General features: G+C 44.0%; 36 protein-coding genes (1 of these 36 running past the window's edge). 35 read left to right on the forward strand and 1 reads right to left on the reverse strand.

Annotated features, from left to right (window positions below):
* The 4 genes from DWW10_RS22810 to DWW10_RS22825 form a co-directional block, all read left to right on the forward strand.
* The coding region (locus DWW10_RS22810; RefSeq protein WP_118487372.1) for an NAD-dependent epimerase/dehydratase family protein at nt 1-858 on the forward strand (858 nt) is incomplete at its 5' end.
* A gap of 37 nt (nt 859-895) precedes the next feature.
* Nucleotides 896-1,855, forward strand: a complete 960-nt coding sequence (locus DWW10_RS22815) for an MraY family glycosyltransferase (protein ID WP_118422369.1) — start codon at nt 896-898, stop codon at nt 1,853-1,855.
* Between the two features lie 72 nt (nt 1,856-1,927).
* Nucleotides 1,928-2,158: a hypothetical protein gene (locus DWW10_RS22820; RefSeq protein WP_118422368.1), complete on the forward strand. Its 231-nt coding sequence runs from the start codon at nt 1,928-1,930 to the stop codon at nt 2,156-2,158.
* Nucleotides 2,149-2,478 carry a type II toxin-antitoxin system RelE/ParE family toxin gene (locus DWW10_RS22825; RefSeq protein ID WP_118422367.1) on the forward strand — a complete coding sequence of 110 codons (330 nt, stop codon included), beginning with the start codon at nt 2,149-2,151 and terminating at the stop codon, nt 2,476-2,478. Before DWW10_RS22820 ends, DWW10_RS22825 begins: the two co-directional genes overlap by 10 nt.
* 65 nt (nt 2,479-2,543) lie before the next feature.
* On the opposite strand, the gene DWW10_RS22830 is transcribed toward DWW10_RS22825, so the two are convergent.
* The gene (locus tag DWW10_RS22830) at nt 2,544-4,004 is read right to left on the reverse strand and encodes an aminoacyl-histidine dipeptidase (RefSeq protein ID WP_118422366.1); all 1,461 of its coding nucleotides are present in this window, start codon (nt 4,002-4,004) and stop codon (nt 2,544-2,546) included.
* Nucleotides 4,005-4,231: 227 nt separating this feature from the next.
* Here DWW10_RS22830 and DWW10_RS22835 point away from each other — a divergent pair, with 227 nt between their 5' ends.
* The 31 genes from DWW10_RS22835 to DWW10_RS22985 all read left to right on the forward strand — a co-directional run.
* Nucleotides 4,232-4,465, forward strand: a complete 234-nt coding sequence (locus DWW10_RS22835; protein WP_007214686.1) for a hypothetical protein — start codon at nt 4,232-4,234, stop codon at nt 4,463-4,465.
* A gap of 29 nt (nt 4,466-4,494) precedes the next feature.
* Nucleotides 4,495-5,103 (forward strand): OmpH/Skp family outer membrane protein, encoded by a 609-nt coding sequence (locus tag DWW10_RS22840; RefSeq protein WP_118222595.1) that lies wholly within the window; start codon nt 4,495-4,497, stop codon nt 5,101-5,103.
* 208 nt (nt 5,104-5,311) lie between these two features.
* Nucleotides 5,312-6,709 carry a polysaccharide lyase 6 family protein gene (locus tag DWW10_RS22845; RefSeq protein ID WP_118422365.1) on the forward strand — a complete coding sequence of 466 codons (1,398 nt, stop codon included), beginning with the start codon at nt 5,312-5,314 and terminating at the stop codon, nt 6,707-6,709.
* Nucleotides 6,710-6,712: 3 nt separating this feature from the next.
* Complete coding sequence (locus DWW10_RS22850; RefSeq protein WP_118422364.1) at nt 6,713-9,556, forward strand: endopygalactorunase; 2,844 nt, start codon at nt 6,713-6,715, stop codon at nt 9,554-9,556.
* A 2-nt stretch (nt 9,557-9,558) separates the two neighbouring features.
* Nucleotides 9,559-11,133: a DUF362 domain-containing protein gene (locus DWW10_RS22855; protein WP_118422363.1), complete on the forward strand. Its 1,575-nt coding sequence runs from the start codon at nt 9,559-9,561 to the stop codon at nt 11,131-11,133.
* A gap of 118 nt (nt 11,134-11,251) precedes the next feature.
* Nucleotides 11,252-13,432, forward strand: a complete 2,181-nt coding sequence (locus DWW10_RS22860; protein ID WP_118422372.1) for a DUF362 domain-containing protein — start codon at nt 11,252-11,254, stop codon at nt 13,430-13,432.
* 20 nt (nt 13,433-13,452) lie between these two features.
* Nucleotides 13,453-14,826, forward strand: coding sequence for a glycoside hydrolase family 28 protein (locus DWW10_RS22865; RefSeq protein ID WP_118422362.1), 1,374 nt, complete (start codon nt 13,453-13,455; stop codon nt 14,824-14,826).
* Between the two features lie 8 nt (nt 14,827-14,834).
* Nucleotides 14,835-16,781, forward strand: a complete 1,947-nt coding sequence (locus DWW10_RS22870; protein ID WP_118422371.1) for a glycoside hydrolase family 97 protein — start codon at nt 14,835-14,837, stop codon at nt 16,779-16,781.
* Nucleotides 16,782-16,811: 30 nt separating this feature from the next.
* The gene (locus DWW10_RS22875) at nt 16,812-18,959 is read left to right on the forward strand and encodes a glycoside hydrolase family 31 protein (protein WP_118422361.1); all 2,148 of its coding nucleotides are present in this window, start codon (nt 16,812-16,814) and stop codon (nt 18,957-18,959) included.
* Between the two features lie 7 nt (nt 18,960-18,966).
* Nucleotides 18,967-21,135: an alpha-galactosidase gene (locus DWW10_RS22880; protein ID WP_118422360.1), complete on the forward strand. Its 2,169-nt coding sequence runs from the start codon at nt 18,967-18,969 to the stop codon at nt 21,133-21,135.
* 13 nt (nt 21,136-21,148) lie between these two features.
* A complete protein-coding gene (locus DWW10_RS22885; protein WP_118422359.1) occupies nt 21,149-23,191 on the forward strand; it encodes a glucosidase family protein in 2,043 nt (680 codons plus the stop codon).
* A 238-nt stretch (nt 23,192-23,429) separates the two neighbouring features.
* Nucleotides 23,430-27,539 carry a hybrid sensor histidine kinase/response regulator transcription factor gene (locus DWW10_RS22890; RefSeq protein ID WP_118422358.1) on the forward strand — a complete coding sequence of 1,370 codons (4,110 nt, stop codon included), beginning with the start codon at nt 23,430-23,432 and terminating at the stop codon, nt 27,537-27,539.
* Between the two features lie 146 nt (nt 27,540-27,685).
* A complete protein-coding gene (locus tag DWW10_RS22895) occupies nt 27,686-29,524 on the forward strand; it encodes a YncE family protein (RefSeq protein WP_118422357.1) in 1,839 nt (612 codons plus the stop codon).
* A 15-nt stretch (nt 29,525-29,539) separates the two neighbouring features.
* Complete coding sequence (locus DWW10_RS22900; protein WP_118422356.1) at nt 29,540-30,697, forward strand: chorismate transformation FkbO/Hyg5 family protein; 1,158 nt, start codon at nt 29,540-29,542, stop codon at nt 30,695-30,697.
* Between the two features lie 33 nt (nt 30,698-30,730).
* Nucleotides 30,731-31,411: a cupin domain-containing protein gene (locus DWW10_RS22905; RefSeq protein WP_118422355.1), complete on the forward strand. Its 681-nt coding sequence runs from the start codon at nt 30,731-30,733 to the stop codon at nt 31,409-31,411.
* Nucleotides 31,412-31,434: 23 nt separating this feature from the next.
* Nucleotides 31,435-31,752, forward strand: a complete 318-nt coding sequence (locus DWW10_RS22910; RefSeq protein WP_118422354.1) for a VOC family protein — start codon at nt 31,435-31,437, stop codon at nt 31,750-31,752.
* 20 nt (nt 31,753-31,772) lie between these two features.
* Nucleotides 31,773-32,780 carry a dihydroxyacetone kinase subunit DhaK gene (locus DWW10_RS22915; protein ID WP_007214669.1) on the forward strand — a complete coding sequence of 336 codons (1,008 nt, stop codon included), beginning with the start codon at nt 31,773-31,775 and terminating at the stop codon, nt 32,778-32,780.
* Between the two features lie 3 nt (nt 32,781-32,783).
* Nucleotides 32,784-33,398, forward strand: coding sequence for a DAK2 domain-containing protein (locus tag DWW10_RS22920; RefSeq protein WP_118422353.1), 615 nt, complete (start codon nt 32,784-32,786; stop codon nt 33,396-33,398).
* A gap of 25 nt (nt 33,399-33,423) precedes the next feature.
* Entirely contained in the window at nt 33,424-34,299 is an 876-nt protein-coding gene (lsrF, locus tag DWW10_RS22925) for a 3-hydroxy-5-phosphonooxypentane-2,4-dione thiolase (protein WP_118422352.1), read from the forward strand.
* Between the two features lie 20 nt (nt 34,300-34,319).
* Nucleotides 34,320-35,216 carry a beta-propeller domain-containing protein gene (locus DWW10_RS22930; RefSeq protein WP_182021525.1) on the forward strand — a complete coding sequence of 299 codons (897 nt, stop codon included), beginning with the start codon at nt 34,320-34,322 and terminating at the stop codon, nt 35,214-35,216.
* Between the two features lie 25 nt (nt 35,217-35,241).
* On the forward strand, nt 35,242-39,234 hold the full coding sequence (locus DWW10_RS22935; protein WP_118422350.1) for an SUMF1/EgtB/PvdO family nonheme iron enzyme: 3,993 nt from the start codon (nt 35,242-35,244) through the stop codon (nt 39,232-39,234).
* 114 nt (nt 39,235-39,348) lie between these two features.
* Nucleotides 39,349-40,092 carry a DAHP synthetase I family protein gene (locus DWW10_RS22940; RefSeq protein ID WP_118422349.1) on the forward strand — a complete coding sequence of 248 codons (744 nt, stop codon included), beginning with the start codon at nt 39,349-39,351 and terminating at the stop codon, nt 40,090-40,092.
* Nucleotides 40,093-40,150: 58 nt separating this feature from the next.
* On the forward strand, nt 40,151-42,550 hold the full coding sequence (gene ccsB, locus DWW10_RS22945; RefSeq protein ID WP_118422348.1) for a c-type cytochrome biogenesis protein CcsB: 2,400 nt from the start codon (nt 40,151-40,153) through the stop codon (nt 42,548-42,550).
* Nucleotides 42,551-42,850: 300 nt separating this feature from the next.
* Nucleotides 42,851-43,990, forward strand: a complete 1,140-nt coding sequence (locus DWW10_RS22950; protein ID WP_118422347.1) for a glycoside hydrolase family 88/105 protein — start codon at nt 42,851-42,853, stop codon at nt 43,988-43,990.
* 22 nt (nt 43,991-44,012) lie between these two features.
* Nucleotides 44,013-48,119 (forward strand): hybrid sensor histidine kinase/response regulator transcription factor, encoded by a 4,107-nt coding sequence (locus tag DWW10_RS22955; protein WP_118422346.1) that lies wholly within the window; start codon nt 44,013-44,015, stop codon nt 48,117-48,119.
* A gap of 149 nt (nt 48,120-48,268) precedes the next feature.
* Nucleotides 48,269-49,492: a glycoside hydrolase family protein gene (locus tag DWW10_RS22960; RefSeq protein ID WP_118422370.1), complete on the forward strand. Its 1,224-nt coding sequence runs from the start codon at nt 48,269-48,271 to the stop codon at nt 49,490-49,492.
* Nucleotides 49,493-49,511: 19 nt separating this feature from the next.
* Nucleotides 49,512-51,953, forward strand: coding sequence for a glycoside hydrolase family 2 protein (locus DWW10_RS22965; RefSeq protein WP_118422345.1), 2,442 nt, complete (start codon nt 49,512-49,514; stop codon nt 51,951-51,953).
* A 4-nt stretch (nt 51,954-51,957) separates the two neighbouring features.
* Entirely contained in the window at nt 51,958-53,124 is a 1,167-nt protein-coding gene (locus DWW10_RS22970) for an alginate lyase family protein (RefSeq protein ID WP_118422344.1), read from the forward strand.
* A 12-nt stretch (nt 53,125-53,136) separates the two neighbouring features.
* On the forward strand, nt 53,137-54,444 hold the full coding sequence (locus DWW10_RS22975; protein WP_118422343.1) for a glycoside hydrolase family 88/105 protein: 1,308 nt from the start codon (nt 53,137-53,139) through the stop codon (nt 54,442-54,444).
* A gap of 6 nt (nt 54,445-54,450) precedes the next feature.
* Nucleotides 54,451-56,622 (forward strand): polysaccharide lyase 8 family protein, encoded by a 2,172-nt coding sequence (locus DWW10_RS22980; protein WP_118422342.1) that lies wholly within the window; start codon nt 54,451-54,453, stop codon nt 56,620-56,622.
* A gap of 108 nt (nt 56,623-56,730) precedes the next feature.
* Nucleotides 56,731-57,671 carry the 5' portion of a glycosyl hydrolase family 95 catalytic domain-containing protein gene (locus DWW10_RS22985; protein WP_118422341.1) on the forward strand. Its footprint extends 1,330 nt past the window's final position, so 941 of the gene's 2,271 nt are visible here — the first part of the coding sequence; the start codon lies at nt 56,731-56,733; its stop codon lies beyond the right edge, outside the window.

Below are 57,671 nucleotides of genomic sequence, written 5' to 3' on the forward strand. Positions count from 1 at the left end.
AAGACTTTTGCTTGGGAAGATATTGAATCAACTTCTTTTCCAATGCAGCGTTTGCCACAATTTGATGCCATCATCCATCTGGCCGGTAAAGCACATGATACAAAGAATCAGTCTGTTGCACAGGCATATTTTGATATCAATACAGGACTGACTCAGAAGATCTTTGATTTCTTTCTGGAATCTACAGCTAGGAAGTTCATATTCTTTAGTTCAGTGAAGGCTGCTGCCGATAGTGTAGTAGGGGATGTGTTGAGGGAAGATGTGATACCTACTCCAATAGGACCTTATGGAGAGAGTAAGATAGCGGCAGAGAATTATATTCTCGATAAATTAAAAAATAAAAATGAAAAATTAAAACTGCATGACGATAGGAAGCAGGTATATATATTGAGACCCTGCATGATTCATGGACCGGGCAATAAAGGAAACCTGAATCTGCTTTATAATGTGGTAAAGAAAGGTATTCCCTGGCCTTTGGGAGATTTTGAAAATAAGCGTTCGTTCACTTCGATTGATAACTTATGTTATGTGGTGGAAGGGTTGCTGACGAAGAATGTAGCGAGTGGTATTTATCATATGGGTGATGACGAAGCTCTATCTACAAATGAATTGATTGCTCTCATGTGTGAGGCTATGGGTAAAGTACCTCATATCTGGAAGATGAACCGGAAGATGATGGAAGGTTGTGCAGGCTTAGGAACTTTACTTCATCTGCCGCTGAATACTGAACGTTTGCGGAAACTGACAGAGAATTATGTGGTGAGTAATGAGAAGATTAAAGCAGCACTTGGCATTGAACAAATGCCTGTTCGTGCTGCTAATGGGATTATGAAAACGATAAAATCGTTTTCAAATTAAGAATTAATAATTAAAAATTAAAGGGGCAAGTACGGTTATGTATTACCTGATTATATTGGTTCTGCTATTTCTGGCAGAACTTTTTTATTTTAGGATAGCTGATAAGTGCAATATCATTGATAAGCCTAATGAGAGAAGTTCTCATACCCGGATTACTTTGCGTGGTGGTGGAATCATCTTCTATTTTGGAGCATTAGCTTATTTCTTGACTAACCATTGGGAATATCCTTGGTTCATATTAGCTTTAACCTTGATAACGTTTATCAGTTTTGTGGATGATATTCGTTCTATTTCCCAAGGCTTAAGATTGATGTTGCATTTTACTGCTATGGTTTTGATGTTTTATCAATGGGGATTGTTTACTCTTCCCTGGTGGTGGATTATCGTAGCGTTAATTGTTTGTACGGGCATCATTAACGCTTATAATTTCATGGATGGTATCAATGGCATTACAGGTGGTTATTCGCTGGTTATCCTTGGTGCACTGGCTTATATCAATGCTGAAATAACGCAGTTTGTAGAACCTGCTCTAATCTATACGGTTCTCTGTTCTGTTTTGGTCTTTTGTTTCTTCAACTTTCGTAAGAAGGCGAAATGTTTTGCTGGTGATGTAGGTTCTGTAAGTATTGCTTTTATACTTCTTTTCCTGATAGGAAAGTTAATTCTCAAGACTGAGGATTTCAGCTGGATTATCCTTCTGGCTGTTTATGGTGTTGATAGTGTTTTGACTATCGTTCACCGACTAATGCTTCATGAAAACATTGGTTTACCTCATCGGAAACACATGTATCAGCTTATGGCGAATGAATTGAAAATACCTCATGTGGCGGTGTCACTGGTTTATATGTTGATGCAAGCTTTGGTCATATTGGGCTATTTCTGTTTTGTGGGATATGGTTATTGGTATTTGTTGGGGATAATTGTATTATTGAGTAGTATTTATGTGCTATTTATGAGAAAGTATTTTCATTTTCATGTGCAACAAGGAAAAAAGTGAAATTATAAAAAGTACTTTTTCTTTTGACTATTTCCATATTAGTGGTACCTTTGTGTTTATAAAAAAAGAAAAATGGATAAACCTAAATATTACCCCGAAAAGGAAGAACAGTCGCAAAAGGTGAGTGAACCGATGGCCGTTTATAATTCTACAGTTCGTAGTGCAGAAGAGTATTTGGAAATGATTCCAGAAGCAACTATGCGAATACTAATAGATTCGGCTATAGATGACTATAAAATGGGTCGTTGTACTCCTCATTCTCAAATGGATATTTGGGTAAAAGAAAGAATGGGATGGAAATAATTTGGTCTCGTTCTGCGAAAGAAACTTTAGCTACTGTATTGGATTATATTGAAGAGTATTTTGATTCTACAGTTGCTATGAAAGTTTATAATAAAATAAACAATCATGTTGATTTGTTAGTATCTTTCCCAAGAATAGGAGTTCGTGATCCTCGTTTCTCTATAGATGAAATGGAGGTTCGTTATTTGGTTAATACTCCTAATATTATTTATTATGCGATTATTCAAGATGTTATTGTAATTATTTCTGTTTTCGATGCACGTCGTTCCCCAGATACAATTAGTACAATGATTATCGATTTTATAAAGCAATATAGATGAATAGAATAAAGGAATTCTTAAATAAACTCCCGGCAGATAACCAACATTCTGCCGGGAGTTTTTTGTTACTTCTTTACGGGAACATTAGCCAGAATATCCAGCAAGTGTTTCCAGAATTTATCTACTGTAGGAATCAGCATCCGTTCATCGGGAGAATGTACGCCTTGCAAAGTCGGACCAAAGGATATCATATCCAGTGAAGGATACTTATCGAGGAACAGACCGCATTCCAATCCGGCATGGATGGCTTTTACCTTAGCATCTACACTGAATAAACGTTTGTAAGATTCGACTGCAATTTCCAGTATTTCGGAGTGAGGATTGGGCTTCCAACCCGGATAGCCGTCACCAAAACTAACTTTGGCTCCACCCATATCGAATACGGTACGTACCATATTGGCGATGTCTTGTTTGGAAGAGGCAGTAGAACTGCGCTGGCTGGTTTCGATACGAATCACATTACCCGGCTTCATCTTGACAGATGCAAGATTGGTGGAAGTTTCCACCAGTCCGGGGATGTCCTGACTCATGGCATAAACTCCGTGGGGACAAGCATAGAGGCTTTGCAGCAAACGTTTGGTGGTATCTTTATCAATAGCTTTCGCACAAGCATTTTCCGATTCTAAAACGAGTTGCAACGTCGGATCGACTACAGCATACTCTGCCTGTACTTCGGCTGCAAATATATTCAGATCGGCACGCAGATCGTGTTTATTGTCTTCCGGTATAGCGATAATGGCGTGTGCTTCGCGAGCGATGGCATTGCGCAGATTACCACCATCGATTTCGCACAGGTACATATCATACTTCTGGAAAGTCTGGCTCAGGAAGCGGTTCAGTATCTTATTGGCATTGCCAAGTCCCATGTGGATATCTCCACCGGAATGCCCGCCTTTTAAACCTTTCACTTGTACCTTGCAACAGAAATATCCGGCAGGTACATCCACCTCTTTATATGTAAACTCTGCAACGGAGTCTACTCCTCCTGCACAGCCGATAAAGAGTTCACCTTCATCTTCCGAGTCGAGGTTCAGCAAAATATCTCCGTTCATGAAACCTTCTTTCAGGGCAAAAGCACCGGTCAATCCGGTTTCTTCGTCCACTGTAAACAGGCATTCCAGAGGTCCGTGCTGAATACTGTCATCGGCGAGGATAGCCAGTTCAGTGGCTACGCCGATACCGTTGTCGGCTCCCAGCGTTGTACCTTTGGCTTTCATCCATTCACCTTCAATTACAGTCTCTATCGGGTCGGTGAGGAAATCATGCTGCACATCGTTGTTCTTTTCGCACACCATGTCGATGTGAGATTGCAGTACAACGGTTTTCCGATTCTCCATGCCCGGTGTAGCGGGCTTTTTGATGAGGACGTTGCCGGCTTCATCGACCAGCGTTTCCAACTTATGTTTCTCACCGAATGCTTTCAGATAAGCAATCATTTTCTCTTCCTTCTTTGAAGGACGCGGCACTTGGCAGATTTCATCGAAATAATGAAAAACACCTGCCGGTTTCAGTTCATTCTTTTCCATATTAATTCCTTTATGAATGTTCGTATTTAACCTCTTATTGCTAAATATGGTTAAAACAATTGGCTATTTTATAACCGCTTCTCTTTTTTTATGGTAAAAAAAGCGGGTTAGTCCATACAAAGCCCTATATTTGCACCCACAAAAATAGAGCAAATTGAGTGCAAAAGAAAATTTTATTTTCATTTTGCTGAAATGCGGTCTGTTTTCGTATTACAAAAATAGTAGAAATGCTCGATACAGTATTGATAAGTTTGTTAATAGTTGCTATTTGCATTGCATTATTAGGTGTAAAAGTCTTTTTTGTGAAAGGCGGAAAGTTCCCTAACGGGCACGTCAGCGGTAATAAAGCAATGCGGGAGAGAGGTATTGGGTGTGCCCAATCGCAAGACAGGGAAGCACAGAAGAAGCCGCGTTTTTCTATTGATGAACTGGAAAAAGCCTTAAATGATAGTATGAATTAATAATTTTAAAACTATATTTTTTACAAGTTATGAAGAGATTGAACTACCTCGTAAACGGTTTGGCTGCCCTTGCACTTATCGTTTTATTTTCTCAGTGTACAGGTAAAGCTGAAAATCAAACGGCAACTACGTCAGGCCAAGCTTCAGGTGAACTTACTGGAATGAAGATTGCTTATGTTGAAATAGACACGCTTCTGGCACAATATAATTTCTGCATCGACCTGAATGAAGGTATGGTAAAGAAGAGTGAAAATGTTCGTTTGACGCTGAACCAGAAAGCTCGTGAATTGGATAAGCAGAAACAGGATTTCCAGACGAAGTATCAGAATAATGCATACCTTTCTCAGGATAGAGCACAGCAGGAATACAACCGCATTGCCAAGCTGGAACAGGATTTGCAGACTTTGAGCAACAAACTGCAGTCAGAGTTGATGAGCGAAAACGAAAAGAATAGCCTGCAATTGCGCGATTCTATCAATGCTTTCCTGAAAGAGTATAATAAAACAAAAGGATACAGCATGATTATCAGTAATACAGGTTTCGACAATCTGTTGTACGCTGACAGCATCTATAACATTACGAAAGAAATCGTAGAAGGATTGAACGCAAGATATTCTTCTCCGGCTCCTAAGAAATAAAAAAAACGATTTAGAATAGGGTCGTCCCCTTACGTTGTAATCACAATGTAAGGGGACGATTTTTTATATCTGCACTTCAGATTTATAAAAACGTACCATTCTTTTGAAGTATCTTCTCAAACTACTTCCAGAGGGAAGTTACCTATTTCTGTTCATGTTTTAATCATCTATATTTGCTCTGTGATTTTTAAACTCTAATTGGAAAAACATGATGAAAAAACTTTGTGTTCTTTTGCTCTTAACGGTGTCGCTCTTTGCCAGTGCCAAGGAGTATACATTCTCACCGGGAGATGTGCAGGCAATGAAGCAGTTGCTGGGTAGTGGAAACTTGCAGCCGGGGGATGCCGTCGTACTGAAAAACGGAACGTATCATAATCTGGAAGAAATACATTTTACTGGCAAGGGTGTTTCTGGTAAACCGATTGTCTGGCGGGCTGAGAATCCCGGAAAGGCTGTTATTTCCGGTAAGTTAAGGCTGAAGATATATGGAGAGTATTTGCAACTGGAAGACTTGCTTTTTTATAAGGCATGGGCCATAGGGCATGATATGATTGATTTTCAAGGGGAAAAAGGTGTGTATGCTTCTTATTGCCGGATGACTCGTTGTGTGATTGATGAGTGCAACGATCCTCAGAAAGGTGAACGACCGAATGAAGGAGATGAATATTGGGTTGGATTACGGGGAACCAATAACCGGATAGACCATTGTTACTTTGCTAATAAAAGAGTAGGTGGACTGGTGTTGCAGGTGTGGCTGAGTGCTGATAACCACTTGAATAATCATTTGATAGATCATAATTTCTTTGGAGAACGTCAGCCTTACGGTGGCAATGGAGCAGAAATTATTCGTATCGGGCATTCCTGGTCTTCTCAATTGGAGTCACGTACGATTGTCGAGGATAATGTCTTTTTCAGATGTAGCGGAGAAAATGAGATTATTTCTGTGAAATCCTGTCATAATGTATTGCGCAGGAACTTGTTTTATGAATCTGCCGGTGGATTGGTTTGTCGTCATGGACATTATAATGTGATAGAGTCGAATACATTTATAGGACATAATCTGCGTGGAACCGCCGGTATTCGTATTATTAACCAGGGACATACGGTTTATGATAATTATATTAAAGATGTAAGGTCATTCGGATTGCTGGTACGTGTAGGAGTCTACGAACGCCCTACGGCAGAAACGGATGTGAAACAAGAACCGTTAACTTCATACCATCGGGTAGAGAATGTGGATATCGCTTATAATACCTTTCTGAATAGTTCATTGGAGTTGGGATCAGGCCGTGGAGAAAAGATGCCCCGCAATGTTCGTTTTGCCCATAATCTCTTTGCAGGACAAACTCCTGATTTGAAAATAGTAAGGGCGGATGAAGTACTTCCCGGTTTCTTGTTTCTGGATAATGAGTGGGCATTTTCTGATAAAAATTCACTTTCGAGTGTCCCTTATGAACAGGTGAGAGAAGGTTTTAAGCCGGTTGATATGCCTGACGGTTTGAACCAAGAGGAAAAAGCACGGATAGATGCCTGTATCTTTACTGCCGGTCCGACATGGTATAAGGCGTTGAAAGAGAATGTTAACCATATCGATACGAATCGCTGATTTATGAGAAATACACTATTGGATATGAGGTCTATATTATCAAAAACTTTTCTTTTGTCTCTGTTGCTGGGAGTGGCAGGAGCAAGCATTCAGGCAGGGGAATTGTATCCCTGGCAACTGACTCGTGACTCTTTATTATTATTCGAAGGCTCTACTTATCGCTATACTGTAGATACTCCTGAGAATGAGGGATTAAGTTCTACCTTGCCGTCAGTTGAAGCTCTGAAAGAGCAATTGGTTCATTCCGGTTCGGGCGTTTATCGTCTTTTTACTTCTGCCGGACAGGAAAAAACAGAAGGTTTTCCGGCTCATGGAGATTATATGCAATCAACTTCTAAAAAGCGTTTGCTGGTAGGGGTACGTAAAGGGGCATTGCCGCCTGTGATAAAGTTGGACCGTACTGCATTCACGATAAAGACTGCGGGAAGTCTGACACTTGATTTTTATGCCGGACAACGTAGCCCGATGACTACTGTTACTATCCGTGTACCGGAAGGGGTTGATGTAACATTGGACAATACAACGGTAAATGTAATAGGTCGTGGAGAAGTGATTCTTCGTGATTTGCCCAAACAATCTATCGGAAGAACCGGAACCAACTATTCTTATAAAAAGGTTGGAGATGTGGAAATTCGTAAAGATGGGAAGAAAGGTACCCTGTTAATCTTTAAAGATTTGGATTTCCGTCCCTCTAACGGCCCTGATATCCGTCTTTGTTTCCGCGGAGTAGTAATACCGGAAAAAGGTAATTATGCATTTGAGGCTGATTATATAACCTCTCAACCGGAAGTTCTGCATAGTCCGGTTGCTACTGCAACTTTTGAAGGAGTGACGACTGTCTCCGATTTTACCCGTACTCCCTTGCAGGCATTTACATATAAAAAGAATTGGGATTTATCTTTCACTTCTTTCTACTGGACAGCTCCTCGTAATGCGGAGTCTGTGACTTTGTTATTGTCTGAGGATAAGGGAAGAACCTGGAAACCTGTAAGAACAACGATATTGCCGGACGATGATTTCGCTGCTGCCGGTCGGCTGAATCCTAATCAACTGTATGCTTTTAAACTGCTTGTAAAAGGAGGTGATAATCAGGGAGAATCAAATATTGCCTGGTTCTATTCCGGTTTGCAGGATATTAAGACGGCAGGAGTAAAAGGAGATGGAATAGCAGACGATACGGAAACCATAAACCAAGCTATTAAAGAGATGAGTAAGTTGGGTGGGGGTATTCTGCGATTTACGGCAGGTACCTATAATGTACGGACAGTTCATCTATTAAGCAATGTCTGGCTACATCTGGATGCAGATGCTACCATTCAGGGGCTTCCGGGTGGTGATGCGCCGGAAACAACTTGGTTTAGTGACCGGGCTTACCGTTCGGGACTTTCTCCTACCGATCCTCGCCCTTATGCTGATCCGGAGAACTATCTGACGAAGCAGGATGTGGGACATACATTTTTCCGTAATGCAATGTTCTTTGGAGAACGCATTGATAATGTGAAAATTGTGGGTACGGGCCGTATCACGGGCAATGGTAATCTGGTTACTTCTGATAAAGTAATGAATAATGCTCCCGAGAAGCGCTGTGACAAAATGTTTTCTTTGAAACTTTGTACCAATATTGAGATTGGAGGCTGGAACATAGATAAAGATATGTGGTATGATCCGCAAAAGGATGAACCTTACTATATAGATGCGGATGGGCAGAAGAATTATGACGTCAGCAATATGCTGCATATAGATCAGGGAGGTCATTTTGTTTTGCTGGCTACAGGTACCGATGGCATCCATGTGCACGATACTTACTTTGCCAAACATAATACCCGGAATGCTCGTGATATCTACGACTTTATGGCATGCAATGACGTAACGGTGACGAACATTTACTCGCGTGTCAGTTCGGATGACATTGTTAAACCGGGTTCGGATTGTTCATTAGGTTTTACCCGTCCGGCACGTAACTATATGGTACGCAATATAGTTGGAGATACCAATTGTAACCTGTTCCAGATAGGTTCGGAAACAGCGGATGATATTCAGGATTTATATGTGGATAATATTTATGTACTGGGTGCTAATAAAGCAGGTTTCTCCATATCTACCAATGATGGTGGACATATAAAAAATGTCTATCTGAATAGTGGAAAGACAGGGCCGATACACTCCCGTTCGGTGATGCATCGTACACGTGCTCCGTTCTTCATATCTATATCCAATAGAGGTCGTGTGTTGGGTGCCGATGTAGCTCCGTTTACTTTCACGGAGAATGGAAGCATACGTAAGGAATTGCTGGTAACTAACTCTGATATCGGGCAGGTGGAGAATATTGTGATTTGTGGTGTAGACATTGATGAGGTTTATGGTGGAAGTTCTTTCCGGGGAGATCGCTGGAAAGCATACGATGGCTCTCAAAGTACGGCAACTCCCATCATTGCAGGTTTTAAACTACCGGATACGGAGGTGGTAGAAGGTGGATTGACATTTCGTTTGCCGAATGGCCAGCATACAGGGTATATTAAGAATGTACAGTTCCATGATGTGAATTTGCTTGTGAAAGGTGGTCATCCGGCGGAAGATGCAGAAGCGTATCCGCCTGAAATCGGGGTAGGACGTTATAATGTAGGTGATTTGAAAATACAGCCTTCTTTTGGTTTCTGGGCGCGTCATGTGAAAGACTTTCTGTTAGATAACTGCAGTATTAGTGCTGAGCAGAAAGATGGGCGCTATGCAGTAGTACTAGACGATGTGATCGGTGCCGAGATTAAAAATCTGAAAGTGAAGGAAGGCATTACGGATAAAGAAAACGTAAGAGCACTTCGCAGTAAAGATATTGATATACGAAAATAAAGATGAAGCGTATCTATTTATATTTTAAAGAAAAGATCGAGAAAGAGGAATTTTCCTCCAGGGGGATGCGAATCTTCCTCTTCTGGGGACTCGGTCTTTTTTCTACTATCTGGTTTCTGGTACGGGTTGTTCCGAAGCCTTCCCGTGCCAGTTATCCATGTATGCAGACAGCGGCGCCGCTGATGTCTGCATTTGTTCTGTACTTGCTCTCGTTCACGGGAGTTTGGGTGAGTCTGCGTAAGTTGCGCAAAGCATTCCGTAACCGGAAAGTTGTGGTAGGAGTCATTGCTTTTGCAGGTCTTTGTTTCTTCGGTACTTTGATGTTGGTAGAAAATAGCACTGACTTGCTGGCACAGGCTTTTCTTCCGGCGAGAGAACCGCGTATGGCATGGGGAAAGAATAATCCGGTAGGGGAGGCGAAAGGTATTTATCCGGGTCGGGTAGTATGGACTCATGCACCGGGTGCCGCTACATGGGAGAAGGGCAAGGGCTTTTGGTTCGAAGATCGCTGGAATAATCAGGTAGATGCCGACTGGCTTCTAAACCAGTCCCTCTTGTCTTTGACCGGAGAGGGGAAAGGAAAGGCAGCCTGGAAATCCCTTTTTATTTATTTTAATCAACAGCATGGTAGAGGAAAACGTGGATATAAGAAAGGAGAAAGGATTGCTATCAAGATTAATCAGAATAATACTTTCTCCCATGAAGATTGTGAACAGTTGAATGCTTCTCCGCATCTGACGCTTGCCTTGCTTCGTAGTTTGGTGAATGACGGCGGAGTACCTCAGGAGCAAATCACAGTATTTGATGCCAGCCGTTTTATTACGAAAGCTCTTTATGATAAATGTCATGCCGAATTTCCCGGTGTTGTGTATCTGGATAATGAAGGAGGAAACGGGCGTACCCAATCGACTTATACGGCAGATGCCATTCCATATTCAGCTGATAATGGTCGTTTGGCGAGAGGATTGGCAAACTGTGCACTTGAGGCTGATTACCTGATAAATATGGCATTACTGAAAGGACATGGCGGTCAGGGGGTAACACTCTGTGCGAAAAACTGGTATGGAGTAACGGATATTAACCGGGACTTCCGTAAAAATCAGCATAACAATTTCAATCAGGACCGTGGTGGGAAACCGCGCTATATGACCTTTACCGATTATATCGCACATAAGGATCTGGGACAAAAGACAATGCTCTTTCTGATAGATGGCCTGTACGGTTCGGAAAAGGTGAATGGGGAGCCTTCAGGTAAATGGAAGATGTCACCGTTTAATGGAAATTGGCCTTGCTCATTGCTGGCTTCTCAAGATCCGGTAGCTATCGATGCAGTGGGCATTGACTTTCTAAGTTCAGAGTTTCCGCGTATGGCCGATGTGGATTATTGCGATATGTATCTGGTGGAAGCTGCTCTGGCAGACCGCCCGTTGTCCACTACTTTTTATGATCCGGAAAGAGATGGCACAGGAGTTGGCAGTCTCGGAGTCTTGGAACATTGGAACAATCCGGAAGAAAAGAAATATAGCCGTAATATGGGGAAAGACATTGGAATAGAGTTAGTCTATTTACAGAAATAAGATACTGTCTGCTTGGTTGAGACGATTTTTCAAGTATTTGATGGAATACTGATAATCGTCTCTTTTTTATCTGCCTATTTTTGTAACCATGAAAGATAATCCTTATATATCTAATGAAATGAATACAAAAATAAAAAAATGGTTCTTTAAGACTTGTCCGAAGAGTGGACGGATTGTTGGAATCAACAAAAAAAATGTTGTTTTGAAGATTTGCTTTCCTCTGTTCGGGTTAGCAGCTCTAATCTGGTTTTTGATACGTGTTGTACCCAAACCTTCCAGAATAGAATATCCCTGTCAGCAAATCGCTGCTCCTATCGCTTTTTCTTTTGTAGCTTTTATCAGTAGCACATTGGTTGGATTTGGTACGTGGAAACGTTTCAAACTTTTGTGGCATTCCCGTAGGTTCTATATGGGGTTGTCCGTATTGGCAGTCGGTATATTACTGTCGGGTACTTTATATATAATGTCAGTGGATAATTCTCTGATGGGGCAGGTCATTCGTAAGCAGATAGATAATGGTACTGATATGGGACGTTTTGTGCCTATTGATGCTCCCAACACTCCGATGGGAGTAGCCAAAGGAATTCATCCGGGGCGGGTGGCATGGGCACATGATCCGAAAGCTGCTGCCTGGGATGGAAAAAGAGGACTTTATTCGGATCCGGATAATAATAGTCAGACACGTGTCGATGATATGATGGAGGGAGTGATTATTGCACTGACTCGCCAGAATACGATTGATAAGGCATGGGATGAATTGTTCAGAACCTTTAATTATAAGAAAGGTAAGGGAGCGGTAAAGTATAAGAAAGGTGAGAAGATTGCTATCAAAATCAATCTGAATGACAATGGTGGAACTAATATCATTGATACTACTCCACAGTCGGTGTATTCTTTGTTGCATCAATTGGTGGATATCATGAAGGTTCCTCAGAGCTGTATTACGGTATATGATGCACAGCGTCGGGGCATTTCGGCTGTTTACGATTATGTACAGCCGGTTTATCCAAATGTCAATTATCAGAATTGGGGAGGATTTGTTCCCGATGTAATTCGTTATTCCAGTGAGATTACCGATGCAGGTGCCAGAAGTTTGGCACGTGCGGCTTACGAAGCCGACTATATGATTAACATGGCATTGATGAAAAGACACTCTGAACCGACCGATAAATGGCGGGACAGTGCCGGACAGACAGCTATAACTGCTACGGGTAAGAATCAGTTCGGTTCCATAGGCAATGTGCCGCCCTTGCATCTTTCTATTCGTGACTGGTCTTCTTTCCGTGGTATGGGCACTTATAATAGCATTGTCGATCTGATGGCTCACGAGCGTATAGGTGGAAATACCTTGGTGTATCTGGTGGATGCTATGTACGTAAATCCCAAGCATAATGGGAAAGCGGTACGTTTCCGGCTTCCTCCGTTCAATAATGGCTGGACTTCCAGTTTTCTGGCTTCCAATGATCAGGTTGCTATCGAATCAGTGGTACTTGATTTCATTTATTCGGAACTTCCTTTATGTGCCAATGCCGACAATTTTCTTCATGAGGCGGCAAACATAGGGAATCCTCCTTCGGGGATAGCTTATATCGGAAAAGAACAAGGTAGCTTGGGAGTGCATGAGCATTGGAATAATCCGACACACCGAATGTACAGCCGTAATCTGGGTACAGGTAAAGGAATCGAATTATACAGAGTTCCGTTGAATGAAAAACGTCCGGCAATAGAATACTTCTACGCAGATGAAAATGCTTTGCATTATAAAACATCCCATGCAGAGGAAGTGCGATTGAATGGTAAACGTTTGGAAGATGCAGAAGGCATCATTCCTTTATCTATCTCTAAAACGACTGATTTTAATCTGGAGACTTTGGCAAATGGAAAAGTAACATCTTCACAACGTGTAGTGGTACGTCGCTTGGAAAATATAGAGATATGTCAAGCTAAAGATATGGAAAGACAGGGATCTGCATCCCTAAATGAGGATGGTTCGGTAGAATTCAAAGGTGAAAAAGGCAGTTCTGAAGGAAGTGTGAGTTGGAAAGTAAACATTCCACATAAAGGTGAATATTATTTGGTAGTATCTTATGCGGGTGGCAATCCGGTTCCTTCTTACTTATATATTAATGGAGAGAAAATTAGTGAGAATATCGGTTATTTGGCTACATTTGGTGAGAAACGTGGAGAGTTTGTGTTTCCTGTAGCGTTGGCAAAAGGTACCAATGAGTTGCGTTTAGAACACCCCGGGCGGCGAAGTAATAGGATATATACAGTGAATATTGCAAAGGAAATTAAATAGTTAACTTACATATACTAACCATGAAAACGAAAAATAATTTATTACTGTTGTTACTGTTGCTTGTACTGCCATTTACGTTGCAGGCTGAAACATTTAATGTAAAGAAGTACGGTGCGCGGGGAAATGGCAAAAAGATGGACTCACCTGCCATTCAGAAAGCAATTGATGCTTGTCATAAAGCAGGTGGTGGAACGGTGCTTGTGCCTGCCGGAACCTATTTGTCGGCTACTATCGTGCTAAAAGATAATGTGACTTTGCATTTGGAGAAAGATGCCCTTATTCTGGGTACTACCGATTATAAAGCTTATGATAACCTTGATCCTTTTACGGAAGGCCTGGGCATTGATGTCGGTTGGGCATTGTTGGTAGCAGTAGATGCTAAAAATGTGACATTGGAGGGTGAAGGTGCTATCGATGGGCAAGGTTCGGCTTTGAAAGAACGGCATATAAAAGTAGATACCCGACCGGAAGGACAGCGTTGGGGATTACGTCCTTTCCTGCTTCGCTGGGTGCGTTGTGAAGGTGTACGCGTGGAAGGAGTTACTTTAAAATATGCAGGTGCCTGGACTTCCCATTATTTCCAATGCCGCAATGTGAATATCCATAATGTGACGATACGTAGCTTTGGAGTAGCTCACAACGATGGAATTAATATTGATGGTTGCCAACATGTACGCATTAGTAATTGTGATATTGTCAGTGGTGACGATGCTCTATGCTTCAAGACTACTGCCAGTAAAATGGGATGTGATGACATCATTGTTACGGACATGAAGTTGAAAAGTAATCAGGCAGGTATCAAGATGGGAACAGAATCTATGGCAGGATTTGAGAACATCAAGATCAGCAATTGTCATATTTACGACACCAAGAATGGAGGTATTAAGTTATTCTCCGTAGATGGAGCCCATTTACGTAATGTGGAAATCTCTGATATCACAATGGATGAAGTACGTACGCCGATGCTGTTTCGTTTGGGTGCCCGTCTGAGTGTATTCCGTAAACAGGAAGATACCCAGCAACCTATCGGTGTTTTTGAAAATGTGATAATCCGTAATGTAAAAGCGGTGGCTGCCGATAAGGCTCAACTGACGCCTCCTTCCGGTATTCTGATTACGGGTATTCCGGGACATTACATCACAAACCTGACTTTGGAAAATATTCATATTCGTTTATTGGGTACAGGAACTCCTGAGGATGCCTTGTCTCAGGTACCTGAAGCTATCGATAAATACCCGGAGGTAAAGACTTTCGGTCCTAAGATTCCGGCATATGGAGTATGGGCACGCCACGTGAAAGGGTTGAAACTGAAGAATGTTACGTTTGAGTTGAAGAACCCCGATGCTCGCCCGGAGATTATTTGTGAAGATGGGGATATACAAATATATAAATGATAAATACCATGAAAAAACTATTGAATACAGTACTGTTTCTGTTTGTAATATTAATGACTTCTTGTACGGCTCCTGATGCATGGGAGCTGGTATCTAAAGACAGCAACATCCGCTTTGCTTTGGAGAATAAACAAGAAAATGGCGGTACAACGCTTAGTTACTCTGTCTTTTATAAAGATGGAGTGGCGATGGAGAAATCTCTTTTAGGACTGGTTATGGATAATTGTGAATATGGAAAAGACGCTCAATTTGTTTCCGCTTCTGCTGTGAGAGATATCTCTAATGCTTATCAGCTAAAATCCGGTAAGAAGATGAATACTACGGATGAGTGTCGTGAACAGACTTTTACTTTCCGTACCAAAGAGGATAAGCAGTTTAATTTGATCGTAAGGGTATATAATGACGGAGTGGCTTTCCGCTATGAACTACCCGGAGAGGATGGACAAATGCACACTATCCAGGCCGAACATACAGAATTTGCCGTACCCGTAAATGGAAAAGCGTGGATACATCCGTATGACTGGAACGATCGTCACAAACCGAGCTATGAACAATATTGCCGGAGTGAAATAGATATCCGTTCGGAATGTGGACATGGACGTGGTTGGGCATTCCCTATGCTGTTCAACACCAACGGAGTCTGGATGATGATAACGGAAGCCCATCTGGATGGCTCATATCCTGCTACTCATATTGATAATGCCGGAACCGATAAAGCATATAAAATCCGTTTTCCGGAGGCGGATGAACCAATTGTACCGGATGCGGTAGAACCGGTATCGGAATTGCCGTGGTTCACTCCCTGGCGTGCTATTATCATAGGAGATGATCTGAATACTATATTCCAGACACAAATGATTTCACACCTGAATCCGGCGTCTGTAGTGAATGATGAATCCTGGATAAAGGCAGGACGCGCATCTTGGAGTTGGTGGTCTAATGGCGGTACTCCCCGTGATTATAAAGCACAGCTGAAGTATGTGGATCTTAGTGCTGAAATGGATTGGGAATACATGTTGATTGATGCCGGCTGGCAAAACATGGGCAACGGTGGCACTATGGAAGATGTCGTGAAATACGCACAGCAAAAGGGAGTGGGTGTCTGGTTATGGTACCATTCCGGTGCAGGACGTGAAAAGGATTCTATACCGACACATCGTCTGATGAGTGATCCGGAATTACGTCGTGCAGAAATGAAACGCATCAGTGAAGTAGGAGTGAAAGGAATCAAGGTTGATTTCTTTGATACTGACAAACAACGTATTATCCAACTTTATCCGGCTTTACTGAAAGATGCGGCAGACAATCATTTGCTGGTAGATCTTCATGGTGCCACTTTACCCCGTGGCTTTGAGCGTACGTATCCGAATATGCTGACTACGGAAGCTATCCGGGGTGCAGAAACTCTGGGACGCCAGGAACGTTGCGACCAGGCGGCAAAACACAATGCTACTGTACCTTTCACACGCAATGTGGTCGGTTCTATGGACTATACTCCGGTGACTTTTTCTGATAAAGTACGTCAGGGGATACCTGCTATACGCAGGACAACTATGGGGCATCAGTTGGCTCTGGCAGTAGTCTTTGAATCCGGTTTTCAATGTTTTGCTGATAAGGCGGAGTCTTATCTTTCTTTGCCGGAACAACCCAAACAATTCCTGAAAGAAGTACCCGCTGCCTGGGACGAGAGCGTCCTGTTGGCTGGCTATCCGGCTGATTATGCTGTTGTGGCACGTCGTTCCGGTGATGTATGGTATATCGGTGGCATCAGCGGTAAGGAAGAGGAACGTGAAATAGAATTTACTTTGCCCGCCGGATGTGAAGGTAAATCATTCACTATGATTATAGATGGAAAAGATAAGGATAGTTTTAACTATATGCCTATAGAAAATACAAATGGGACGGTAAAAGTGAAAGTTCTTCCGAACGGTGGCTTTGCCGGTATGATTCGATGATAATAACGCTATTGTAACAAAATGGAAAGAATGAAGAAAATTTTGATTGTAGGGGCGATGGCCCTGTTGATGCTATGTCCTGCCAAAGCACAGATTGCATGGCAGCAAGTGGAGCCCGGCGTCTGGAAAGGTGTGGTAGGCACTCCTGAAGAATATTCATTATTGGGTGTGGCCGGTGTTACGCCGCAAAAGGAAGGTTTTGCCCGCTTGCCAGAGGTGACATTGCCTGAATTGGCGAATGAAATTGTGGGTTCCATACAGGATGGTAAAACAAGTCTCCGCATTCCTTTGCAACGCAAGGAACAGTTGTATGGCTTTGGACTGAACTTTCAGACGGTGCACCAGCGTGGCAAGATCCTGAACTTGCATGTAGACCATTATGGTGGACGTGATAATGGGCGCACACATGCTCCTGTCCCCTTTTATATTTCCAGTTCCGGTTATGGAGTACTGATTAATTCGGCACGTTATCTGACGGTATATGCAGGTAGCGGTGCACGCAAGGACAGTCCGAATGCTCCGGTGGCTAAAGACCGTAATCTGGATAAGACCTGGACATCGGCGCCTTATTCGGATGCTGTTTCGATCTTGGTTCCTGCTCCGGGTGCAGAAATTTATCTGTTCGCCGGACCTACTCCTATGGATGTTATCCGTCGTTATAACCTGCTCTGTGGAGGAGGTACATTGCCTCCGCGTTGGGGTCTGGGCTTTACGCAACGCACAAAGAAGCTCTATACAGCTGAAGACGTGAAGAACGAAGCGGATGAATTTGAACAACGTGGTTTCCCGTTGGACTTCATCGGACTGGAACCGGGTTGGCAAAGCAAAGCGTATCCTTGTACCTTTGAGTGGGATGCTACCCGCTATCCTGATCCCGCCGGCTTTGTGAAAGAGATGTTGGCTAAAGGAGTACGTATCAACTTATGGACAAACCCATACGTATCTCCCGATTCAAAGATATATAAGGAAATGTATCCGGTAAGCGGCTCACACACCGTATGGTGTGGTATCGTGCCCGACTTGGCAGGCGAGAAAGCCCGCAAAATCTGGATGGATAAGCTGGAACAGGAACACGTAAATATTGGTGTCAGCGGTTATAAAGTGGATGAAGTAGACGGATACGATCGTTATGTCTGGCCGGATGTAGCTACTTTCCCCAGTGGAATTGCCGCCGAGCAGATGCGCCAGACTTATGGTTTGTGGGTACAACGCACTACTGCGGAATTGTACAAGAAGCGTAATCAACGTACCTTCGGATTGGTTCGTGCATCGAATGCCGGTGCAACTTCTTTCCCCTATGTGATTTATAATGACTATTACAGCCATCCGGACTTTATCACTGCTTTGATTAATTCAGGTTTTAGTGGTGTATTGTGGACTCCGGAAGTACGTAGTTCCAGTTCATCGGAAGACTGGTTGCGTCGTTTCCAGTCTGTAGTATTCTCGCCGATGGCAATGATTAATGCCTGGGCAAGCGGTACGAAACCCTGGACTTTCCCCGAAGTAGAGAATCAGATAAAAGAGTATGCTATGCTGCGTATGCAGATGATGCCTTACTGGTATAGTGAATTTGCACGCTATCATTTTGATGGTATTCCTCCGTTCCGCGCCATGAATCTGGAACCGGGTTTCAACCCTGAACAAGGAACTACAGCGAAACTGTCGGATGCAAATTTGGAAGATAATCCTTATTTGGAAGCGGTTTCCAAGGAAATTAAGGATCAGTATATGGCTGGTGAATATCTGTTGGTAGCTCCTATGTTCAAAGGCCAGAAAGAGCGTACTGTGGTATTGCCTAAGGGAGACTGGTACGATTTTTATACAGGTAAATATGTGGGCAATGGCGAGAAGATTACTGTTACACCGGGCTTGGACCGTATTCCGGTATATGTAAAGGATGGGGCTATCCTGCCATTTATGGAGGCCCGCCTACATGCACCGAAAGCAGGAGAGAAGGTGAATCTGGAAATCCGTCATTATGGAAAAGCAGATGGTGCTTACCGGCTGTATGATGATGACGGTGAAACATTCGATTACGAGAAGGGCGCCTATTCCTGGCGTGATATCACTGTGACACGCGATAAGAAAGGCAAGCTGAAAGGTGCTATATCCAAAGCTGAAAAGGGGAAACCGAACAGTATTGCCAATGTTACCTGGAAGTTTATGACAGAAGAATGATAAGATTATGAAGAATATATTGACGACCTGTTTATTTCTCTGCCTTCTCCTCACGGTGCATGCAGCGGACAATCCAAATGTGAAGAAGCTTTTCACCGTTACATCCGGCGAACTGAAACTGACCTTCATGGTGGGTACGGACGATCGCCTTTACCAATTGGGTTTTGGAGATGCTGCCCGTGAAGTAGAGCCTCCTGTTAAGCTACCCTCACGTGAATGGGAATTTCTTCCTCCTTATGGAAACGGTGTCCTGACAGAACCGGCTATCCAGGCAACTCACGTAGATGGAAATACATCTACGGAGCTTCACTACGCCGGACATCGTACGGAAGCGCTGGCACCGGGTATCGAACAAACCGTTATTTCACTGAAAGACCCTGCCTATCCTTTCACCGTAGATATCTATATCAAATGCTATGCAGACAATAGCATGATGGAGATATGGAATACAGTTACGCATAATGAGAAAGGTAAAGTTATTCTGCATCGTTTTGCTTCTGCTGCCCCGGTGGTAAAAGCGAAGGAATACTGGCTCACTCAATTCTCTGGTAACTATAAGCGCGAAGCAACCCTCAATGAAGAACGCCTTTCGGAAGGAGTCAAGATTCTGGATTCCAAATTAGGTATCCGTGCACATCAGATGCGTATTCCTTCTTTTATCCTCTCCCTGAACGGACCGGCTAAAGAGAATGAAGGGGAAGTATTGGCTGCTTCTTTGCGTTGGAGCGGCAGTTTCCAGTTTGCTTTCGACGTAGACTGGAACAAGAACCTGCGTTTGCTGACCGGTATGAATCCTTTGGGCTCACAGTACAATCTGGAGCGTGGCGGCACATTTACTACACCCGCCATTCTCTACACGTATAGTAAGCAGGGTAAGGGAGAAGCCAGCCGTCGTTTCCATCGTTGGGCTATGGCAAATGCCATCCGCGATGCAGAGAAAGACCGCCCTGTATTGTTGAACAACTGGGAAGCTACGCACTGCGATTTTGATGAAGACCGCCTGAAGCAACTCTTTGATGGGGCCCGCCAGGTGGGTGCTGAACTTTTCTTATTGGATGATGGCTGGTTCGGTAATGGATCTTACTCCCGTGATGATGACAAGCACGGTCTGGGAGATTGGGACCCTTCTACCAAGAAGTTACCCAAAGGTCTGTCATATATTGCCAAAGAAGCATTGAAGCGTAAAGTTGGCTTCGGTATCTGGCTGGAACCCGAGATGGTGAATCCTCAGAGTGAACTTTATCAGAAACATCCCGATTGGATCATTACTCAATCCAAACGTGAACCGATATTGGGTCGCCATCAGGAGATACTGGACCTCACCCGCCCCGAAGTACAGGCTTTTGAATGGGATATTATCGACAAAACCTTGCGACCTAACCCTGATATCACTTATGTGAAGTGGGACTGTAACCGTTACATCACCCAACCCGGATCTTCTTATTTGCAGCCTGCCGATCAAAGTCATCTCTGGATAGATTATAATTGGGCGCTTTACCGTCTGATGGATCGCTTTGCCAAAGGCTTCCCCAATGTGATGGCCATGCTTTGTGCCGGTGGATCGGGACGTGTGGACTATGGTGCAATGCCCTATTTCCATTCCTTCTGGCCCAGTGACAACACAGACCCGTTGGGACGTATCAAGATACAATGGGGCTTCTCGCACTTCTTTCCTGCGAATACGATCTCTGCTCATGTCACCCGTATGGGTAAACGTCATTTGAAGATGGCAATCGATGTGGCATTGAGCGGTGCATTCGGAATAGACCTGGCATTGGATAAGGCTACGGCTGAAGAACGCGCGCAGATTGCCGATGCTGTGAAATTGTACAAAGAGCGCATCCGTCCGTTGGTGATGCATGGTGAACTTTATCGCCTGGTTTCTCCTTATGAGTCCCCATTGGCCTCTTTGAGTTATGTTTCGACAGATAAACAAAAGGCAGTCGTTTACTTCTACCAGACTAAAGATGGCAATGAATCCCGGGTAATGCTGGGTGGCCTGGATGCCCAGAAAAAATATCGTGTGGAGGAAGTAAGTCTGGCAAAGGGAGTGACTTCCCGTTTTCCTGCCAATGGCAAGGTATTTACGGGAGCGGAATTGATGGAAAAAGGTTTGGATAATCCATTGAATACCCAGTTTGAGAGTGCAGTATTGATATTAGTAGCTAACAATTAAACACAATAACCTTATGAACTTGAGAAGAACCTTATTACTTTTCTCTTTCATCTTTGCCGGTTCGCTGGCCATTGCACAACCGAAGGATCGTTGGACTATTCAGGATGATGGATCCATTCGCTGGAATATCAATGATAATATTCCACATGACGACCATCTGGAAATGAGTGGGCAACAACTTTCCGTTGTCCTTCGTTACGGCGTGGATGCACAAAAGCGTTTCCATCTGAACCGAAGTCTTGTTTTCCCTATGCTTCGTATGCATCCAAATAAGACACAGAACAATCTGAAGCAACGTTTCGATGTGAATATTCCCGCTTTGGTGACAGTGGATGATCAAACCCTGCTGAATGAAGAAGTGCGTGATGTTACCTTCAATGGCATTATGCGTGTGGAAAGTAGTTTCGGTTATATTTACCGGCGTAAGGAACTGAAAGATGCCGTGCAATTGACGCGTGTACTCTATCCCTCCACCAATGCTGCGCGCTATTGTGAGGAATATACTTTCAAGAATAGCAGTCCGAATCAGATAACGCTGCGAGTGCCTGAGTGGAACGTAACATATACTACTCCTGAGGAAGCCGGTGTATATGGTGCTTATTGCATCGAAGCTGCTCTTTCCAAAAGTGGTGTCTTTGTTTTGAAACCGGGAGAGACGCTTGAGTTCTATGCAGTCTTTTCCGGAAGGAAACTGGCGGATGCCTCGTCCGGACGAAACGATGCCGGCCTTTCGCACATCAATATCCTTAGTGAACGTGCCGCGCGTGAAGCGCTTATCAGTCAGTGGTGGAGCAATCTGGTTTTGGATACACCCGATCCCGTGCTTAATCGCATGTTTGCCTTTGCCAAACTGCGTGGCGCTGAAAGCATCTACCGCACGAAAGGTGGATTGATGCATGGTCCCGGTGGTGAAGCCTATTATGCAGCTGTCTGGGCTAACGACCAGGCAGAGTATATCAATCCCTTCTTCCCTTTCCTGGGTTATGAGATTGGTGATGAGTCCGCATTGAATTCTTTCCGCCACTTTGCCCGCTATATGAATCCGGAGTATAAACCTATTCCGAGTTCCATCATCTCCGAAGGTGTCAGCTTCTGGCATGGTGCCAAAGATAGGGGAGACGGTGCGATGATTGCTTACGGTGCTGCACGCTATGCGTTGGCTCGTGGAGATAAGGCGGAAGCGCGTGAACTGTGGCCTCTGATCGAATGGTGTCTGGAGTATTGCAACCGTAAACTAACTCCCGCCGGCGTGGTAGCATCGAATTCGGATGAATTGGAGAACCGCTTCCCGGCTGGTGATGCAAACCTCTGTACCTCTACGCTTTACTACGATGCTTTGCGTTCAGCCGTTATGCTGGGGCGTGAATTGGGAGTATCGGCAAAGCAGTTAAATACGTATCGTGATCAAGCGAATGTTTTAGAAAAAGCCATAGAAAAACATTTTGGTTATGAGATAGAAGGTTTCCACAGTTACCGCTATTATGAAGGTAATGATATCCTGCGTTCCTGGATTTGTATGCCTCTTGTTATGGGTATCTACACCCGTGCGCAAGGCACTATCGATGCGCTCTTTTCGCCTCGCCTCTGGACGGACGACGGATTATTGACGCAAGCCGGTACTGAGACCTTCTGGGACCGTAGTACCCTCTATGCTCTGCGTGGCACCATTGCTGCCGGAGAAGTGGAGAAAGGTATGAACTTCCTCAAGAAGTATTCACATCGCCGTTTGTTGGGCGATCATGTGCCTTATGCCATTGAAGCGTGGCCCGAAGGAGATCAGCGTCATCTTTCTGCTGAAAGCGGATTGTATTGCCGTATCTATACCGAAGGCCTGTTCGGCATCCGCCCCACAGGATTGCGCAGTTTCGAGATGACTCCCCGTTTGCCACAGGAGTGGGAATATATGAATCTGAATCGTGTACGTGCTTTCAATTCGGAGTTTGATATTCGGGTACGTCGTGCAGGAAAGAAGCTGCATGTAGAAGTATTGAAAGGTGGCAAGTCAGTGCTGAAGAAGAGCGTGACGGAAGGGGCAGCAGTGAGGGTGAGTCTATAATGCATGCTGGATAGATCAGTACAGTAGGCATCTTATCATCAATGCTGATGATGCCTACCATCAATGCCATTGATGATAGGAATCAATGGCATTGATGGTAGGCTCTGTCATAGCCTCTGCTAATAAGTGCTTACCACTGACCCTTACTCATCTTATTCTATTTCCATACCTTTCTGCACTATATCCTATGTTATTTCTATACTTTTCTTATTTTTGTGCAGTAAATATATCTATACTGATGAAAACGAAAATATTGATGATCTTTCTAATTTGCTCATTTCCAGTATTGTGCTTATGGGCTGAGCATTCTAAATATTCATTCTACTATAGCCAGAAACTGAATGAAGGAATTTCCCAACTCTCCGTGATGACTATTTGCCAGGATACCCGGGGATACCTTTGGTTGGGGACACGTAATGGATTGAATCGTTATAATGGAAGTGAATATACCGTTTTTCGTCACCACCCGGGAGATTCTTTGAGTTTGGCAGACAATGAAGTCAATGAAATATGCGAAGATCATAGCAAGAATTTATGGATAGGTACCAGTCGCGGACTAAGCCGGATGTGCCTTCGCACCGAACGTATCCGCAACTATTTTAATGTAGATGGACTCTCCAGTGCAAGTATTCTTTCTCTTTTAGTTGATAGTTCCGGCAAAGTATGGGTAGGTACCCGCAGTGGGCTTTGTTGTTATATTCCCGAACAAGACAACTTTAAAAGGGTGGAATTTGTAGAGAACTTCAATAGTTCCGTCACTGCCTTGATGGAGGATAAAGCGGGTAATTTCTGGATAGGTACGGCAGTGAACGGAGTTTACCAGTGTAACAAACAGATGCAGGTGATTAATCACTATGACCGTCGTGCCGGCTTACCGGACAATAGTATTTCCACTCTTTATGAAGATTCTTATCATCGCATCTGGGTAGGTTGTCAATTTGGCGGACTGAACCGTATTGATGTCCGTAATCATAAAATAACTTCTTATGTATCTGCCAACAGTGGTCTGAAAAATAATTATGTCCGTTGCCTTGCCGAATGGGATGGAGAGATGCTGATTGGTACTTTCGATGGTATTTATGCTTATGCACCGTTGAAGGATCAGATTCGTAAAGTGAGCAGTTATGACGAACCCGGGCGTGGCTTGGGGCATTTTTCTATTTATGCTTTTTGCCGTGATCATACCGGTACGTTGTGGATTGGTACTTTTGCCGGTGGTGTCACTTGGCTGAGCTCGCTTACCGACCGTTTCATTCATCATACTCCGGGCAAAGCGGTGAATCAGCAAACGGGAATCTATGGTACGGCTTGTGTCGATAAACAGAAAAACTTATGGATAGCAACTGAGGGGTATGGATTACTGCGATATGAAATTTCGACAGGGGAAGGGCAGTTTTATCTGATTGATAAGGATAGCTATTCCGTGCATAATTCGAATGTTATCAAAACGGTGTATGCTGAGGATGACTGTATCTGGTGCGGTACGGTATTGGGTGAGGTCTATCGTTTTGATCTTGCTACCCGGCGTTTTTCTTTATTCTATAAATATCCCATAGAACTTGCTATTTATGGTATTGTGCGTGATGCAGACGGTAATTTATGGGTAGGAACTTCAAAAGGCGGATATGCACTGACTTGCTTTACTCCTGCCGGTGAGCGGAAGACAGAGTTTACCGGACCGAAAGGGGAGAAATTGCATTTTTCCTCCGTTCGTTGCATGGAGGAAGAGAGTCCCGGTGTGCTACTGATAGGTATGCGTTCTGCCGGACTATACCGTTTTAATACCCGTACAGGTGAAATGATCGTATTTCGTACATCGCGCCCGGAACAGGAAATGCAAATTCCAAGTAACTATATATCTTCTATATTATCAACCAGATCCGGTGATGTATGGGTATCTACCTATGGAGGCGGTATTTTCCAACTGGACAAACGGGGAGGTGTGCTTCGCCGGGTAACAGAGAAAGAAGGGCTGATGGGAGGGGATATTTGTAAATTGCTGGAAGGAGCGGACGGAAATCTATGGATGAGCTCGTTGCAGGGAATTTCCTCTTATTCTCCGTCCACCGGGGAGATTAAAAACTTTCCATTCAATAATGGTATTCATTTGCGTGAATTTACATATCGGGGTGGGGTAGCCATGCCGGACGGTACATTGTGCTTTACCGGTAATGATGGCTTTATCACTTTTTATACACCGGAGATGCCGATGAATCGTTTTGTACCGCCAATCGTATTGGAAGACCTGTTGGTGAATAATCGTGTGGTGCGTGCAGATGATGGAACAGGAATCTTAAGTGGGTTGCTTAATGAAGCGGAGGTTATCAATTTACGGTACAATCAGAACAATCTGGCTATAGGATATAAAGCGTTGAATTTCATCAATTCGGAGATGAACCGGTATGCCTATAAGTTGGAAGGATATGATGAAGACTGGAATCATGTGGGAGAGCGCAGTACGGCTTACTATACCAATCTGCGCCCCGGTACCTATCTTTTTCATGTCAAGGCTTGTAATAACGATGGGGTATGGAATGAGGAAGGGAAGACTTTGAAGATTGTGATTACACCACCTTTATGGGCTACTTGGTATGCTTTCCTGATTTATGGACTATTGCTGATAGGAGTATTTTACGCGATATTCCATTATTTCAATGCCCGTCGCCGCTTGAGGGAAAGGTTGCGAATGGAGCAGAAAGAGAAACTGCAACAGGAAGAGTTTCATCAGGCAAAGATGCATCTGTTCACGAATTTTGCCCATGAGTTGCGTACTCCCTTGACGCTAATCATCACTCCCTTTGAAGAGTTGGTGAAGCGGATGGATATGACTCTGGAACTGCGGGATAAACTGATGGTCATTTATAAAAATGCCCAACGGCTCCTTTTATTGGTCAATCAACTGATGGACTTGCAGAAAAACCAAAGTGGTACGATGGAATTGCAAGTCACGGAGAATAATGTATATGAGTTTGTCACGGAGATCTATTGTGCGTTCAATCAGATAGCGCAAACCAATGAAATCACCTTCACACTGGATTGCCGGGACCGGGAGTTCCAGGCCTGGTATGATAAAGTGCTGCTTGAAAAGGTCGTATTCAATTTATTGTCCAATGCATTCAAGTATACTCCTTCCGGCAAAGACATACGCATGTTGGTGAAATGTATTCCGGCGGGAGAGTTGGAAGAATCGTATCGAAAAGAAGTAGCCCCTTCTGCTCTGTATATGATGTTGCAGGTTGTGGATGCCGGTTGTGGAATCCCACCGCAGGAACGGGATAAGGTATTCACACCTTTCTACCGGGTACCTGAAACGGCAGGGGTAAATGTACCGGGTACAGGCATAGGGCTTAGTCTGGTGTATTCCATTGTAAAGCTGCATAAGGGAGTGATCCGTATTGAAGACCGGGAAGATGGGACGGAAGGAGCACGGTTCATTGTTTTGCTGCCCGTTTCCCGTGAAGCTTTCACTGAGGAAGAGACGGATTCCATGCCTGTGGAAACAATTGGCGATACGGCATTTGCACAGCCGGTGGAGAAACCGCAAACATCTCCCATTGGAGAAATAGCACCCAAAAAGCCGGTGATTCTCTTGGTGGAAGATGACAAAGACGTACGGGATTATCTGCATAAGTCCTTGGAGAATGACTATGAAATCATTGAAGCGGCAAACGGTATAAAAGGATATGATAAGGCAGTACAATCCTTCCCTGATTTAGTGCTGAGTGACATTATGATGCCTAAACGGAATGGGCTTGAACTCTGCTCCATGATTAAGAATGATATTCGTATCGGACATATCCCGGTAATATTGATGACTGCACGCTCCATGGTGATGCATATCAGGGAAGGTTTTGAGGCAGGGGCGGATGATTACGTGATTAAGCCTTTCAGTATGGATGTGCTTCGGATACGTATTCAGAGCTTGTTGCAGTCGAGAGAGCAATTAAAGAAACTGTATGGCAAACGCTTCTCGCCCGAAGTGGTAGGTGTAAGTACTACCTCGGCGGATGAACGCTTTTCGCAGAAACTGTATGAGATTATAGAGAAGAATATATCTGATCAGAATCTGGGTATCGAGATGCTTTGTGACCAGATTGGTATTAGTCGCGCCAATCTTTATCGTAAAATCAAAGCTATATCCGAGCTTTCGCCCACGGAATTGATACGTAATAAGCGCTTGGAGGTGGCATTGCGTTATCTGAAGGATACTAATATGAGCGTTTCGGAAGTGGCAACTTTATTGGGATTCAACAGTCATTCCTACTTCTCCAATTCGTTTAAAGCGTTCTATGGGTTCACACCTACGGAGTTTGTACAGATGAACAGTGCGAACAAAGAGAAGATGTAAGACGAAAAATAAGATTTAAGGCGGAAAGGAGTTTCCGCCTTTTTTGTCTCAAACGGTTCTCACTACCGTCTCAAAATGCTTACTGCATTTGTTTTGAGACATTATTGCAAGTCAATGATACACGATTTATAACCCTCAGACCGGTGATGCCCTATCTTTGTGATGTGAAAAACAAGCTTAATTCAATCACTATGAAGTATAAAAGTCGTAGCATCGCAAAGGTTATAGTACCTGTATTTTTAGTGGTATCTCTATTTGCATTTACTACTCATACCACGGAGCAGCCGGAAGGAACTCCATTGTTTATAACGGGTATCACTCCTTATAAATCCGGAATGATCGTATCTCAGAAGGGCGTTCAGAAGGTTTCTATTTATTCATCAGATTATAAAGAACGCTTGCAAGAGTGGGAACTAGATGAAGTTCCTACCGGAGTTGCTACAGATGGAGATCAGATTTATGCAACGGTGGCAGGTGAACATAAGAATGGAGTTTATTTCCTGTCTGCTTCCAATCCTTCGGAAAAAGTATTTGTGGAAACGGCATCCGGTGCCTGCGCTCCGTTGGTAAATGCGGGTAACGGCAAGTTATATATTTGCAACCAGTTTGCCGGCACAGTATCAGAATTGGATAAGAATGGAAAGAATGTGCTAAGAACGGTGAAAGTATTGCGTGAACCGAAATCAGCTGTCTTTGATAAAGAAGGAAAACACTTGTTTGTTACCAATTTCCTGCCTATGCAACGGGCGGATGTAGATACTGTAGCTGCTTGCGTATCGGTGATTGATATGAACAGTTTCCGGAAGATAAAGGATATTCAACTGGCCAACGGAAGTAATGCCTTGCGTGGAATGTCGCTTTCTCCGGACGGGCGTTATTTGCTGGTTACTCATAATCTGGGTCGTTTCCAGGTTCCGACATCCCAGTTGCAACAAGGCTGGATGAATACCAGTGCCATCAGTATTGTAAATCTGGCTACTCTGAACTTTGAGGGTGCCGTGTTGCTGGATGAACCGGAACGGGGTGCAGCAGGTATATGGGATGTGAAGTGTACGGACGACAAGATTGTGGTCAGTCACTCCGGTACCCATGAGGTCAGTGTGATAGATTATCCTGCATTTATCCAGAAGTTTGAGCAGTATCCTCAAAAGGATGCTTTGGCGTATGATTTACGCTTTTTATATGGTATGCGTAAACGTGTAGCGTTGGTAGGTAATGGACCGCGTTGTATGATGCTGAAGGACGGAACAGCTGTTGTTCCTACTTATTTCTCTGATACATTGAATATCGTGGACTTGAATACGACAAATGTTCAGTCGGTTGCCATGGTGAAGAATCGTACGGAAAACAGAATACAGCGTGGTGAGAAATACTTTAATGATGCGGAACATTGTTTCCAGAACTGGCAGTCGTGTAACGGATGCCATCCGGGTGATGCGCGTATGGATGCCATGAACTGGGATTTGATGAATGATGGCATTGGTAATTCGAAAAACTGTAAGAGTATGCTATTCTCCCATGTCACTCCACCGTGTATGATTTCCGGTATTCGTGCTAAAGCGGAAGTTGCCGTTCGTGCAGGATATAAGCTCATTCAGTTCAGTGATTTGCCGGAAGAATTTGCAGAGTGTGTGGATGAGTATCTGATGTCATTGAAACCGGTTCCCAGTCCGTATCTGGTAAATGGCGAACTTTCAGAGAAGGCTAAACGGGGACGTAAGGTTTATGAAAAGTTTAATTGCGACGAATGTCATTCCGGTCCCTATTATACGGATATGAAGATGCATCGTATCGGCGAAGATATCGAATTTGAGAATGGGTGGGATACTCCGACACTGCGTGAAGTCTGGCGTACGGCTCCTTATCTGTTTGACGGACGTGCTGCCACTATGGAAGAAGTGTTCACGGTACATAAGCATGGCATTGAAAAGAAAATATCAGCTAAAGAAGCGGAAGAACTTGCCGAATATGTGAATTCACTTTAATAGAATAAGAAGACCATGATTACACACGAAAATATAGAGATTATTCATTATTTCCTGTTGGTTGACAAAGCTCCCTTTAAGGTGATGTTGGCACAACTTCTGGCGGAATATAAAGCTATTCATACTCCTGTACGTATAGTGATATTCGATGCGCCGGCGGATAATGAAGAATATGTAGCCCGTTTTGCTTGCATCAGGGAAGCGGTGAAAGAGCTTTTCAAAGAGAAACAACCTTCCGTAAGCTATGTGGCACAACCTCCTCAGAGTATGGGATTGGTGATGGAAGTGCATGAAGTGCAACTGACAGAACAAGATCACATTGAATATCGGATGCTGGAAGATTTGTCTTATATCATTGTCGAAAGAGAAGGTTGTAAACGCCTGTTCCTGAGTGGTGTGACGGGAGATGTACTGCATCAGAGCATCCGTGAGCAATCTCATGAAGTATTCTCCAGAATAGCCAAGGTGTTGGAAACGGAAGGTATGCCGGTTTCCTCAATCATACGTCAATGGAACTATATTGAAAAAATAACAGCTTGCGATGCAACCGGTCACCAGCATTATCAGGATTTCAATGATGCACGTTCGCTATTCTATAATGGTGTGGAGTGGACTACCGGTTATCCGGCTGCTACCGGTATCGGGACTCAGTGGGGCGGCATTATGATTGATGTGGATGCCTTACTTTGCAAAGATGGAAGTGTCCGGGTTCTTGGAGTGGATAATCCTTTGCAGATTGCCGCTCATGCTTACTCACAGAATGTGTTATTGGGAGAAAAGGATGCGGCTCTTCCTCAAAAGACCACTCCGAAGTTTGAACGTGCCAAGGCTGTATGGAAAGAGGATCATGGTTTCGTATACGTATCGGGCACAGCCGCTATTCGTGGTGAGCAGAGTCTGGAAGGCGTTGGTATTGAACAGCAAACCCTGACTACCTTGGAGAATATAGAATATCTGGTATCCCGTGATAACCTCAATCGTTCCGGTATTCCTGCTACGGAGAATGCTACCCTTATCACCTTCCGCGTGTACGTGAAACGTTGGGAAGATATGGAAAAAGCAAAACAGGTAGTGACAGAACGATATCCCGATTTACCTGCCATCTATACTTTAACCGATGTATGCCGTTCGGAACTATTGATAGAGATAGAAGGAATGGGAGTGCTTTGTTGAGGCTGATTATTAACCATTAAAACAGATAAGTACATGAGATTAAAAAAAGTATTAACCCTGGCATTAATTGCCGCCTGCGGTATGGGATTCGTTTCTTGTACGGCAGAATCTAAAAAAACAGAACAAGTTATGACACAGGAAAAGGCAACGTATCAGAAGAAGTACACGAATGCTGACTTCTACAAAGACGGAAAGTTTGACCAGGAAGCTGCTAAAGAAGCATTCCTTGACATGTTTAAATTTTATGGCGTGCCTTACACTCCGCTGATGGAGAAAGATATCTGGTTTACAGATTTCGGTTTAGGCGACTTTGAGAATGTAGGTATGGGAGGCATCTTCTGGGTAAACGATCCTGAATATGGCTACTTTGCACATGCTATTTACTTGTTGCCGGGACAGATGATTCCGGAACATGCCCATGTAAAAACGGCATTCCCTGCGAAACACGAGTCGTGGATGGTAAATCACGGTTGGGTTTATAACTTCTCCGAAGTAGGAGATGAAACACCGAATGCTCCTGCGGTTCCGGCATCTCACGGCCCTATCAAGAGCAAGAATTTCGTGAAACAGAATGTGGGTGATGTTCTCCGTCTGAAAGAACTGGGTACTTTCCACTTTATGATGGCCGGTCCTGAGGGAGCCATTGTAGATGAGTGGGCATGTTACCATGATAATGATGGTCTGCGTTTTACTAATGGACAGGCTGCTTTGTAAATCATTCAATAATTAAGAATACCATGAGAAAGATTAATCATTTTGGAGTACCGACCATCACACCGCAACCGGGTGAGGTATATGCGGAAGGATTGAAGGTATGGCTGACTAACTTTAATGAAAGCCCCAATAAGATAGAATATTTGCGTTTTGAAGAAGGTAGCTGGATGCCTGAATTGATTCAGAAAGTGGCACATATCGCTTACGAAGTAGATGATCTGGCGGCTGAACTGAAAGGTGCAAAAGTATTGGTTGAACCGATGCCGGGCGGAGAGAATCTGACAATTGCTTTCATTGAAGAAGAAGGTATTGCTTTGGAGTTAATGCAGTTTGATAAATAATCAATTAGTAGAAAGAAACTATGATGAATAAATTCATAAATGATCCGGATAATCTGACAGCTGAATTGCTGGAAGGATATGTAATGGCTTATAGTAATCAGGTAGCCATCGGCGGAGAAAATATTATTGTGCGTGCACATGCGAAAGCTGAAGATAAAGTAGCTGTGATCACTCTGGGCGGTTCCGGTCATGAACCTGCATTAAGCGGCTTCGTGGGCGACGGAATGTTGGACTGCTCTGTAGTCGGTGATATTTTTGCTGCTCCGGGTGCACAACGTTTGTTCCAGGCTTTGCAGATGTTCAAACGTGAGGCTGGTATCTTGCTTGTGGTATTGAACCACTCCGGCGATATCATGAGTGCAAACATGGCATGCCAGTTGGCTGAACGTACAGGTATTAAGGTAAAGACTATCCTGACACACGATGATATCAGTGCCGGACTGGATGCACCGGATGAAGATCGTCGCGGTCTGGCAGGTTGTGTTCCTTTGATTAAGATTGTTGGAGCTGCTGCTGAAGAAGGTAAGTCACTGGACGAGATTATTGAAATAGGTGAACGCTTCAATGCACGTTTGGCTACGTTGGCAGTGGCTATGAAGTCCTGTACCCATCCGCAAAACGGCATGACCATTTCCGATCTTCCGGACGGTGAAATTGAAATCGGTATGGGACAGCATGGAGAAGGCGGTGGCGGTCGCAAGCAATTGGTTTCTGCCAATGAAACGGCCGAAGAAATGATCGGTTTGCTGATGAAGAAGCTACAGCCGAAAGCCGGTAACAAGGCTTTATTAATCATTAACGGTGTAGGGGCAACTACGCACATGGAGATGAATATCGTTTATCGCAAAGCTCATCAGGTGTTGGAAAATGCCGGAATCGAAGTGGCTGCTGCACGTATCGGTGAGTTGCTGACCGTTCAGGAACAGGCAGGTTTCCAGATGATTCTTGGTTTGCTGGATGACGATCATATCGATTATCTGAACAATAAAATGTCTAATGCTCCTTATTGGACGACTATCGGTAAATAAAAGATGGATAAACTGACTATAGATGATTTCAAGAAGATGCTTCGTAATGCGCTGGTGTGCATTACGGAGCGCTCCGACGAATTCTCAAAACTGGATGCGGTATTGGGAGATGGCGACCATGGAACAGCTATCGTTCAATCCATGTCTGCCCTTGTTGCTACAGCTGAGAAGGGCACTGAATTTAAGTCGATGCTGAATGACATGAGTTTTAACCTGATGCTTGAGATCAGCGGTTCGACCAGCACGTTACTGGGTGGATTCTTCCTGGGAATGAGCGACCATGCGGAAGGTACCGAACTGGATGTGGCGGGTGTAAAGGCTATGTTTGCAGGTGGACTTGAAGGTGTGAGGAAACAAACAAAAGCAAAACAGGGGGATAAAACAATGATGGATGCCCTGATTCCGGCGGTGGAAGCCATTCAGGCTTGTGATTCCGCTGATGTGAAGGCTATCCTGACAGCGGGTGCCGAAGCAGCTGTGAAAGGTGCTGAAGCTACTAAAGATATGAAGGCAAACTTCGGACGTGCCCGTAATTACGGCGAACGCTCTATCGGTTATGCGGATTCAGGGGCTTCATCCTGGTCGTGCATGTTTGATGCGTTTGCAAAAGCTTTATAGTAAATAACTAATGAAAAGATAAGAAATGGCTGATTTAGATGATTTAAGAGAAGGCTGCAATTTCGGTTTGGGGGTAGCTTCTACTAATAATAGTTTTCATGTGAAGGGAGCGGAACATCTTCCGTGGGGTATGAAGGATCGTTTATCACGTATCTTCAATCCGAAGACAGGCAGAACCGTGATGCTGGCGTTTGACCATGGTTTCATTATGGGACCGACATCCGGTTTGGAACGTATCGATTTGAACATCGTTCCGTTGATAGAATATGCGGACTGCCTGATGTGTACACGAGGCATTCTCCGTACGGTGATACCACCCAGCACCAATAAACCTATTTGCCTTCGTTCGGATGCCGGTACTTCTATTCTTACAGAACTGAATGACAATGTCTTGATTGATGTTGAAGATGCGATACGTATGAATGTATCGGCCATGGCAATCATGTTGTCTATCGGTGATGCAGCCCACGAAGCAAAAACGGTTGCCAACCTGTACAAGGCAGTGGATAAAGGTACCCGTTACGGAATACCGGTGATGGGAGTGACGGCTGTAGGTAAAGATATGGCACGTGATGCCCGTTATTTCGGTTTAGCTTCCCGTATCGCTGCCGAGAATGGGGCGAATATCGTGAAGACCTATTATTGTGATGGTTTTGAAAAGGTGGTGGCAGCATGTCCTGTTCCTGTAGTGATTGCAGGCGGAAAGAAACTTCCCGAACTGGAAGCGTTGGAATTGTGCTATAAGGCAATCAGCGAAGGTGCTTCCGGTGTGGATATGGGACGTAATGTGTTCCAGTCAGAAGCTCCTGTTGCTATGATACAGGCCGTTCATGCGGTAGTACATGAAAATCTGAAACCGGAACAGGCACTCGAACTGTTCAATGAACTGAAGAATAAGTAACACTGATTACAAGAAGAATGATGAGGGTTTATATAATTATTTGGATCATTCTTTCCATGGGATTTCGGGCGGCAGCACAAGATAAACTCTTGGTTGCCGGTTCCGGAAATCCAAATATCCTGCTGTTGGATAAACAAACGGGAAAAGTGGAATGGCAGCATGCTCTGGAGAAAGGGGAAGAATGTAATGCAGTTGCTTTGACTAAAAAGGGAGAAATCTTGTATTCGTATAAGCGGGGAGCAAAACTCGTGACATGGGACCATCAGGTGGTCTGGGATTATAAAACACCGGATAAGACGGAATTACAATCAGCCACCTTGTTGCAGAACGGTGGCGTACTATTGGGAATATGTGGTATTCCTGCCCAATTCATAGAATTGGATAAGAAAGGCAAAGAAGTAAACAAAGTAACATTGAACCTGGAAGTGGAAAGACCCCACAGCCAGTTTAGACAAGTATTCCAGCTCCGGAACAGCAATTATCTGATACCGGTAATGGCGAAACAGAAAGTGCTGGAAGTAAGCCGTAAAGGGAAGATCATCGCTGAACATCAGATTGAAGGCAAGGTGTTCTCGTCTCTTGAACTTCCTGACGGGAATCTGTTGTTGCCTTGTGGCGACAATCATTATTACATCGTGATCGACCGCAAGACAGGCGAAGAGTTGAAACGGGTGAATGCACTGGATATTGAAGGAGTTGCTTTATTGTTTGTAGGGCAAATCCTGCAATTGAAGAATGGGAATCTATTGATTTGTAACTGGTACGGACATACGAAAGATACCACGGTGGATGAACCGCAATTGATAGAGATAGATAAAAACGGTAAAGTGGTGTGGAGCTTGCATGATAAGAAGAATGTCGGTAAGATATCCGCTGCCTGCTATATAGACAATTTCCGCTTACCGGACTTAAAATAGGAGATTAACTTTAGAACAAAGTATTATGAATAAGAAATTATTAGTAATGTCTGTATGCATTGCCTTGTCGCTTCCCACTATGGCACAGCGAAGGGCGAGTGCGAAGGTGAAAGCGCCTGCTACGTGGGCGGAAAGCATTGCTGCGGCTAAGAATCAGGCCCATGTGGAAATGCAAAAGACCTGTTTGCCGATTGCATCGAAGGTAATTGAGGCAAAAGAGGCGGCAGTGCCTTTCTCGGCGGATATAACCGGACTGGATGAAATGGTGCTTTATACCTGGGGTACTGTAGATGGTACAGGAGATGACCAGGCTGTATGGGCAAATGCTAAATTAGTGGCGGCAGATGGCTCTTCTGTTTGGTTGAACGACCTGAAAAGTACTTTCAAGAAAACAGGTAGCGGCAGTCTGCGTTTTAATGAGAATGCCAAGGGACAGGATGTAGTCATGAAAGGCAAAACCTATAAACGCACGATTATGGCGAATGCCAATGCGCAAATCGTGGTTCCTCTGGATAAGAAATATACCCGCTTTGAGGCGGAGATCGGATTGGAGAACCGTTCTTCTGCAGGTACGGTGATTTTCCGTCTCCAAGGGATTACCGGTGCGGAAGCTGCTTCGGATATCGTTGCTAAATATCCGACTGAGGCTACTTTGTTCCTGCCATTCGGTGGAAGCGATATGAAAGCACTGGTTACGACCCATGATGCCGCCATCGAAAAGCATATAGCAACGGAAGTTATTAATTTGCTGAATGATAAATCCTATTTTACAGCACAAGTTGCCCAGATTGCTTCTAAACCTACCTTGGACGATCAGGTTATCGGCTATTTGAATCTGGCACAGGAGGCCATGAAAGTATATCAGTTGCAGGAGTCCCTGAGTTGGCTGAATATGCGTGCCATTGAAGAAGCTTATAACGATATGGCAAAAGATGCCGGTTATGATAAGAATGCGAACCAGGCCAAGCTTGCTGAACTGAAGCTACTGACCGGAAAAGGATTCTCCAGCATTTATAAGAATGAGGCTTCTGCCCTAGAAGCTGCCAACAAAGCTTTGCAACTGAAGCGTGATATCTTGTTGGCAAATACAGCACTGGATATGGATAAGATCATTGTCGGTCGTTATAAGATAGGTACTTCTGCCCGTCAGGTGAATCCGCGTGCTCTGGGTACTCAGAATAACAACTGGTCTAACCAGACTTCCGCTTCACGCGGTGGTTTTAATGCTGAGATTGCAGAGTTATCCAACTTGCGTGGAGATGTTAAGACTCGTACTATCTTTAAACCTACCAACGGTTCTTCTGTTCCTGATTTGAAACTACATTGGGATGCTGAACGCCTGATGTTCTCTATGGTAGATACCGACCGCCGCTGGCAAGTATTTGAAGTGAAACTGGATGGTACCGGTTTGAAGAAGCTCATAGAAACCCCGGAAAAAGATCTGGAATTCTTTGATGCTACTTATTTGCCTTCCGGCAAGCTTATCGCTGTATCCAATATCGGTTATAACGGTGTACCTTGCGTGAATGGTAATGATGAGGTAGGTAATATGTGTCTGTATGATCCGAAAGATGGTTCTTTGCGCCGTCTGACTTTTGACCAGGATGCTAACTGGGCGCCAACGGTTATGAATAATGGCCGTATCATGTACACACGTTGGGAATATACGGATTTGACTCACTATTTCTCCCGCTTTGTAATGCACATGAATCCGGACGGAACGGAACAGAAGTCTTTGTACGGTAGTGGTTCTTACTTCCCGAACAGTACGTTCGATGCCAAACCGTTGCCCGGTGGTTCATCACAGTTTATCGGTGTGATTTCCGGTCACCATGGTGTGACACGTTCCGGTCGTTTGATGTTGTTTGATCCTTCAAAGAGCCGTAAGTCAGAGAAAGGAATGTTACAGGAATTGCCTTTCCGCGACCGTAAGATAGAACCGATTGTAAAAGACCGTTTGGTGGATGGCGTATGGCCTCAGTTTATCAAGCCTTATCCTTTGACGGATAAATATTTCCTGGTTACTGCTAAGCTGAATGAAAGTGCGCTGTGGGGAGTCTATCTGATTGACATATACGATAATCTCACGTTGATTGCCGAATTTGAAGGTGAAGGTCTTATTTGCCCGACTCCGGTTGTACAGCGTCCGGTACCTCCGGTGATTCCTGAAAAGATTAATCTGGCCAGTAAAGAGGCTACCGTATTCATTCAGGATATATACGAGGGTGAAGGTCTGGAAGGCGTGCCCCGTGGTACAGTAAAAGCATTCCGTGTGCTTGCTTATGAATATGCTTATAACAGAACTCCGTCCGACCATTGGGCGCAAGGTGTTCAGAGTGGTTGGGATATCAAGCGCTTGCTGGGTACCGTTCCTGTAGAAGAAGACGGTTCCGCGATATTTAAGATTCCTGCCAATACACCGATCTCATTGCAGCCGTTGGATTCGGAAGGACGTGCCATTCAGTGGATGCGTAGCTGGCTGACCGGTATGCCGGGAGAAACTGTTTCTTGTGTAGGTTGCCACGAAGACCAGAATCAATTGCCTATACCGAAACGTGTGAAAGCTTCGGCTATGGTGCCCCATGAAATTACGAAGCCGGAAGGTGGAGTACGTTCTTTCACTTTTGATTTGGAAGTACAGCCTGTGCTGGATCGTGCTTGTATCGCCTGCCACGATGGTTCCAATAAACTGGCTGACTTTACAGGTGGGAAGATAGATAAGTTCTCCGGTTTCGGAGTCAGTTACTTGAATCTGCATCCTTATGTGTACCGTCAAGGTCCGGAAGCGGAGATTGAAGTGCTCGATCCGTATGAATATCATGCTTCCGTGAGTCCGTTGATCAAGATATTGAAGACGGGACATCATGGAGTGGAACTGACCGACAAAGAATGGCAAGCTCTGTACAACTGGATTGACTTCAATGCTCCTTATCATGGTAAGTTTAAAGCCAATGAATTTAAGGGAGTGGAACAAATCAGCCGCCGTACGGAATTGACGGAGAAATATGCCCGCTCCGGTGTAGACTGGCAGGCTGAGATCCGTTCGTATGCCAAATACCTGGAAGGACAAGAGAAACCGGTTCCAGTGAAACCGGAAAAGAAGGAGTATAAAGACAAGGATGTAAAAGTCAAAGGCTGGCCGTTTGATAAAGCCGCTGCCCAGACTATGCTTGCCAAAGAAGGAGAAACGAAAATGAGCATTGAATTAGCTCCGGGCGTAAAGATGAATTTTGTCCGTGTTCCTGCCGGTTCATTTGTGATGGGTAGTAACAGAGGTCATTCCGATTACTCTCCTGCTCATAAGCAAGTTGTGAAGAAAGGATTCTGGATGGGTGAGATCGAAGTCAGCAATGAACAGTTCCGCACAATCTTCCCGGAACATGACAGCCGCTTCATCCGCCAATTATGGAAAGATCATGTACACCAAGGCTATCCTGCCAATAACCCTGAACAGCCTGCTATCCGTGTGAGTTGGGAAGAGGCAATGGCATTCTGCAAGAAACTGAGTGAAAAGACCGGTAAGACTGTTACTCTTCCTACCGAGGTTCAGTGGGAGTGGGCCTGCCGTGCAGGTAGCGACGGTGAGTTCTGGTATGGTTCTTTAAACACGGACTTTGGTAAGTTTGAGAATCTGGCTGACAAGCATTTGAATCTGATGGCGGTGAAGGGAGTGAATCCGATGCCGATGCGGGAAAATGATCCTTGGTACAAGTACTACACTTATCAACCTAAAGAAAATGGTGTGGATGACGGCAATATGCTGATGGTGAAAGGCGGTGGATACCAGGCTAACGCGTGGGGACTCTATGATATGCAGGGTAATGTTGCCGAATGGACATCCTCTGATTATCTGCCTTATCCTTACAATGAAAAGACGCAAGGTACGGGTACGGAGAAAGTGGTTAGAGGCGGATCATGGAATGATCATCCGAAAGCGTCCACCACATACTACCGCAGATCGTATCTGCCTTGGCAGAAAGTATATAATGTAGGCTTCCGTGTGATTATCGAAGATTAATTTAGTGGTTAGGGTTTAGTGATTAGTGATTAATAGGCTGCGCTATCATACCGCATAGTGTTAATCACTAATCACTAAACCCTAATCACTAAATATTAAGTGGAGAATGGAAATATGAAAACTATAGGTTTAGTGGCCGGTCCGTGTAGTGCGGAAAGTCGTACACAGATGTTAGAAACAGCAAGAGGACTGAAAGAGATGGGCGTTGGCATTCTGCGTGCCGGCTTGTGGAAGCCCCGTTCGCGCTGTGGTACATTTGAGGGAGTTGGCGAAGAAGGACTGGACTGGATGCGAGAGATACAACAGGAACTGGGACTTCGGGTTATGACTGAGGTGGCACTTCCCTGCCACGTGGAAGCTGTACTGAAAGCCGGTCTGGATATGATCTGGATTGGTGCACGTACTACGGTCAACCCTTTTATGATGCACGAACTGGCAGAATCCCTGCGCGGGTGCGATATGCCGGTATGGGTGAAGAATCCTGTATGTCCCGACGTAGACTTATGGATTGGTGCGGTAGAACGCCTTCAACAGGCCGGACTGAAAGACATCCGCATCATTCATCGTGGCTTTTGTACGGTAGATAGTTCTCCTTACCGCAATGCCCCCCTTTGGGAGTTGGCGGAACGTTTTCATACTCATTTTCCTGAATTGCCTTTCTATTGTGATCCGAGCCATATCGGAGGAAAACGTGAATTATTGGCGGCTATTTGCGAGAAAGCCATATCTTTGCACGCCGACGGTCTGTTTATAGAGTCGCATTGCTGTCCGCAGAAAGCTCTTTCTGATGCTGCCCAGCAACTGACGCCACCGGCACTGGCGGAATTGTTGGCTACGTTGAAGGTCTCAATAGAATAACAATGTTTCAATAGAATGACAGATAGATCATAAAACAATTGAAAGGATATATCCGCACATGAAAAAAGTAAGCTCCTCCCTGAAAGCGATGTTCACCTCGTGGAAGATAACATTGATATTGCTGGTGCATTATGTGATCCTGCTGGCTGCCGCAACTTTTGTCGAGAAGGCGCAAGGGACGGCAATGGCAAGGGAAATAATCTATAACAATCCGCTTTTCTATCTTCTGCAATTTCTTTTGATTCTCAATTTCTGTGCTACTGCCTGGCAAGCCCGTCTGTGGAGCCAGCGCAAGTATGGAGTCTTACTGTTGCATATCTCCTTTATTGTAATCTTGCTGGGAGCATTGGTGACCAATATGTTTGGTTTTGAGGGCATTGTGCATATCAGGGAAGGAGAAACCGTGTCCCATATGCGTACAACGGAAGATCAACGCCCGTTGCCTTTTTCCATCCGTCTGGATGATTTTAAGTTAGTTCGTTATCCCGGTTCTCACAGCCCTTCTTCTTTTGAGAGTTTCCTTACCATTCATACGGAAGAGGGAGAACGGAGCGAACACATCTACATGAATAAGGTGATTTATGAGCAGGGATACCGGCTCTACCAGTCCTCCTATGATGCCGATGAACAGGGCACCATCTTGACCGTCAATAATGATACGGCAGGAACGGGTATTACGTATGCCGGATATCTGCTGCTGCTTGTCGGTATGTTGCTGACCCTGGCAGATAAAAAGTCTCGTTTCCGCCAACTGGCAAAACAATTGAAACGGGTGACTCCTCTTTTGTTACTGGCTTTTCTTCCCACACTTTCCTTAGCGCAAAAGGCAGAAACGGAACATCTGCTGAAGAACACCATCCCTGCGGAACAGGCTGAGCAATGGGGGCGAATGCAGATACAATGTCCTACAGGCCGTATTGAACCTGTAGATACTTATACGGACAAACTCTTGCGCAAGATCTATCGTAGCGATACCTTCGAAGGACTTAGTTCCGAACAAGTCATTATCGGTTTTCTTATGAATCCGTCTTACTGGGGAAATATTCCTTTTATTCACCAGACTAATAAAGAATTGCCGCAAGCCTATTCTCTGCCCGAAGGTAAATATATCCGTTTCTTTGATGTATTCAGTGAAGATGGCAGCTATCTGATTTCCGATGCCGTAGACAAGGCATATTCTCGTCCGGCAGCCGAACGTTCGCGGCTTGAAAAGGATCTGTTGAAACTGGACGAAAAGATTAATATCCTGTATTCCCTGCAACAAGGAAAGATGTTTGCACTGTTCCCGTTGCCGGGAGATACGAGTGGCAAATGGTATTCTCCGGGAGATGATTTAAGTGTGTATTCCGGGAAAGACTCTCTGTTCGTATCGAAAATCATGCCGTGGTATCTGGGAGAGGCTTCTGATGCCTTGCGTACCGGTACATGGGAGAGCGCGGGAGAGGTGCTTTCCATGATGAACGTGTATCAACAGAAACAGAGCGCTACACCTTTGCTGACGGAGAAGCAAGTGTCCTGGGAATTGTTTTATAATAAAGCACATTTGTTCTTCTGGTCGGCTATGGGTTATATGGCGGTCGGACTGTTATTGTTGATATTCGTGGTAGGGCAGTTGCTGAAACCCAGACGCTGGGTTAAAACCGTTATCATTCCCTTGGTGGCATTGGTTGTGCTGATCTTCTTGTTGCATACTTCCGGAATCGGTATCCGTTGGTACATATCCGGGCGTGCTCCCTGGGCCAATGCTTATGAGTCCATGATATATGTAGCCTGGGCTACAGCGTTGGCGGGACTTTTGTTTATCAAGCGTTCCTCCATGACGTTGGCTTTGGCGGCTTTCTTCGCAGGTATCATCTTGTTTGTTGCCAACCTGAATTTCATGGATCCCGAAATCACTCCCCTGGTTCCGGTGTTGAAGTCTTATTGGCTGATGATACATGTGGCTGTAATTACGGCAAGTTATGGCTTCTTCGGTATTAGTTTCCTGCTTGGTTTGCTTACCCTTGCATTCATGAGTGCCGGCAATCCGTCGAAAGTAGCCTTGTTGCAGCCCCATATCCGCGAACTCCGCATCATCAATGAAATGTCCCTGCATATAGGGCTTTATCTGTTGACGGCAGGCATCTTCCTCGGTGCTGTTTGGGCAAATGAGTCATGGGGACGTTATTGGGGCTGGGACCCTAAAGAGACTTGGGCATTGATTACGATGGTGGTTTATGCTTTTATCCTGCATGCGCGCTTTCTTCCCGTCCTCCGTTCGGATTATGCATTCAGTGTCATGTCCGTACTGGGCCTTGCTTCGGTACTGATGACTTACTTCGGTGTGAACTACTATCTGTCCGGTCTTCATTCGTATGGCGGAGGCGATACACCGCCGGGACTGACTGCCGTCTTCATTACGTACGCCTGCGCTTTTGCGCTGATGATTTATGCAGGGTATAGTCAGCGTAAGCAGTAAATTTCTTATTCTTTCTCACCCCTTTGAGAATATTTGCTCAATGCGATGAGAAAGAATACTCAATACGATGAGAAAAAACTCTCGCTACGGTGAGTATTTGATCTCAATAAAGCGAGAATTTGATGATTGTGGTGAATCAGTTTGCCAATCTCTAATTCTATCGCTGAACTATCCTGTCTGAGAGGTCTATATACGCTATTTTGAGCTAATAGTTCAAGCATTTGGAACGATCTTTCAAACCCTTCAGACTCAAATTCCCTAATTTTGCCATAGTTATTAATCTGCTAACAATACTATGGAATGAAGACGCACAAGATTTTACTTATCCTATTTGCCGCCTTTTCAGGCTGGTGTGGAACAATGAACGCCCGGGATGCCGATTTGAAGAAACGTATGAAAGATGCCGATCCGAAAGTGATAGGTACGCGTATAGTCAATAAGTTCCTGGTCACCCCTCATACCCGCTTTGGAAATCCGCGGGCGGAAAAAGCTCCCAATTATGTGACTTATCCTGATGCCTGCACCTGGTTGGGCGCCTTATGGTTCAGTAAAGCCGTGAAAAATAAAGATATGCAGCAACGGCTGAAGGAACGCTTTGAACCCTTGTTTACTACAGAAAAGAATATGCTTCCCCGCATGGTGCACGTAGACTATAACGTGGTAGGCGCTGTTCCCCTCGAAATCTATATGCAGAAGTTGGGCGACCGGAAATATTTCGATCTCGGAATGAAATATGCCGATACCCAATGGGAAGTTCCTGCCGATGCCAAGCCGGAGGAGAAAGCGTATGCCGAGCAGGGCTATTCCTGGCAAACGCGTGTATGGATTGACGACATGTTTATGATAACCACCATACAGTCGCAAGCTTATCTGGCTACGGGTGACCGGAAGTATATAGACCGCGCCGCTGCTGAAATGGCGATGTATCTGGAGAAGATACAACGACCGAACGGCCTTTTCTATCACGCTCCCACAGCCCCTTTCTTCTGGGCACGTGGCAATGGTTGGATGGCTGCCGGAATGTCCCGTCTGCTTTCCGTACTTCCGAAGGATAATCCGAACCGTCCGGTTATTATGGAAGCCTATAAAAAGATGATGGCTACTTTACTCGAAAATCAGGACCCCGATGGAATGTGGCACCAGTTGATTGATGAACCCGCTTCGTACAAAGAGACTTCCGGTACGGCAATGTTTACCTATGCCATGCTGGTGGGTGTGAAACATGGTTGGCTCGATAAGAAAACCTATGCTCCTGCCGCCACAAAAGGATGGCTGGCATTGGTTTCATATATCAATGATGAAGACGAGGTAACAAACGTATGCGAGGGAACCAATATCAAGAATGACAAGAACCATTACATGAACCGCAAACAAATCACCGGTGACCTGCACGCTCATGCTCCATTGTTATGGTGCGCTACGGAGTTGTTGACGAAATAAGCCTATCACATTTTTTTGACCTATGAGAAAACATATTCTTTTGCTGATAACCTTGTTAGCAACCCTGGAAGTAACTGCGCAGAATAATGAGAACTTCTATTTCTCAAACCTGAATCTGAAAGATGGTTTGTCTCAGATATCTGTGCTTAAAATATTCCAGGATACCAAAGGTTTCATCTGGTTTGGTACGCGCAACGGATTGAATCGTTATGATGGCAGTGAGTTCGTGATCTATAAACATGATCCGAAAGACTCTCTGACCCTGAGTGATAATCATATCTGGAGTTTAGCCGAAGATAACGACCGCAATTTGTGGATTGGTACGGCACGCGGATTGAATAAACTCGACCTGAAAACCAACCGTATCAAGCCGTTTGTTGACGAACGATACGGTGCTTTTGCCAAAAGTGAAGTACGCTGCCTGACGGTAGACTCCCGTAATCGCCTTTGGATAGGAACTACCAAGGGGCTGTACCTGTATGTGCCTGCAATGGATGTATTTCAGCGTATAGACCTGAACGGGAAGATCAAAGATGAATTTATCTCTGTAGTCTACGAAACGAAGCAGCATCAAATTCTGATAGGTACTTCTACGAAAGGGCTGTTTGTTTGCGATATGAACATGAAAGTGCAACGGCAGCTGACCACCCGGACGCCGGGACTTCATCTGCTTGGCAATAGTATCTCTACTATCTATGAAGATTCAAACGGAACGTTATGGGTGGGAAGCGGACTGAGCGGATTGTATCGCATAAACTTTGAGAAAGAGGAAATGGTGACCTATCATAAGGGCAACAGTATTCTGACGAGCAATAGCGTCAGAGCCATATCAGAGTTGCGCGGAATGTTGCTTATCGGTACATTCGACGGGCTATATACTATCGATCTTTCTACTAATTCTTTCTGGAAACATACGGATGCTTCCCTTGAAAAGGGGAATCTGAGTCACTTTTCCATTTATTCGTTGTTTGTAGACAGAAGTCAGACGGTATGGGTGGGGACGTATGCCGGCGGAGTGAGCTTCTCCAGCCGCTTTAACAACCGCTTTGATTTCCATGACCCTGCTACGGTGTTTGATGCATTGTTTGGGATATACGGTTGTATGGTTTCCACTCCCGGCGGTTGTTTATATATGGCAACGGAGGGCAGAGGGCTGCTCGATTATAATCTGGAAAACAGGCAATATGCATATTATCCGATAGATAAGGCTTCAAAGTTACAGTACAGCCAGAATATTATAAAAGGGCTTCTGTTGGAAGATGATATACTTTGGTGCGGAACGAATAAGGGATCTATCTATCAATTCAATACTCGTACTAAGAAATATACGTTCTATTATCAGCTACCGGGGGAAATGTCCATTTACTCCATGCTTCGTGATAAGGATAATAGTCTGTGGATTATAACTTCCGATTCGCGTATGGGAGTGATGCGCTTGTCGGATAAAAAGGAACTTCAGAAACACTTTCCTATTAATGGCGGAAAGGACAGTTGTCTGTTTGCCAGTTCGCGTTGCATACTGAAGTTGCGTGATGGGGTAATGCTGATTGGCAGCCGTAATGATGGTCTGATAAAGTACGATGTAAATAGGGAAGAGGTGGTTTACTATGATACGGATGAGAAAGAGCCTCGTCGGTTGCTTAGTAATTACGTGACGGGTATTGTGCGTGATAGTTCCGGTCGTATCTGGATTGGTACGTTCGGCGGAGGTATTGCTTTGTACGAAGAAGAGAAAGGAATCGTAAAGACTGTAACGAAGGAACAGGGATTGATAGAGAATGATATTTGCTCCATTGTGGAAGATAGCGACAATAATCTATGGATCAGTGCGAGCAATGGTATTTCGAAATACAATCTGAAGACAGAGGAGTTTACCAATTACAATTCTCTGAATGGAATCGGAGTCTATGAGTTTACTCCCCATAGTGGTTTGTTACTCCCCAATGGAGAAATCTGCTTTAGCGGTAACAATGGCTTTGTGACCTTTAGCCCGCAGGAGTTGCAATTAAACTCTTTTGTACCGCCATTGGTTTTCACGAAATTGGTAGTGAATAACCAGGTGATTGAACCGGAAGATGAAACCGGAATATTGGACACAGTGCTGGATGGTATGGAAGAAATAGAGTTGAGTTATAATCAGAATAATATCTCTATCGGTTACTGTGCACTGAACTTTGTTTTTGCCCGGCAGAATCAGTATGCCACTTTCCTGAAAGGCTACGATAAAGATTGGAATTATATTGGCAATCGTCGGGAAGCCTACTATACGAACTTAAGTCCGGGAACCTATGTATTTGAAGTGAAGGCTTCTAATAATGATGGAGTCTGGAGTCAACAGACACGTAAGATACGCATCATTGTGCATCCACCCTTGTGGAAAACCTGGTATGCTTACTTGTTTTATGCCATTGCTTTTGTCTTTATAATGACACTTATCATGTATTATATATCGAAGAAGCAAAAGCTGGAACGTGAATTGCAATTCAAACAGAAGGAGAAACTGCAATTGGAAGAGTTCCATCAGGCGAAGATACGTATGTTTACCAATTTCTCCCATGAACTCCGCACTCCGCTTACATTGATTATTGCACCTTTACAGGATCTGGTGTCTATGCCGGAATTCTCTTCCAGTGTGAAGAATAAGCTGAGCCTGATATTCAGTAATGCCCAACGCTTATTACTGCTCGTGAATCAGTTGATGGATCTGCGCAAGAACCAGGAGGGTAAATTGAAATTGCATATTGCCAAAATGGATATGAATCTGTTCCTGCAAGAGATTTACTATGCATTCAACCATCTTGCAGCAAAGAAATCCATAGAATTTACTTTTGAGAAGAGTGAGGAGAGAATGTCGGCATGGTTTGATAAGTCTGTCGTGGAAAAGGTGGTCTTTAATCTCTTGTCCAATGCGATGAAGTTTACTCCGAATAATGGCAAAGTTGTGTTTTCATTGTCCCGGTGTACCTTTGCCGAACTTCCGTCGGAACAGCAGGCGGAATTGAATAAGATGCCTGCCGATACCAGGTTTGCCTGTCTCTCGGTTACCGATTCCGGGAAGGGTATTACGGAGGAAGATATGAAGAATATATTTGCACCTTTTTATCAGGGTGAAGATGACAATAAAGAGAATGTGGGTACGGGTATCGGTCTGAGCCTGACACGCTCAATCGTGCTTCTGCATAAAGGCACTATTTCCGTATCCCATAATCATCCTACGGGTACGATCTTCAAGGTTTATATTCCGATCAGCAATTCTGTCTACGGCAAGGAGCAATTAGTGGAGGATGATGAAGAGCAGGTAGTGGAGGACGTTATCCCGTCAGCCAAGGAAATGCATTTTGAGATAGAGAAGAAGTGGACTGTACTTCTGGCGGAAGATAATGATGAAGTAAGAGCTTATGTTAAAGAATGTCTGGATCCTTATTTCTATGTGCTGGATGTAAACAATGGTAAGGATGCACTGGAACTGAGTCTGGAGAAATATCCGGATTTGATACTGAGTGATATCATGATGCCGCAGATGGACGGATTGGAACTGTGCTCACGTGTGAAGCAGGATTTACAACTTGGGCATATTCCGGTAGTGCTGATGACAGCTAAGTCTATGGTGGTTCATATCAAGGAAGGCTTTTCGGTGGGCGCTGATGACTATATCGTGAAACCTTTCAGTATGGATGTGCTGATTTGCCGTATCAACAGTTTGCTGGAATCCCGTGAGAAACTGAAGAAACTATATGGAAAGAAGTTTTCTCCGGAAGCGATGGGCATCGAGATTGTTTCGGGGGATGATCGGTTTACGCAGAGTTTCTTTGAGATTATAGAGAAGAATATCTCTAATCCGGAGCTTGGGGTAGACTTGTTGAGCCAGGAGTTAGGGCTGAGCCGTGCCAACCTGTACCGGAAGCTGAAAGCGGTAACAGAGCTTTCTCCAACAGAGTTGATACGTAATAAACGTTTGGAGATAGCTGCCAAACTCTTGTTGGAATCCAGTTATACGGTTTCTGAAATATCGGTCTACACGGGCTTCAATAGTCATGCTTATTTCACCAACTGCTTCAAGTCATTTTATGGCTATTCACCTTCAGAGTGGGTACAAAGGCATAATGATAAGGGAGAAACTCCCAAATAGCTCCTGTTTTACATATCGTTTGGAATAGAATTTCAAATGAATAAGACAATATTGAAAGTTGCGCTAAGATAAATCGCCTATCTTAGCGCAATCTTTTTATGGAGAATTTAATCTTTAAATCAATATCAACATTAGTAAGAATGACTATTATGAAATTTAAAACAGGATTAGTATCATTATTGGTCGTATGTGGAGCATGCAGCCAAGCGACAAAAGAAACGGATGTCGTAAAAGACAGTTTTGATTTTGCCGGACAGCAGTTGAAGTATGCATTTACGCAAATAGATTCTGCTAAAGCAAGCATGCCGGAAGAACAACTGAAGAGGAAACTGGTTTCTCCCCGCACGATAGAAGATAACGGTGCCTTGCGCCTGGTAGCATCAAGAGACTGGACCAGTGGTTTCTTTCCCGGTGAATTGTGGTATATGTATGAGTATACACAAGATGATTTCTGGAAGAAGCAAGCGCAGGCATTTACCGCTAATATAGAAGACCAGAAAACGAATGGCGGAACGCATGACATGGGATTCAAAATGTACTGTAGCTTTGGTAACGGTTATCGCCTGACCAATGATGCAAACTACAAAGATATCTTGCTGGAATCTGCAGCCACATTGATTACCCGCTATAAGCCAACAATTGGTTGTATCCGTTCCTGGGATCACAGCCGCGACAAGTGGCAATGTCCGGTTATTATCGATAATATGATGAACCTTGAATTGCTGTACTGGGCGTTTAAGGAAACCGGCGACTCTGTGTATTATAACATTGCAAATACACATGCACGCACTACAATGAAAAATCATTTCCGCGATAATTATAGCTCTTATCATGTAATAGATTATGATACAATCACCGGAGACGTGCTTCATAAGCATACGCATCAGGGATACAATCACGAATCTGCCTGGTCAAGAGGTCAGGCATGGGGCTTGTATGGCTATACCATGTGTTATCGCGAAACGAAACTTCCGGAATTCTTGTCGCAAGCTGAGAACATAGCCAATTACATCTTTACCAATCCTACCATGCCGGAAGATATGGTTGCATATTGGGACTTTGATGCTCCGGGTATTCCGAACGAACCGAGAGATGTTTCTGCTGCTGCAGTGATGGCTTGTGCCATGTACGAATTGTCCATGTACAATCAGGAGAAAGCAGCATTATACAAGAAATGGGCGGATACGATTGTTGAGAGCTTAAGCAAGAACTATCGTGCGCAATTGGATGGTGACCGTGGATTCTTACTCTTGCACAGCACAGGTGCGCATAACTTTGAGAGAGACGTGCCTTTGGTTTATGCAGACTATTACTTCCTGGAAGCTTTGCTTAAGAAAGCTAAATTAGAGAAAGAAGGTACGGCTATTCTGTAAACGTGGAGAATCAATAGGTATGAGACGTATAATTGCATTGTTAGTGATGAGTTGCTTTGTTGCAGGTACCTTTGCGAAGGTGCCTGTGATGGGCAATAAGATCCGGTTAACGGATAACTGGGAGTTTCTCCGTCAGGATGTGGGCAATATCTGGGAACTGGTACGCCCTATAAAGAAAGGCCAGCCGGAAGAACAACCTATATGGACAAAAGTTACGTTGCCCCACTGCTTTAATGCGGAGGATGCTGTCGATCCGGATTTGAATTACTATCAGGGGCCGGGGTGGTATAAAACACGCCTGAAGCTGGATAATCCATATCCTGACGGACGGATGGTATTGGAATTCGAAGGGGCAGGACAGAAGACGGATGTATATGTTTATATGACCAAAGTGGGTAGCCATGTCGGTGGATATGATAGTTGGAATGTAGATATAACAGATGCCGTGCGAGCTTTTCTGGCAAGCAAAGATGCTGAACGTTTTGGAGGTGAAATTCCATTGAGTATTTGTTGTGATAATACCCGGGATGCTGAAATGATACCTTCGGATTTATCGGACTTCAATTTGTATGGCGGTATTTACCGTTATCTGAATCTGGTGTATCTTCCGGAAGTCTCCGTGGCTTCTCTCCGGATAGAACCGGCATTGGACGCTAAATTGAAAAAAGGCACGTTAAAGGTATCCGGTACATTCTATAATCCTGCAGATGTACGTGAAGCACTGGTGGAGGTTACTGTGAAGAATGCTAAAGGTGAAGTGGTATCTACCCGTACACTGGATAAAATAACTCCGTTGGGAGATTTGGATATGCTGGATATTCAGATTGATAAACCACAACTCTGGGATGTAGATCATCCGGTATTATATACTTGCGAGGTTACTGTAACTGCCAATGGGCAGAAAATGACAGCGAGTGAACGTTTCGGTTTCCGTTCTTTTGAATTTATAGATAAGGGGCCTTTCATGCTGAATGGAAAGCGTCTCTTGTTGCGTGGAACACATCGGCACGAGGATCATGCAGGAGTAGCTGCTGCCATGACCGAGGAGCAGATGATACAGGAAATGAAAATGATGAAAGAGATGGGGGTGAATTTCATCCGTCTGGGACATTATCAGCAATCTGAGATCATTTTGAATCTTTGTGATGAACTGGGTATTCTGGTTTGGGAAGAAATTCCTTGGTGCCGTGGTGGTGTGGGGAATGAAACTTATCGCGGGCAAGCGAAACGTATGTTGACGAATATGATAACCCAGCACTATAACCACCCTTCAGTGATAATCTGGGGATTGGGTAATGAGAATGACTGGCCGAATGACTTTCCTGAATTTGAACAACGCGAGATACGGAGTCTGATGAGTGAGTTGAATACACTGGCACATCATCTTGATGCCGAACGCAAGACGGCAATTCGCCGTTGTGCATTCTGTAGCGATATTGTAGATGTATATTCTCCTTCTATCTGGGCCGGTTGGTATCGTGGGGTTTATACAGATTATCAGCAGATGTCCAAAGAAGAAATGGAGAAGGTGAAACATTTTCTGCATGTAGAGTGGGGTGGTGATAGCCATGCCGGACGTCATGCGGAGGCTACTGCTCCTATACGAAAAGAAGGTGAAAGTGATGGCGATGCAGCTCTGAATGGTTCGGCTCTGGTGTTGAAGAAAGGAGACTGGTCGGAAAGTTATATCGTTAAGCTGATAGATTGGCATTTGAAGGAGCAGGAGAATATGCCTTGGCTGACCGGTGCTGCTTATTGGCCGTTTAAGGACTTTTCCACACCGGTGCGTCCGGATAATCCGGTACCATATATGAATCAGAAAGGAGTGGTGGAACGTGACTTTACGAAAAAGGAAAGTTATTACGTATTCCAATCCTATTGGACAGAAAAGCCTATGGTTCATATCTATGGGCATGGTTGGCCTGTGAGATGGGGAGATGCCGATGAAGAAAAAGAGGTCTTGGTTTACTCTAACTGTCCATCGGTGGAACTGTTTGTGAACGGACAAAGCCAGGGGATACGCAAGCGTAATAGTCAGGATTTTCCCGCAGCGGGTTTGCGTTGGAATGTGAAGCTTGCTAAGGGGCAGAATACATTGCGTGCTGTGGCTGCTGGAAAAGAAGCTCTTGCTGATGAATTGAGCTTTGAATATCAGACCGAGAAGTGGGGGAAGGAACATGCATTCCGGGTAACTTCTACTCCTAAAGAAGATGGAATTGTTGAAGTTGAAGCCCAGTTGGTAGATAGTAATGGTATCAGGTGTCTTGATTCCAGAGTTTTTGTTTCTTTCGATATTGCCGGTGACGGAGAACTGATACAGAATCAGGGCACGGCAACCGGTTCCCGCAAAGTACAGGCACGTAACGGGCGGGCACAAATACGGGTTCGTACGCAAGGCGGTACTTCCTGTGTAGCTGTAAAAGCTGATAAAGTCCAAACATCATTTATAACGGTTCAGTAAGATTATGAAAAAGGTAGGTATGTTATTTTTAGGGATCTGTTCTTTTCTGGCTATTTCGTGTACATCGGATAAAGACGGTAAAGATTTTGTGAAGTGTGTTTTAAAGCAGGGTATACTGGAACGTGCCGCTATGAATATAAAGGAGGAACCGGTAACGGTTACCGCCTTTATAGCGGAACGCAGTGCAGGGGATATACATGATTTTTATTCGGAGGGTGATTATTGGTGGCCGGATACTTTGAATCCTGACGGACCTTATGTGCGTCGGGATGGCGAGACCAATCCGGATAATTTTGTAGCTCATCGTCATGCTATGATACGTTTTAGTTCAATCGTAGGTAATCTGACCTCTGCTTATTTATTGACTCAGGATAAAGAATATGTGGATGCGATACTGACGCATGTGCGTGCCTGGTTTGTGAATGAGTCTACAAAAATGAATCCTAACTTGCAGTATGCGCAAGCTATTAAGGGAATTGCTACAGGACGTGGTATTGGCATCATTGATACGGTACATCTTATGGAAGTAGCCCAATCGTTATGGCAGTTAGAAAAGCTTGGAGTATTGTCTAAGGATGATATAAAGTCTACTAAACAGTGGTTTGCTGATTATTTGAAATGGATGTTCACACATCAGTATGGCATAGACGAGATGAATGCTAAGAATAATCATGGAACTTGCTGGGTGATGCAGGCTGCTGTATTTGCCCGTTATGCTGGTGATAAGGATATGATGGATTTTTGTAAGCGGCGTTATAAAGAAGTACTTTTACCTAAGCAGATGGCGGAAGACGGTAGTTTTCCGTTGGAGACAGCACGTACGAAACCTTATGGTTATTCTTTATTTAATCTGGATGCCATGGCAACAATATGCCAGACGCTTTCGGATAAGAATGATAATTTATGGACTTATACGGCAGAGGGAGGTAAGAATATGGAGAAGGGTATTAATTTTATCTATCCCTATGTCGTTGATAGAGAAAGCTGGATTTATACGAAAGATGTAATGTATTGGGATGAATGGCCGGTAGCGCATCCTTTCCTGATATTCGGTGCGCTACAGACTCATAATAAAAATTGGCAGTCAACGTGGGAGAAGTTAGAACATTTCCCTGTAACCGACGAAGTGGTGCGTAATCTGCCTGTACGTAACCCGTTGATTTGGATTTAATCAATAATGACTATGATAATAACACGGAAAATAATAGTAGGAGTTTGTATCGTATGTGCAGTCGGCACAAGTCATTCTTCTATGGCTCAAAATCGGGTAGTAACTCAACATACAGCCGGTACGGTAGTGGAAGGAGAGGTTACTATGCTGGTTACTCAGGAGACTACTACCCGCTATCGGCGAACTACTTCTCAGGGAGTGCCGGAAGCTAAACTGGGATATACACCCGGAGTTACTCCGAAATATTTAGCTATACCTTTGTCGGAAACAGTGATGACGAGATATCCGGATTATCGGATGGCTTACTGGAAAGACTATACATATGTGCAGGGATACATGTTTGAGGCTATGGACCGTTTGGGACAATTAACAGGTGATAGCAGGTATCTGGAATATATAAAGAAATATATGGATCATTTCGTCGATGAAGCGGGTAATTACAAAGGAGGTGGATTAACGAATCTCGATAATTTTATGACAGGTTCGGCCTTTTGTACATTATATGGGCGTACGGGTGATGAGAAATACAAGAAAGCTGCCTTGCAAATATTGAAAGCTGTGGATCACTATCCCAGTTCCGATGGACAGTTCTGGCATGGAAACCGGAGTCCTAATATGTGGATAGATGGTGTTTTTATGATGCAAATGTTCCTTATACGTTGTGCACAATATGTGGGAGAAGCCGATTATTGCTATGATGTGGCATGTAGGAATATTATTACTGCTGCCCGTCATTTGCAACGCCCGGATGGACTTATCCTTCATGCATGGACTACAGAGCCTGAAAAGGCTGTGTGGGCGGATAAAACTACCGGACTGTCACCGGAGGTATGGAGTGAAGGCATGGGGTGGTACACTTTGGTGGTACCTGAACTACTGGCTTTACTACCAACAACACATCCGAATTATCAGCAGGTCCTTGATATTTATTTGAAAATGTGTAAAGGGCTGAAAGAAGTGCAGGATAAGAAGACCGGTGGTTGGTTTATGGTTGTGGATAAAGGAGATAATCCTTTAAATTTTGTAGATCCATCCGGAACTGCTATGTTTGTATACTCTATTCAGCGTGGTGTAGAGTTAGGGCTCTTAAAAGCAAAGGAATATACTCCGGTTGCATATAGGGGATATCAAAGTCTCTTTCCTTTTATACAGGTGAATGACAGAGGCTTACTGGATGTGATAGGAGCATGTGATGGAGTTGTGATTAAAAAGAATTTTGTAGAATATGTTACTGTTCCCAAAATATTGAATGCCAAAGAGGCTGTTGCCGGTATATTGTGGGCGGCTGTTATAATGGAAACAGAACAACTGAAAAAATAAACAGGAATGAGAATTTTGCGTAATCTGATTATAATTAGTGTATTACTTGTATCTGTTACTGTACAGGCAAGTGGTGTGGATGAGTTGGTGCGTATCAAGCAAAATTATGCCCGAATGTTGGTTCCTTCCGGTAAAGATCCGTTTGGTTTATTGTCCATCCTTTCGTCTATTCAACCGGAAACAGAGATTTCGGATCAGGTTGTGGTAGAGTTGCATCAGCGATATCCTTTTGATTTAAAGAAAGTAGAAACTTATCTGTCTTCTTTCACGGAAGCCGGAACATGGCCGGATATTAATTACGATGACAAAAAGCGTTCCGGCTGGGAGCCTAAAATTCATGCGGAACGTATTCTGGAGCTGGTAAAGCTCTATAACTCCGATCAGACTTCCTACTATCGTTCTTCGGAGGTGGAAGCGGTTATTCATAAAGCTTTGAATTATTGGTTTACTGCTAAACCGGTATGTTTGAACTGGTGGTATAATCAAATAGGTATTCCTAAAACACTCGGCACGGTTTTTATCTTGTTTGAGAAGCAATTGACCCCTGTGGAGAAACAGAACGCTATAACTGTAATGGAGAATGCTAAGTTTGGGATGACCGGACAGAATAAGGTATGGCTTGCCGGAAATGTGATGATGCGTGCATTATTACAGAATGATTATGAGTTGGTAAAGATGGCGCGTGATACCATTGCATCTGAAATAGTCACGGGTGGAGCAGAAGGTATAAAAGACGATTGGTGCTTCCACCAGCATGGCGCTCAGCAGCAGTTTGGTAATTATGGGCTTTCGTTCGTATCCGGAATGAGTTTCTTCTCCGGATTATTTTCAGGGACGTCGTTAGCATTTGATGATAAACAGTTGAGTATTCTGAGTACACTGATTGATAAGGGATATCGTTGGGTAATCTGGAAAGGAATGATGGATGTGAATGCTTTGGGACGTCAACTGTTTCATCATGCTCCCGTACATAAAGCACTGAGTCTTGCATTTGCAACCTCGGAGTTAGGTGGAGGTGAATCAGATGAGTGCATGGCTGTGGCAACAGCTCTGCTTCGTGATAATTATCCTGCGCCTGCGGTGAATGTACTTACGGGACATAAGCATTTCTGGCAGTCGGATTATACAATTCATCGTCGTCCTTCCTGGATGGCGTCTATAAAAATGGCTTCTGACCGTATTATCGGTACGGAAATGATGAATGGCGATAATATGAAAGGGTATTATATGGCAGATGGAGCTACTTATATTTATAAAGATGGTAAAGAGTATCTGGATATTTTTCCTCTTTGGGACTGGCGGAAGTTACCGGGAGTAACAGCTTTTGAAGATAATGCACCTATGCCTCTGATTAAAAGTTATCAGCCTCGTAATAAAGGAACTTTTGTAGGAGCTGTTTCGGATGGAAAACAAGGTATGACTGTTATGGAGTTAGATCGTGCCGGAGTGAAGGCTCATAAAGCATGGGTTTGTACGGATGACTTTATTCTTTGTTTGGGAGCTGGTATACAAGCAGATAGTAATCTTATTGTTACCACTTCTATAGAGCAATGCCATAAAAATGGGGAACTGCTTTCCTGGGAAAATGCACGATGGAATGTTGTGAATACAAAGCAATCTGCTAAGGGAAAGGAACAACGCTATTTTCATAATAATACGGGATATATTGTATGGGGCAATACTCATGAAGTTGTAGCTGAAACAGCAGAACGTACGGGATCATGGTATGATGTGATGCAAATGTATCACCCGGAAAAAACACATGGAGAGGTGACTGCCATCTATTTGACGCATGGTGTTGCACCTAAACAAGGTACATATCAATATTTGATATTACCCGGAATGGACAAGGAAAATGTGGCTGCTTTTAATTTATCGGATATACAAATACTTCGTAATGATGCTACTGCTCAAGCTGTCTATAGTGAAGGAAATACTACTTGTTGGGTGGCCGCTTATCAGCCGGTACAATTAACTGTAAGTACGGATTTTATATTGAATATTCAAACTCCCGGAATTTATATGATACGGAAAAATGAATCCGGTCGGTACATAATAAACTATGCCGATCCGACTCAACAGAGAAATGTTGCAGAACTTGAGTTGAATCATAAAAAGGTGCGTCTTTCTCTTCCCGAAGGAAAAGAGAAAGGGAAAACAACTTCTATAGTGGGTTAATGCGTTAAAAAACGCATTTTGAGCCATTTCTCCAAACGATTGAAATAATATTGCAAGCCTTGTTGGTAAGATACGTCTATTTTTGTTTTAGATAAATGATTATAGACTATGAATACACACAAGGCTTTTATTTTGGGCGTAGCATTGCTGAGCACTATTGGGGTGAAAGCTCAGTTTGCCATTGATAATTATAAAGCCGTCTTTACTTCATCCCCACAGCATGTTCCCACTACCAAAACTCCGGATGCTCCTTTAGCCGGTAATGGAGATATCGGTATCACAATGGGAGGTACTCCTGATAAACTCTGTTTTTATATTGGTAAAAATGATTTTTGGAGGGCTTATCCTGTTTATCCGGGAGGTATTGCGCTCCCGGGCGGACTGGATATTGAGATAAAAGAACTGCAAGGAGCTACTTACTATGCGGAACAATTGCCCGGATCAGCTGAAATCAGAACTAAATTCACTACTCCTCATTGTCAGTTGAATTTGTCTGCATGGGTTGCTGCAACGGATAATAAGATTATCATAGAATTGCAATCGGACAAAGCCGTTACTGCCCATTTGCGTTTATGGGCTGCGGAAGGTAATACTTCGACTACTGCGGGAGGCAAAGATAAAGTAATGTGGGTAAGTCGTTCATTTGAAAATACGGAATTGCTGCGTTGGCCTACTCATGTGGCATTGGCTTTAAACTCAAATTCTGATGAATTCTCCTTGATTCCCGGAAAGAAAGTACAATTGGTTATATCTGTTTATACGAATCATGATACACCGGATTGGAAAAACAAAGCAATTACAGAAGCAGAGAAAGTAACGGAAGCGGGTGTTGAGCATTTACGGAAAGAACATCATTCCTGGTGGAATCATTTTTGGAAACAGTCTCATATTAATATAGGTGATAGTTATTTTGAAAAGTATTACTATCAGTCGCAATATTTGTTTGCTTGTTCTTCCCGTGAGGGCAAGTTTGCACCAGGTATCTGGGGACCATTTGTTACGCGTGACGAAGCGGCATGGGGAGGTGATTATCATCTGAATTATAATTA

The organism is Bacteroides intestinalis, assembly GCF_003464595.1.
Classification (GTDB): Bacteria; Bacteroidota; Bacteroidia; order Bacteroidales; family Bacteroidaceae; genus Bacteroides; species Bacteroides intestinalis_A.

What these genes read in the sequence shown, in the direction of transcription:
- DWW10_RS22955 (WP_118422346.1), top strand. Translation starts at nt 44,013, where the DNA reads ATGAGAAAACATATTCTTTTGCTGATAACCTTGTTAGCAACCCTGGAA.
- DWW10_RS22965 (WP_118422345.1), top strand. Translation starts at nt 49,512, where the DNA reads ATGAGACGTATAATTGCATTGTTAGTGATGAGTTGCTTTGTTGCAGGT.
- DWW10_RS22825 (WP_118422367.1), top strand. Translation starts at nt 2,149, where the DNA reads ATGGAAATAATTTGGTCTCGTTCTGCGAAAGAAACTTTAGCTACTGTA.
- DWW10_RS22865 (WP_118422362.1), top strand. Translation starts at nt 13,453, where the DNA reads ATGAAAACGAAAAATAATTTATTACTGTTGTTACTGTTGCTTGTACTG.
- DWW10_RS22850 (WP_118422364.1), top strand. Translation starts at nt 6,713, where the DNA reads ATGAGAAATACACTATTGGATATGAGGTCTATATTATCAAAAACTTTT.
- DWW10_RS22895 (WP_118422357.1), top strand. Translation starts at nt 27,686, where the DNA reads ATGCCCTATCTTTGTGATGTGAAAAACAAGCTTAATTCAATCACTATG.
- DWW10_RS22910 (WP_118422354.1), top strand. Translation starts at nt 31,435, where the DNA reads ATGAGAAAGATTAATCATTTTGGAGTACCGACCATCACACCGCAACCG.
- DWW10_RS22935 (WP_118422350.1), top strand. Translation starts at nt 35,242, where the DNA reads ATGAATAAGAAATTATTAGTAATGTCTGTATGCATTGCCTTGTCGCTT.
- DWW10_RS22930 (WP_182021525.1), top strand. Translation starts at nt 34,320, where the DNA reads ATGAGGGTTTATATAATTATTTGGATCATTCTTTCCATGGGATTTCGG.
- DWW10_RS22845 (WP_118422365.1), top strand. Translation starts at nt 5,312, where the DNA reads ATGATGAAAAAACTTTGTGTTCTTTTGCTCTTAACGGTGTCGCTCTTT.
- DWW10_RS22970 (WP_118422344.1), top strand. Translation starts at nt 51,958, where the DNA reads ATGAAAAAGGTAGGTATGTTATTTTTAGGGATCTGTTCTTTTCTGGCT.
- DWW10_RS22940 (WP_118422349.1), top strand. Translation starts at nt 39,349, where the DNA reads ATGAAAACTATAGGTTTAGTGGCCGGTCCGTGTAGTGCGGAAAGTCGT.
- ccsB (WP_118422348.1), top strand. Translation starts at nt 40,151, where the DNA reads ATGAAAAAAGTAAGCTCCTCCCTGAAAGCGATGTTCACCTCGTGGAAG.
- DWW10_RS22870 (WP_118422371.1), top strand. Translation starts at nt 14,835, where the DNA reads ATGAAAAAACTATTGAATACAGTACTGTTTCTGTTTGTAATATTAATG.
- DWW10_RS22900 (WP_118422356.1), top strand. Translation starts at nt 29,540, where the DNA reads ATGATTACACACGAAAATATAGAGATTATTCATTATTTCCTGTTGGTT.
- DWW10_RS22815 (WP_118422369.1), top strand. Translation starts at nt 896, where the DNA reads ATGTATTACCTGATTATATTGGTTCTGCTATTTCTGGCAGAACTTTTT.
- lsrF (WP_118422352.1), top strand. Translation starts at nt 33,424, where the DNA reads ATGGCTGATTTAGATGATTTAAGAGAAGGCTGCAATTTCGGTTTGGGG.
- DWW10_RS22840 (WP_118222595.1), top strand. Translation starts at nt 4,495, where the DNA reads ATGAAGAGATTGAACTACCTCGTAAACGGTTTGGCTGCCCTTGCACTT.
- DWW10_RS22820 (WP_118422368.1), top strand. Translation starts at nt 1,928, where the DNA reads ATGGATAAACCTAAATATTACCCCGAAAAGGAAGAACAGTCGCAAAAG.
- DWW10_RS22980 (WP_118422342.1), top strand. Translation starts at nt 54,451, where the DNA reads ATGAGAATTTTGCGTAATCTGATTATAATTAGTGTATTACTTGTATCT.
- DWW10_RS22890 (WP_118422358.1), top strand. Translation starts at nt 23,430, where the DNA reads ATGAAAACGAAAATATTGATGATCTTTCTAATTTGCTCATTTCCAGTA.
- DWW10_RS22860 (WP_118422372.1), top strand. Translation starts at nt 11,252, where the DNA reads ATGAATACAAAAATAAAAAAATGGTTCTTTAAGACTTGTCCGAAGAGT.
- DWW10_RS22915 (WP_007214669.1), top strand. Translation starts at nt 31,773, where the DNA reads ATGATGAATAAATTCATAAATGATCCGGATAATCTGACAGCTGAATTG.
- DWW10_RS22880 (WP_118422360.1), top strand. Translation starts at nt 18,967, where the DNA reads ATGAAGAATATATTGACGACCTGTTTATTTCTCTGCCTTCTCCTCACG.
- DWW10_RS22835 (WP_007214686.1), top strand. Translation starts at nt 4,232, where the DNA reads ATGCTCGATACAGTATTGATAAGTTTGTTAATAGTTGCTATTTGCATT.
- DWW10_RS22950 (WP_118422347.1), top strand. Translation starts at nt 42,851, where the DNA reads ATGAAGACGCACAAGATTTTACTTATCCTATTTGCCGCCTTTTCAGGC.
- DWW10_RS22960 (WP_118422370.1), top strand. Translation starts at nt 48,269, where the DNA reads ATGAAATTTAAAACAGGATTAGTATCATTATTGGTCGTATGTGGAGCA.
- DWW10_RS22875 (WP_118422361.1), top strand. Translation starts at nt 16,812, where the DNA reads ATGAAGAAAATTTTGATTGTAGGGGCGATGGCCCTGTTGATGCTATGT.
- DWW10_RS22830 (WP_118422366.1), bottom strand. Translation starts at nt 4,004, where the DNA reads ATGGAAAAGAATGAACTGAAACCGGCAGGTGTTTTTCATTATTTCGAT.
- DWW10_RS22975 (WP_118422343.1), top strand. Translation starts at nt 53,137, where the DNA reads ATGATAATAACACGGAAAATAATAGTAGGAGTTTGTATCGTATGTGCA.
- DWW10_RS22885 (WP_118422359.1), top strand. Translation starts at nt 21,149, where the DNA reads ATGAACTTGAGAAGAACCTTATTACTTTTCTCTTTCATCTTTGCCGGT.
- DWW10_RS22920 (WP_118422353.1), top strand. Translation starts at nt 32,784, where the DNA reads ATGGATAAACTGACTATAGATGATTTCAAGAAGATGCTTCGTAATGCG.
- DWW10_RS22905 (WP_118422355.1), top strand. Translation starts at nt 30,731, where the DNA reads ATGAGATTAAAAAAAGTATTAACCCTGGCATTAATTGCCGCCTGCGGT.
- DWW10_RS22855 (WP_118422363.1), top strand. Translation starts at nt 9,559, where the DNA reads ATGAAGCGTATCTATTTATATTTTAAAGAAAAGATCGAGAAAGAGGAA.